The 41,732-nt window shown below is 67.3% G+C and carries 41 protein-coding genes (1 of these 41 only partly in view); 24 read left to right on the forward strand and 17 right to left on the reverse strand.

The features are described from left to right. Positions 1-196: the end of a host attachment family protein gene (locus HSX43_RS10085; protein WP_179379990.1), read on the forward strand. The gene continues 263 nt to the left of window position 1, outside the view; the window shows 196 of its 459 coding nt (coding positions 264-459); its start codon lies off the left edge, out of view; it ends in the stop codon at positions 194-196. Here the strand turns inward: HSX43_RS10085 and HSX43_RS10090 are convergent, their stop codons facing one another. Beyond that, positions 197-733 (reverse strand): LOG family protein, encoded by a 537-nt coding sequence (locus HSX43_RS10090; protein ID WP_179379991.1) that lies wholly within the window; start codon positions 731-733, stop codon positions 197-199. Positions 734-822: 89 nt separating this feature from the next. On the opposite strand from HSX43_RS10090, the gene HSX43_RS10095 reads away from it, so the two are divergent. Both HSX43_RS10095 and HSX43_RS10100 read left to right on the forward strand, forming a co-directional pair. Continuing rightward, complete coding sequence (locus HSX43_RS10095; RefSeq protein WP_179379992.1) at positions 823-2,136, forward strand: LysM peptidoglycan-binding domain-containing protein; 1,314 nt, start codon at positions 823-825, stop codon at positions 2,134-2,136. Between the two features lie 61 nt (positions 2,137-2,197). Further along, positions 2,198-4,018 (forward strand): ABCB family ABC transporter ATP-binding protein/permease, encoded by a 1,821-nt coding sequence (locus HSX43_RS10100; RefSeq protein ID WP_179379993.1) that lies wholly within the window; start codon positions 2,198-2,200, stop codon positions 4,016-4,018. A gap of 115 nt (positions 4,019-4,133) precedes the next feature. On the opposite strand, the gene HSX43_RS10105 is transcribed toward HSX43_RS10100, so the two are convergent. The 10 genes from HSX43_RS10105 to HSX43_RS10150 all read right to left on the reverse strand — a co-directional run bounded on the left by HSX43_RS10105 (position 4,134) and on the right by HSX43_RS10150 (position 12,393). Next, a complete protein-coding gene (locus HSX43_RS10105; protein ID WP_179379994.1) occupies positions 4,134-4,475 on the reverse strand; it encodes a hypothetical protein in 342 nt (113 codons plus the stop codon). After that, entirely contained in the window at positions 4,472-4,858 is a 387-nt protein-coding gene (locus tag HSX43_RS10110; RefSeq protein ID WP_179379995.1) for a response regulator, read from the reverse strand. The genes HSX43_RS10105 and HSX43_RS10110 overlap by 4 nt, the downstream gene beginning before the upstream one ends. After that, positions 4,855-5,700, reverse strand: a complete 846-nt coding sequence (locus tag HSX43_RS10115) for a CheR family methyltransferase (RefSeq protein ID WP_179379996.1) — start codon at positions 5,698-5,700, stop codon at positions 4,855-4,857. The genes HSX43_RS10110 and HSX43_RS10115 overlap by 4 nt, the downstream gene beginning before the upstream one ends. Next, entirely contained in the window at positions 5,697-6,197 is a 501-nt protein-coding gene (locus HSX43_RS10120; protein WP_235962606.1) for a chemotaxis protein CheW, read from the reverse strand. The genes HSX43_RS10115 and HSX43_RS10120 overlap by 4 nt, the downstream gene beginning before the upstream one ends. Then, positions 6,194-8,296, reverse strand: a complete 2,103-nt coding sequence (locus HSX43_RS10125; RefSeq protein WP_179379997.1) for a chemotaxis protein CheA — start codon at positions 8,294-8,296, stop codon at positions 6,194-6,196. Before HSX43_RS10125 ends, HSX43_RS10120 begins: the two co-directional genes overlap by 4 nt. Further along, positions 8,296-8,667, reverse strand: a complete 372-nt coding sequence (locus tag HSX43_RS10130) for a response regulator (RefSeq protein WP_179379998.1) — start codon at positions 8,665-8,667, stop codon at positions 8,296-8,298. The genes HSX43_RS10125 and HSX43_RS10130 overlap by 1 nt, the downstream gene beginning before the upstream one ends. After that, a complete protein-coding gene (locus HSX43_RS10135) occupies positions 8,664-8,957 on the reverse strand; it encodes an STAS domain-containing protein (RefSeq protein ID WP_179379999.1) in 294 nt (97 codons plus the stop codon). The genes HSX43_RS10130 and HSX43_RS10135 overlap by 4 nt, the downstream gene beginning before the upstream one ends. A 97-nt stretch (positions 8,958-9,054) precedes the next feature. Then, entirely contained in the window at positions 9,055-10,023 is a 969-nt protein-coding gene (locus HSX43_RS10140; RefSeq protein WP_179380000.1) for a glucokinase, read from the reverse strand. Positions 10,024-10,036: 13 nt separating this feature from the next. Further along, positions 10,037-11,356, reverse strand: a complete 1,320-nt coding sequence (locus tag HSX43_RS10145; protein ID WP_179380001.1) for a GH1 family beta-glucosidase — start codon at positions 11,354-11,356, stop codon at positions 10,037-10,039. Next, positions 11,353-12,393 (reverse strand): LacI family DNA-binding transcriptional regulator, encoded by a 1,041-nt coding sequence (locus HSX43_RS10150; protein ID WP_179380002.1) that lies wholly within the window; start codon positions 12,391-12,393, stop codon positions 11,353-11,355. Before HSX43_RS10150 ends, HSX43_RS10145 begins: the two co-directional genes overlap by 4 nt. Before the next feature lie 239 nt (positions 12,394-12,632). On the opposite strand from HSX43_RS10150, the gene HSX43_RS10155 reads away from it, so the two are divergent. From HSX43_RS10155 to HSX43_RS10180, 6 genes are all read left to right on the forward strand, one after another. Further along, entirely contained in the window at positions 12,633-13,982 is a 1,350-nt protein-coding gene (locus tag HSX43_RS10155; protein ID WP_179380003.1) for an ABC transporter substrate-binding protein, read from the forward strand. 67 nt (positions 13,983-14,049) lie between these two features. Next, positions 14,050-15,051, forward strand: coding sequence for a carbohydrate ABC transporter permease (locus HSX43_RS10160; protein ID WP_179380004.1), 1,002 nt, complete (start codon positions 14,050-14,052; stop codon positions 15,049-15,051). Between the two features lie 29 nt (positions 15,052-15,080). Beyond that, positions 15,081-16,217 carry a carbohydrate ABC transporter permease gene (locus tag HSX43_RS10165; protein WP_179380005.1) on the forward strand — a complete coding sequence of 379 codons (1,137 nt, stop codon included), beginning with the start codon at positions 15,081-15,083 and terminating at the stop codon, positions 16,215-16,217. A gap of 8 nt (positions 16,218-16,225) precedes the next feature. Then, positions 16,226-17,878, forward strand: coding sequence for an alpha-glucosidase (locus tag HSX43_RS10170; protein ID WP_179380006.1), 1,653 nt, complete (start codon positions 16,226-16,228; stop codon positions 17,876-17,878). A gap of 21 nt (positions 17,879-17,899) precedes the next feature. Beyond that, complete coding sequence (locus HSX43_RS10175) at positions 17,900-19,018, forward strand: ABC transporter ATP-binding protein (protein ID WP_179380007.1); 1,119 nt, start codon at positions 17,900-17,902, stop codon at positions 19,016-19,018. 68 nt (positions 19,019-19,086) lie between these two features. Continuing rightward, positions 19,087-20,157, forward strand: a complete 1,071-nt coding sequence (locus HSX43_RS10180) for a hypothetical protein (protein ID WP_179380008.1) — start codon at positions 19,087-19,089, stop codon at positions 20,155-20,157. Between the two features lie 31 nt (positions 20,158-20,188). Here HSX43_RS10180 and hpt read toward each other — a convergent pair whose 3' ends face one another. Further along, entirely contained in the window at positions 20,189-20,758 is a 570-nt protein-coding gene (gene hpt, locus HSX43_RS10185; protein ID WP_407929372.1) for a hypoxanthine phosphoribosyltransferase, read from the reverse strand. A 43-nt stretch (positions 20,759-20,801) separates the two neighbouring features. Between hpt and HSX43_RS10190 the strand changes: the two genes are divergently transcribed. Next, entirely contained in the window at positions 20,802-21,242 is a 441-nt protein-coding gene (locus tag HSX43_RS10190; protein WP_179380009.1) for a type II toxin-antitoxin system RatA family toxin, read from the forward strand. Here the strand turns inward: HSX43_RS10190 and HSX43_RS10195 are convergent. Genes HSX43_RS10195 through HSX43_RS10205 form a run of 3 tightly spaced genes read right to left on the reverse strand, consistent with a single transcriptional unit; the run spans position 21,233 to position 23,309 of the window. Continuing rightward, a complete protein-coding gene (locus HSX43_RS10195) occupies positions 21,233-21,700 on the reverse strand; it encodes a CinA family protein (protein ID WP_179380010.1) in 468 nt (155 codons plus the stop codon). The genes HSX43_RS10190 and HSX43_RS10195 overlap by 10 nt on opposite strands. Further along, positions 21,697-22,185, reverse strand: a complete 489-nt coding sequence (locus HSX43_RS10200; RefSeq protein WP_179380011.1) for a phosphatidylglycerophosphatase A family protein — start codon at positions 22,183-22,185, stop codon at positions 21,697-21,699. The genes HSX43_RS10195 and HSX43_RS10200 overlap by 4 nt, the downstream gene beginning before the upstream one ends. Continuing rightward, positions 22,182-23,309, reverse strand: a complete 1,128-nt coding sequence (locus HSX43_RS10205; RefSeq protein ID WP_179380012.1) for a bifunctional 2-C-methyl-D-erythritol 4-phosphate cytidylyltransferase/2-C-methyl-D-erythritol 2,4-cyclodiphosphate synthase — start codon at positions 23,307-23,309, stop codon at positions 22,182-22,184. Before HSX43_RS10205 ends, HSX43_RS10200 begins: the two co-directional genes overlap by 4 nt. Positions 23,310-23,526: 217 nt before the next feature. On the opposite strand from HSX43_RS10205, the gene dusB reads away from it, so the two are divergent. From dusB to ntrX, 5 genes are all read left to right on the forward strand, one after another. After that, positions 23,527-24,504: a tRNA dihydrouridine synthase DusB gene (dusB, locus tag HSX43_RS10210; RefSeq protein WP_407929375.1), complete on the forward strand. Its 978-nt coding sequence runs from the start codon at positions 23,527-23,529 to the stop codon at positions 24,502-24,504. Further along, entirely contained in the window at positions 24,501-25,580 is a 1,080-nt protein-coding gene (locus HSX43_RS10215; RefSeq protein ID WP_179380014.1) for a two-component system sensor histidine kinase NtrB, read from the forward strand. Before dusB ends, HSX43_RS10215 begins: the two co-directional genes overlap by 4 nt. Next, entirely contained in the window at positions 25,581-26,942 is a 1,362-nt protein-coding gene (locus HSX43_RS10220; RefSeq protein ID WP_179380015.1) for a response regulator, read from the forward strand. A 71-nt stretch (positions 26,943-27,013) separates the two neighbouring features. Beyond that, on the forward strand, positions 27,014-29,245 hold the full coding sequence (locus tag HSX43_RS10225) for a sensor histidine kinase NtrY-like (RefSeq protein WP_179380016.1): 2,232 nt from the start codon (positions 27,014-27,016) through the stop codon (positions 29,243-29,245). A 4-nt stretch (positions 29,246-29,249) separates the two neighbouring features. Next, on the forward strand, positions 29,250-30,644 hold the full coding sequence (ntrX, locus tag HSX43_RS10230; protein ID WP_179380017.1) for a nitrogen assimilation response regulator NtrX: 1,395 nt from the start codon (positions 29,250-29,252) through the stop codon (positions 30,642-30,644). Between the two features lies 1 nt (position 30,645). On the opposite strand, the gene HSX43_RS10235 is transcribed toward ntrX, so the two are convergent. Then, on the reverse strand, positions 30,646-31,083 hold the full coding sequence (locus HSX43_RS10235; RefSeq protein ID WP_179380018.1) for a hypothetical protein: 438 nt from the start codon (positions 31,081-31,083) through the stop codon (positions 30,646-30,648). 145 nt (positions 31,084-31,228) lie between these two features. Here HSX43_RS10235 and trkA point away from each other — a divergent pair, with 145 nt between their 5' ends. The 8 genes from trkA (at position 31,229) to tsf (ending at position 39,897) form a co-directional block, all read left to right on the forward strand. Next, positions 31,229-32,611, forward strand: a complete 1,383-nt coding sequence (gene trkA / locus HSX43_RS10240) for a Trk system potassium transporter TrkA (RefSeq protein ID WP_179380019.1) — start codon at positions 31,229-31,231, stop codon at positions 32,609-32,611. After that, positions 32,611-34,131 carry a potassium transporter TrkG gene (locus HSX43_RS10245; protein ID WP_235962607.1) on the forward strand — a complete coding sequence of 507 codons (1,521 nt, stop codon included), beginning with the start codon at positions 32,611-32,613 and terminating at the stop codon, positions 34,129-34,131. The genes trkA and HSX43_RS10245 overlap by 1 nt, the downstream gene beginning before the upstream one ends. A 136-nt stretch (positions 34,132-34,267) precedes the next feature. Then, positions 34,268-34,519 carry an RNA chaperone Hfq gene (gene hfq, locus HSX43_RS10250; protein ID WP_179380020.1) on the forward strand — a complete coding sequence of 84 codons (252 nt, stop codon included), beginning with the start codon at positions 34,268-34,270 and terminating at the stop codon, positions 34,517-34,519. 1 nt (position 34,520) lies between these two features. Next, positions 34,521-35,876, forward strand: coding sequence for a GTPase HflX (gene hflX / locus HSX43_RS10255; RefSeq protein ID WP_179380021.1), 1,356 nt, complete (start codon positions 34,521-34,523; stop codon positions 35,874-35,876). 188 nt (positions 35,877-36,064) lie between these two features. Further along, on the forward strand, positions 36,065-37,204 hold the full coding sequence (locus HSX43_RS10260; RefSeq protein WP_179380022.1) for an MFS transporter: 1,140 nt from the start codon (positions 36,065-36,067) through the stop codon (positions 37,202-37,204). Positions 37,205-37,363: 159 nt separating this feature from the next. Next, positions 37,364-37,921 (forward strand): lipid-binding SYLF domain-containing protein, encoded by a 558-nt coding sequence (locus HSX43_RS10265; RefSeq protein WP_179380023.1) that lies wholly within the window; start codon positions 37,364-37,366, stop codon positions 37,919-37,921. A gap of 220 nt (positions 37,922-38,141) precedes the next feature. After that, entirely contained in the window at positions 38,142-38,942 is an 801-nt protein-coding gene (rpsB, locus tag HSX43_RS10270; protein WP_179380024.1) for a 30S ribosomal protein S2, read from the forward strand. Between the two features lie 79 nt (positions 38,943-39,021). Next, entirely contained in the window at positions 39,022-39,897 is an 876-nt protein-coding gene (tsf, locus tag HSX43_RS10275) for a translation elongation factor Ts (RefSeq protein ID WP_179380025.1), read from the forward strand. A 356-nt stretch (positions 39,898-40,253) separates the two neighbouring features. Here the strand turns inward: tsf and HSX43_RS10280 are convergent, their stop codons facing one another. Further along, positions 40,254-41,021, reverse strand: a complete 768-nt coding sequence (locus HSX43_RS10280; RefSeq protein WP_328795268.1) for a LuxR family transcriptional regulator — start codon at positions 41,019-41,021, stop codon at positions 40,254-40,256. Between the two features lie 188 nt (positions 41,022-41,209). On the opposite strand from HSX43_RS10280, the gene HSX43_RS10285 reads away from it, so the two are divergent. After that, on the forward strand, positions 41,210-41,732 hold a 523-nt coding region (locus HSX43_RS10285; protein WP_179380026.1), incomplete at its 3' end, for an IS30 family transposase.

Here is a 41,732-nt window from a genome sequence, read left to right on the forward strand (position 1 = left end):
CTACAAGATGGCGCACAAGGGCCGGTTCGACAGTCTCGTGCTCGTCGCGTCGCCGCAGGTGCTGGGCGTGTTGCGCGACGAGATGCACAAGGAGGTCGCGGACCGCGTGATCGGCGAGATCCCGAAGACGCTGACCAACCATCCGCTGTCGGAGATCGAAAAGGTGGTGAAGCGCGATCTGGCCGAGGCGGCCTGATCAGTCGAGCAGGGCGAGGGCGGCCTCCGCGTCGGGGGCCGTCTTCACGAAGGACAAGACGGACGCCTCGGCGAAGCCACGATCGACCACATGCCGCAGGAGCGCGTCGAGCGGATCCCAGTAGCCGTCGACGTTGAGAAGCACGATCGGTTTGTCGTGCAGGCCAAGCTGCCGCCAGGTAAGCACCTCGAAGAATTCATCGAGCGTGCCCGCGCCGCCCGGCAGCACGACCACCGCATCCGCGTTCATGAACATGACCTTCTTGCGCTCATGCATCGTCTCGGTGACGACGAAGGCGGTGAGATCGCGTTTGCCCGCCTCGAGCGACATCAGGTGCGTCGGGATCACGCCGAAGGTCTCGCCGCCCGCGACCTGGACGCTGCGGGCGACACGGCCCATGAGGCCGACGTCGCCCGCGCCGTAGACGAGCCGCCAGTCGCGCGCGGCGATCCCGGCCCCGAGCGCTTCGGCCGCGGCGGCGAAGGCCGGCACCGTGCCATCCCGGGCGCCGCAATAGACACAGATGGATTTGGTCATCGCACACACTTTCTTGTGGTTTTGACCCCGGCCTACCCCGTTGCTAGGCTCGCCGAAACCCTTGGGGCGGGTCTGCGAAGGAATTGGACATGACGAACGGGGGCGGCCTGAGCCGGACGATCTATCCGCTGGTGGTCGCGGCGGCCTGCGGTGCGCTGGCGATCTGGCTGCTGAAGCCGGTCCAGCTCGATACGCCCGGCGACGACGTCCCGGAGACGGCTGCTTCGGACGCCGCGACGGAAACGCCGGCTGCGAAGGAGACTGCGGACGAGAGGATCGCTTCGGTCGGCGGCAAGACGGTTGCCCCGACCGCGGACGGAGACGTGACGGCTCCTGCCGATCCGGTTGTTTCCCCAACGACGGACGAACGGGACGAGGCGACGCGCGACGAACCGGAACCCGATCCGGCGCAAACGGCTGAGGAGAGCGCCGTCGACACGGCCGCTCCGTTGCCGAAACTCGACGTGGTCCGGATCGACGCGGGCGGCGCGGCGGTCGTCGCGGGGACGGCGGGGCGCGATGCGGAGGTCGTGCTGCGCATCGACGGGGAGCCGGTCGCCAAGGTGCGCACGGATGCCGCGGGCAATTTCGTGTCGCTCTTCGACGTCGCGGTGGCGGACGCGCCCCGTGTGCTGACCGCCGAGACCGTCGCCGCGGACGGGGCCGTGCGGCGCGGCACCGAGAGCATCCTCGTGGCTCCGCAGACCCTGTCGGGACCGGACGTTGCCACAGCCCCCGACGTCGCGACCGCACCGTCGATGCCGGAGACCGACAATGCGGCTGCCGCGGAGGATGGCGCGCCGCGCGCGGACGAGCCGGAGGTGGCAGAGGCGGTCGTCGAGCCGCCGGTCGACAGAGCGGCGGCGACGGTCGCCGCCCGGATCTTCCGCGCCGGTCCCGATGGCGTACGCGTGGCCGACACCGCGCCCAGTGTCGCCGCCGAGACCCCGCGGCTCGGTATCGCGGCGATCAGCTACGATGCGGCGGGGGACGTGAGCCTGACGGGGACCGCCGCGGCCGACAGCGACGTGCGCATCTACCTCGACGGCGAGCCCGTTCAATTGACCCGGGTCGGGGAGGCGGGCACCTGGTCCTCGCCGCTGCCGAACGTCGACAGCGGGGTCTACACGTTGCGCGTCGACGCGCTGGCCCCCGACGGGAGCGTGACGAGCCGGGTCGAGACGCCGTTCCAGCGCACGGCCCCCGAGATCGCCGCCGCCTCCCGCCGCGATGGCGTCAGCGCGATCACCGTGCAGCCGGGCTTCACGCTTTGGGCCATCTCGGAGGGCTATTTCGGCGACGGCGTGCAATACGTGCAGATCTTCGAGAAGAACCGCGACCAGATCCGTGACCCCGACCTGATCTTCCCCGGACAGGTGTTCGACCTGCCGGGGACGGATTGAGACAGCTTGCATCCGGGGCGGCGTCGCCTAGGGTCGACCCGACCCGAGGATCGTTTCGCCCATGCGCCGCCGCACATTGACCACGACCGAGGCCCCCGCCGGCGCCTGGTCGATCATCCAACGCGTCCTGCCGTACCTCTGGCCGGCGGAGGCCCCGTCGGTGAAGCTGCGCGTCGTTGCGGCGCTGGCGATGCTGGTGCTGGCGAAGGTCGTCGCAGTGACCACGCCCTTCTTCTACAAGGCGGCGGTCGACGCGCTCACGCCCGAGACGATCACGCCGGCCTGGGCACTCGGGCTCGGCGCGGTCGGGCTGACGGTGGTCTATGGCGGCGCGCGCGCGCTCAACACCGGGTTTCAGCAGCTGCGCGACGTGGTCTTCGCGAATGTCGGTCAGCGGGCGTTACGCCAGCTTGCCGCCGAGACTTTCGGGCATATGCACCGCATGTCGATGCGCTACCACATCACGCGCAAGACCGGGGGCCTGTCGCGGATCATCGAGCGGGGGGTCAAGGGCGTCGACTTCCTGCTGCGCTTCCTTCTGTTCTCGATCGGGCCGCTTGTGCTCGAGCTTCTGCTGATCTCGATCATCCTCTTCTTCGTCTTCGACGTGTGGTATCTCGTCGTCGTCCTCGTGACGATCGTGCTTTACGTGACCTTCACATTCCGGGTGACGGAATGGCGGTTGAAGATCCGCAAGATCATGAACGACGAGGACACCGACGCGAACCAGAAGGCGATCGACAGCCTGCTGAACTTCGAGACGGTGAAGTACTTCGGGGCCGAGAAGCGGGAAGCCGCGCGCTACGACGGTGCGATGCGCAACTACGAGGCGGCCGCCGTCAAGACGCTGCAATCACTCGCGTTTCTGAACTTCGGCCAGGCGGTCCTGATTACCGCCGGCCTCGTGATCGTCATGGTGCTCGCCGCGATCGGGGTCGAGCGGGGCGACCTGACGGTGGGCGACTTCGTGATGGTGAACGCCTACATGATCCAGATCACGATGCCGCTCAATTTCCTAGGCACGGTCTACCGGGAGATCCGGCAGGCGTTGATCGACATGGGCGAGATGTTTGGCCTGCTCGAACAGGTGCCCGAGGTGCGCGACCGCGCGGAGGCCGGCACGCTGACGGTCGGCGCGGGTCAAGTCGTCTTTCGTGACGTGCATTTCGGCTACGAGGCGGCGCGGCCGATCCTGAAGGGCATCGACTTCACCATTGAGCCCGGCCAGACGGTGGCCGTCGTCGGGCCGTCGGGGTCGGGAAAGTCGACGCTCGGCCGGCTGCTCTTCCGGTTCTACGACGTCGATGGCGGCGCGATCGAGATCGACGGACAGGACGTGCGGGACGTGACGCAGGAGAGCCTGCACGCAAGGATCGGCGTCGTGCCGCAGGACACGGTGCTCTTCAACGATACGCTCGGCTACAATATCGCCTACGGGCGGCCCGAGGCGACGCCGGCCGAGATCGAGGCGGCTGCGCGGGCCGCGCGGATCGACGGTTTCATCGCGGCGCTTCCCGACGGCTACGACACCGTGGTCGGCGAGCGCGGCCTGAAGCTCTCGGGTGGCGAGAAGCAACGCGTGGGCATCGCGCGCACGCTTCTGAAGAACCCGCCGATCCTCGTGCTCGACGAGGCGACCTCAGCGCTCGACACCGAAACCGAGCGCTCGATCCAGTCCGAGTTGCAGAGCATGGCGCGCGGCCGGTCGGTCATCACCATCGCGCACCGGCTCTCGACGGTCGTGGATGCGGATCTGATCCTCGTGCTCGAGGCGGGGCGGATCACCGAACGGGGCACGCACGAAAGCCTGCTCGCTGCCGAGGGGCGCTATGCGTCCATGTGGGCACGCCAGCGCGCCGAAGCGGAGGAAAACGCGGCCTGACCCCGTCGCGGCATCGGTGTTGCCGCGTCATTTCCGGGCGTGGTCCGGCGATCTGCCGATTCCGAACGCGGTCGGCCGATCCAGTGTCGCTTTCCCGGGTCCAGGGCCGTGCGGTTCAGAGATCGAAGATATCCGGATCCGGCCCGGGCGCATGGCCGGCCTCGCCGCGCAACCGGGCCTGAAACGTGGCCTGTCTGACCCGATTTACGGCCGCTTCGGGCACGTCGGCGAGCGGGCCTCTCTCCTCGACGGCAAGCTGGTCGAAGAGCGCGGCCATGTCGGTCAGCATCTGCTGCACGCCATCGAGCGTCTGGACGTCGCGCAGCAGCGCCGGACCGGGGCCGACGGCCGAGACGAAGGGGCCGAGCGTGTGCTGAAGCCGGTCGAGCCGGCGCGCGGCATCGTGGCACTCGTCGGCCAGACGGCCCGCGAAAGTCGGTTTCGGGGTCTGGCTCACAGGCGGCCGACGACGGATTCGATGCAGGATTGAAGCTGCGGTGGCGTGAAGGGCTTCGTCAGGAAGTTGTTCATTCCGAGGCTGCGGCCCGCGGCGAGCACCTTCTCGTCGCCGCGCCCGCTGACGAGGATGAAGCCGATCTTTGCGGTCGCGGGGTCGGCGCGGAGGTGCTGAAGCAGTTGCAGACCGTTCAACTCGGGCATGTAGAGGTCCGACAGCACGAGGTGCGGCGCGGTCTGCCGGGCCTGGGACATGCCGGTACGACCGTTGTCGGCATAGGCGACGTTTGAAATGCCCAGCGTGTCGAGGGCCTGGAGGAGGATGCCCCGGCTCGTCGACATGTCGTCGACGACAAGGATGCGGAGAACGTCGCGCAGGCTCATGCGGTAGCCTTCGACGGCAGGTCGCGCGCGCCGGTGCGTTGAAAGGCGGTCCGCCCCACGGGTCGCAGATCGCCCGCGCCGTCGCGCAACCGCTCGGAATGCCCGAGCGCGAGCAGGCCGCCGGGCCGCAGCTGCGCGCGCAGGTTGGCATGGACGCGGGTTTGCGCGGGGGGGCTGAAATAGATCGTCACGTTGCGGCAGAAGATGGCATCGAACCCCAGCGTCTCCTCGAGCGGGTGGAGCAGGTTGTGCACCGTGTAGCGGATGCCGGACTGAAGCGATGCGAAGAGCCGTTCGGGGGTGCCGACGGCGGGATCTGCGTCGCCCGGCACCGGGCCCCGCGACAGCGCCGCCATGAGGGCCGCATCGGGGGTGCGGTTTCCTGCGGCCTCGATCACCTCCGCGTCCACGTCCGTCGCGAGGATTTCGCACCGATGCGCCCACATCGGGCCGAGGTGTGTCCGGCAGACGGCCGCGATCGACAGGGGTTCCTCGCCGGTGGAACAGCCGGCCGACCAGACCCTGAAGCGCGGATGCCGGCCGACGGACAGATGGGCGCGCAGGCGGTCGGCGAGCAGATCGAAATGATGCGGCTCCCGGTAGATGCCGGTCACGTTGGTCGTGAGGGCCGAGACGAAGTGACGTCTCTCCGCGCGGCCGGCGGCGTCGTTCGCGTTGAGCAGCCCGAGATAGGCGTCGAAATCCGCAAGTCCGGTCCGGCGCAGGCGGCGCTGCAACCGGGAGGTCACGAAGGTGCGTTTCGCCGGCGGCATGTGCAGCCCGGCCTCCGTCTCGGCCATGGCGGCGAGCGCCGCATACTGATCGGGACGGAGGGCAATCACGCGAGACCGGCTCCGGCAGAACCGGCGACGACCGGCAGGACACGTTCGGTCGAGAGCACCTGGATCATCGTGTCCTCGACGACGAATAGGCGTTCGGCAAGCTGTGTCGCGCCCTCCGCCTCGAGGTTGGGCACCTCCTGCAGCTGCTCGAGCGTCGGATGCACGATGTCGGAGACGGCCTCCACCAGAAGGCCGTGAACGCGGCGATCCTCCTGAATGACAATGATGACGTTGCGCGGATTGTCCTCCGTCCGGGCCTGGCCCAGCCGTTCGGCCAGATCCATGACCGGCAGCACCGAGCCGCGCAGGTTGACCATGCCGCGCATGTAGGGCGGGGCGTGGGGCATGGGGGTCGGCTCGCTCCAGCTGCGGATCTCGCGCACGGACATGATGTCGACAGCGTAGCTCTGACCGCCGCATTGGAAGGTCAGGAGCTCCTGCGTGACGGGGTCGGGTGGCGGAGCGGCTGCATCTGTGTCCATGAGCGGGTCGGTCATACGGCAATGGCCTCCTTCGGCTGCGCCCCCTGGCCGCGGTGCAGCCCGCGCATCGCCGCGATCCCGGACGGATCGACGATGAGCGCGACCTGGCCGTCCCCTAGGATGGTGGCCGCCGATACGCAGGGCACGTGACCGAAGTTGTCTCCGAGGCCCTTGATGACGACCTGGCGCTGCGCTTCGATCGCGTCGACGCACAGAGCGAAGGGGCCGCTGTCGTCGGGTTCCACGAAGAGAAGGGCGGTGTCCTCGTCCTCGGTTCCGTCCGGGGCAACCGTGCCGAACCCCATCGCCTCCGCGAGGTCGAGGAGGGGGACGAAACGTCCCTGCAGAGCCACGACGCGCTTCGCGGCCCCGAGGCGCTCGACCCGCGCGGCGGCGAGCGTCTGGGTCTCGACGATGGCCGAGAGCGGAAGAACCATGCGTTGGCGTCCGCTGCGCACGATCATGCCGTCGAGGATGGCGAGGGTCAGCGGCAAGCTGATCGAGAGGGTGCAGCCGGCACCTTCGACTGAATTGATCGAGATGGTGCCGTTCAGGTCGCGGATGGCGCGCTGGACCACGTCCATACCGACACCGCGCCCCGACAGCGCGGAGACCTCCGCCGAGGTGGAAAACCCGGGCAGGAAGAGGAGCCGGTCGATCTCCACCGGTTCGAGGGACCGATCGGGAGGGACGAGGCCACGTTCGGTCGCGCGTTTCAGGACGCGGGCGCGGTCGATGCCGCGCCCGTCGTCGGAGACTTCGATGACCACGCGATCGGATTGTTGCCGCGCACTGAGCCGGACGATACCGGTCGCGGGCTTGCCCGCGGCGGCGCGCGCGCCCGGCTCTTCGAGGCCGTGGTCGATGGCGTTCCGGATCATATGCGTCAACGGATCGGCGAGGCGTTCGACCACCGTCTTGTCGATCTCCGTGGCCTCGCCGTCGGTGACGAGTCGGACGTCCTTGGCGGTGGCCTGCGCCGCCTCGCGGACGATGCGGGTCATGCGCTGGAAGAGCGATTTCACGGGCTGCGCGCGGATCGACATGACGCTGTCCTGCATGTCGCGGGTCAGTTGCTGCAGCTCTTCGAGGGTGGTGACCGCCTCGGAGTGCTGATCGAGACCGGCACGCGCCATGCCCTGTGCGAGCATCGACTGGCTGATGACGAGTTCGCCGACGAGGTTCACGAGCCGGTCCACCCGGCCGAGGTCGACCCGGATGGTGGCACCGACGGCGGAAACCGGACGACCGGTCTCGGTCGGGACGGATGCCGCGGTGCGCGTGGGTCGGAGCGGCGTCGGAGCCGGCTTGGGGGGCGTCTCCGACGGGGCGGGCGTCAACGCATCGGCGGCCAGGGGACCGCGCGGCGTGATCTGCAACACGCAGAGATCGACGGCGAATTCGAAGATGCTCTCGACCTCGGTCTCCGTCAGATCGGTGGCCGAGGGCGTCAGAAGGATGCGCCAGCGCAGGCGGGCGACGCGCGGATCCATCGCCGTCAGCGTCGGCAAGTCACCGTCGAGGCATTCGACCTCGATCCGCCCCAGCACCTCGAGCGCGCGGAACAGGAAGAGCGGCTCGTTCCCGCTGGCGAGGAGGTCGGGCAGGGGCTCGAAGAGGATCTCCCAGGCCTCGGGCGGGCGTGCGGATTCGGGCTCCGGCACAAGGCCGAGGTCGATCATCACCGGCGCAAATCCCGTCGTCGCCTCCGCGCCGGGCGGATGGCCGTCGGTGCCATCGGCACCTGTGTCGAGGGCGCGCAGCTCGGCGGGGTCGGGGGCGGCGACGTCCGTCCCGGCCTGCGCGGCGGCCACGAGGTCGGCGAGCGCGTCGCTCGCGCGCAGGAAGACGGCGATGACGTCGGGGTCGGGGGCGAGACGGCCGACGCGGAGACCGTCGAGGGCCGTCTCGAACTCGTGGGCATAGGTGACGAGAGCTGCCAGGTCGAAGGCCCCAGCTCCCCCTTTGATCGAGTGGACCGCGCGGAACACGCCGTCGACGGTATCGGGCCCGACCTCACCGGCCTGCAACGCAAGAAGGCCGGCCTCGAGCGTCTCGAGAAGTTCGGCGCATTCCTCGAAGAAGGTGGCCCTGATCGCGTCGAGCGGATCCATCAGCCCAGTCCGGTCACTGTGCGCAGGGCACCAACGAGGCGTGCCGGGTCGAACGGCTTGACGATCCAGCCAGTCGCTCCGGCGGCACGGGCGCGCAGCTTGAGCTCCCGCGCGCTTTCGGTCGTCAGCACGAGGATCGGGATGCCGGCGTAGTCGGCGCGCTCCCGCACCTTGTTGATGAAGCCGAAGCCGTCGAGGCGCGGCATGTTCACATCGGTCAGGATCGCATCGGGCGGGGCGTCGAGCGTGTCGAGGACCTCGAGCCCTTGGATGCCGTCCTCGGCAAGCTGCGTCTCGATACCTTCCCGCTCGAGCGTGAGGCGGACCATGTCCCGGATCGTCCGGCTGTCGTCGATGGCGAGAACCCTCATACCGGTCCTCCGGTCCGCAGCCGGTCGAGCGATACCCCGAGCGTCCCGATCGCGTCGAGGAACCCGGAGGAGGGTGCGGTGATGGCGAGGGCGCGGTCCTGCGCGCCCTGATGGTCGCGGGCGGCCATCAGAATCTGCAGACCCGGCGTCGTGACGTGGACGACCGCGGAGGCATCGAGCGCCAGATCCCCGGCGCGCGCGAGAAGGTCGTCCCGCAGGCGGATGGCCGCCGCCATGTCGAGGCGCTCGGGGAGGACGATGGTCTCGCCTGCCGTGCCGGGGGCCGTCATCGCATGTGCCGACGCATCGTGTCGCCTCTCATCGTTTCGATGGGGCGACGACTACGGACACTTCGCTAAGAAAGGGTTACGACCCGGGGTCTTGCCTTCAGATTTCGCCGGCGCGCGTCACGATCTCCTGGAGATGCGCCGCCCCGCCCGCCAGCGCCGCGAAATCGTCGTTCACGAGCGAGACGGAGAAGTTCGACATGAACCCGGCGAAGCGGCCCTTGTCGCGGAACGCGCCGTCGAAATTCATCACCTCGAGATACGGTCCCATGGCCCGGGCAACGCCGCCGACGAGGTAGATCCCGCCGAGCGGCAGATGGATGAGCGCGAGGTTGCCGGCGACGGTGCCGAGAATCCGGATGAACTGGCGCACCGCGGCTTCGGCGCGGGGGTTGCTGTCGAGCTGGCTCATGATCTCGGCGGCGCGCAGGTCGTCGGGAGTGCCGGCCTCGGTAGCGAGCCAGCGGTAGACGCGTTCGAGGCCGCGGCCCGAGAGCACATCCTCGATCGCGGGGAAGCCATGGGTCGTCGAGACGAAGTTGCAGAGCCTGAGCTCGGCCTCGTTCCGCACGGGCAGGTTGGCGTGACCCGCTTCCGATGCCGGCACAAGGCGGCCATGCGGCGTATCGTGCACCGGAGCCGCGTTGAAGCCGGTGCCGACGCCGATGACGAGCTTGCTCTCCTGCGGCAGAACGGGCCCCTCGATGACGGTTCGGCATTTGTCGGCGGGCACGTGGCCGAGCGCGTGGCCTTGGGCCTGAAGGTCGTTGAGGATGGCGGCGTGGCGCGCGCCGGTGGCCTCGATCAGGCGCGTCGCGTCGATGGACCAGTCGAGGTTGGTGAGCTCCGCACGCCCGTCGGCCACGGGCCCGGCGACGGCGACGCAGGCCCCGAGCGGTTCGGGACAGGCCTGCTCCTCGCGGTAGCGGGCGAGGACGGGGGCGAGGTTGGCATGGTCGCTGTTGGCGTAGCGGCGGATCGTCTCTGGGCGTACGCGGTCTCCCTCGGCGAGGGCGACGCGGGTGTTGGTGCCGCCCACGTCGGCCACGAGAAAGAGCGGATCTGACATGGCGCTCCCCGTATCAATCGGCCAGGGCGCGGGCAAGCGCGTGGTAGCTCGCCTTGGGCGTGCGGGTCTGGGTGGCGAAGTCGACGTGGACGATGCCGAAGCGCTTGCCGTAGCCGAGCGCCCATTCGTAGTTGTCGAGAAGCGACCAGACGGTGTAGCCGCGCAGCGGCAGCCCCTCGGCGGCGATGGCGCGGGCGATGTCGACATGGGCATCGAGGTAGGCGATGCGCGCGTCGTCCGGAACGTCCGCGCGGTCGGGGTTGGCCATGCCGTTCTCGGTGACGTAGAGCGGCAGATCGCCCGAGTAGTCGCGAATGGTTCGCCGCAGGAGCCAGTCGAACCCTTCGGGGCAGATCTCCCAGCCCATGTCGGTCTTGGGCAGGGGGCCGGGCACCATGTCGTGGGCGGGCCAGGGGCCGTCGGTCGCCTTGAGGCGCTGGCAGGTGTAGTAGTTCACACCAAACCAATCAATGGGTTGCGAGATGGTTTTCATGTCGTCTTGCCAGCCTTCGGGCATGTGCGGGGCAAGGCCTTCGAGGATGTCCTCGGGATAAGCCCCCTTGAGGAAAGCCCCCGGGAACCAGCGGTTGTAGATCCCGTCGTAGGTGCGGGCGGCGCGCTCGTCGGCCTCGCCGTCGCCGTGGGGGATCGCATATTCCATGTTGCAGACCGCGCCGAGGTTCTGCGCCGGCGTGCTGCGCAGGGCCTCGATGGCGAGGCCGTGGGCGAGGGCGACGTGGTGCATCGCCTTGCCCGCGGCCCCGAGATCGCTCAGCCCCGGCGCGTGCTGGCCTAGGTAGTGGCTGAGCCAGGCGACGCACCAGGGCTCGTTGATGGGCGCGGTCGACCAGAGCCGGTCGCCGAGGCGGTTACCGATGAGGTGGGCGAACTCGGCGAAGCGCTCCGGGATCTCCCGGATCGTCCAGCCACCCTTGAGCCCGAGCGCGGCGGGCAGCTCCCAGTGATAGAGCGTCGCCATGGGTTTCAGCCCGCGTTCGAGCATTCCGTCGACGAGGCGGTCGTAGAAGTCGAGCCCCTCGGCGTTCACCTTGCGACCATCGGGCATGACCCGCGCCCAGGACGTGGAGAAGCGATAGGCGTCGAAGCCCGCGTCGCGCAGCAGGTCGAGGTCTTCGGGCCAGCGGTGATAGTGGTCGCAGGCGATCTGGCCGTTCTCGCCGTTCACGACCTTGCCGGGGATCGCGGCGAAGCTGTCCCAATGGGTGCGGCCGGCCTGCCCATGGGCGTGGCCCTCGATCTGATAGGCGGAGGTGGCGGCCGCGAAGAGGAAGCCCTCGGGGAAGTCGCTGCGTCGGAAGGAGAGGGTCGTCATCGGGGTCTTTCGCTGTCGGGGGCGGGGCCGGTCGATCCGCCGAGGACGAGGTCGCATTCCCAGACCTCCTGCACGGGATCGGTGACGGCACCGCGGATGAGGTCGAGGAGAAGCTCCGCGCAGCGCCGCCCGGCGGCCCGGACGGAGGAGCGGGTCGCGGTGAAGATCGGAACGTCGCGGCCGTTCAGAAGATAGCTCAGCATGTCGTCGTGGATGACGACCGAGATGTCGCGGCCGAGGGCGAGGCCGCGCTCCTGGATGGCGCGACGCACGCCGATGGCCATGATGTGCGACGAGACGAGGAAGGCGGTCGGCGGCATCTCCGCGTCGAGCATTTCGGCGGCCCCGGCGTGGCCCTGGTGTTCCGTCATCTCGCAGGACGACAGCAGGTCGGGGTCGGGCGTCACGCCGCGGGCGCTGCAGGCCGCGAAGAAGCCCGCGCGGCGGCGGCGTGCGAAATCCATCCCCTCGAGCCCGTTGAGGAAGCCGATACGCCGGTGCCCGAGATCGAGGAGCAGGTCGGTCGCGCGCTGGAAGGCGCGCTGGTTGTCGACGTCGACGAAGCTGTAATCGGTGCGCGCCACCGGGGCGCGGCCGTGGACGACGAAGGGCAGGCCGGTGGTCTGCAGGAGCGCGATGCGCGGATCGTCGTCGCGGGGGCCGTGCACGATGAGACCGTCGACGCTGCCCGCGTCGGCCATCTGGCGATAGGCGCGCTCCTCGTCGCCGTCCGGGACGACCGACAGCAGCATGTCGTAGCCGGCCGCGGCATAGACCTCGCCCGCGCCGGCGATGAAATCGGCGAAGATCGGGTTCACCATCTCGTGGTTGAGGGCCGTGGGAATCACGTGGCCGATCGCCATGGCGCGCCCCGTGGCGAGCGACGCGGCGCGGCGGTTCGGGCGATAGCCGTGCTCGGCGGCGGCCTGCATCACCCGCCGGCGCGTCTCCTCCTTGACCTCGGGATAGCCGCCGAGCGCACGGCTGACCGTCGTGGGCGACAGGCCCAGCAGTTCCGAGAATTGCTTGAGGTTCACGCGAATGCCGTTTTCAAACCGATTTAAATTATGGGTGGCACATTCGTGCGAGGGCGTCAATCGCCGGACCGCGCCGAGATTCCCGGCACGGCGCGATTGACCCCACGGTCAATGATGTTCCTGCAGGGTTCCCGTTGACACTGTCGTGAAACTGTCTGAGGTTGCGTCTTGTCAAAGCGGTTTAAAAACATTGCCGCAATGCAGCAACAGACGCGGAGACTGCTCCGCTGGGAGGATACATGAAGAACCTGTTGACCGGCACCGCGCTGGCCGTCCTGGGTGCGGGCATCGCGCAGGCCGACGGACATCTGACGTTCACACCGGGCGAAGGTGATTTCAACTGGGACAGCCTGACGGCCTTCGGGGAGGCGCACGACCTGTCGGGCCAGACCATCACCATGTTCGGTCCCTGGCGCGGGGACGACCAGGCGCTCGTCGAGAGCGTGCTGGCCTATTTCGAGGATGCGACCGGCGCGAACGTCGAATACTCGTCGTCGGAAAACTACGAGCAGCAGATCGTCATCGACGCCGAAGCCGGCAGCCCGCCCGACATTGCGGTTCTCCCGCAGCCGGGCCTCATCGGGAACCTGGCGAGCCGCGGCTTCATCCAGCCGCTGGGCGAGGAGACGCAGGCCTGGCTGCAGGAAAACTACGCCGCCGGCGACAGCTGGGTCAGCCTCGGCACCTACGCGGGCGAGGACGGGGAGGAGCGGCTCTATGCGTTCCCCTACAAGATCGACGTGAAATCGCTCGTCTGGTACGTGCCGGAGAACTTCGAGGACGCGGGCTACGAGGTGCCCGAGACCATGGAGGACCTGAAGGCGCTGACCGAGCAGATCGCGGCCGACGGGGAGACGCCCTGGTGCATCGGCCTCGGCTCCGGCGGCGCGACCGGCTGGCCCGCGACCGACTGGGTCGAGGACATGATGCTGCGCACGCAGCCGCCGGAGACCTACGACGCCTGGGTGTCGAACGAGATCCCCTTCGACGATCCGGCCGTGATCGGCGCGATCGAGGAGTTCGGCTACTTCGCGCGCAACGACGACTTCGTCGCCGGCGGGGCCGGGGCCGTGGCCTCGACCGACTTCCGCGACAGCCCCAAGGGCCTCTTCGCGTCGCCGCCGCAGTGCTACATGCACCACCAGGCGAGCTTCATCCCGACCTTCTTCCCCGAAGGCACGGAGCTTGGGCTCGACGCCGACTTCTTCTACATGCCGGCCTATGCCGAGAAGGATCTCGGCAGCCCGGTGCTGGGCGCGGGCACGCTCGCGTTCAAGATGACTGAGAACGCTGCAGCCGATGTCTTCATGGAGTTCCTGAAGACGCCCATCGCGCATGAGCTCTGGATGGCGCAGTCGGGCTTCCTGACGCCGCACACGGGCGTCAACACCGAGACCTACGCCAACAACACGCTCAAGAAGCAGGGCGAGATCCTGCTCGACGCGACGACCTTCCGCTTCGACGCATCCGACCTGATGCCGGGCGCGGTGGGCGCGGGGAGCTTCTGGACGGGTATGGTCGACTACGCCGGCGGCAAGTCCGCCGAGGAGGTCGCCGCCGAGATCCAGCAGAGCTGGCCGGCCGAGTAGGCCACGCGAAAGGGGCCGCCCCGCACGGGCGGCCCCACGACAGCGGAGATGACCCGGAGGTGGGGCGATGAACCCGGCGGTACTCGGACTGATAACGATCATCCTCGGGGTCGGCGGTTGCGTCGGCTACTTTTGGGCGTCGAACTTCGTGCTCGACCGCTTCCTCTTTCCGGCAAGCGGCCCGAATGCCGGGCGCAACATCAACCGCGCCAATGCGATCCGGCCCTGGCTCTTCCTGGCCCCGGCGCTCCTCGCGCTCGGCCTCTACCTCGCCTACCCGGTCGTCGCGACCTTCTGGCTCTCGCTGCATGACCGCGCGGCGGGCGGCAACGTCTTCGTCGGGCTCGACAATTATTCGCAGATGCTGGGTGAGGCGAAGTTCCGCGAGGCGATCTTCAACAACATGATGTGGCTCATCGTGGTGCCCGCCGCCTCGACGGCCTTCGGCCTCCTCGCCGCGCAGCTGACCGACCGGATCGGCTGGGGCAGCCTCGCGAAGTCGCTCATCTTCATGCCGATGGCGATTTCCTTCGTCGGAGCCTCTGTCATCTGGAAGCTGATCTACGACGCGCGCCCCGAGGGCACCGACCAGATCGGCGTGCTGAACGCGGTGGTGACGTTCTTCGGGGGCGAGCCGCAGCAATGGCTGACGATCCAGCCTTGGAACAACCTGATGCTGATGATCGTGCTGATCTGGATCCAGACCGGCTTCGCCATGGTCATCCTCGGCGCCGCGCTGCGCGGCATCCCGGAGGAGACGGTGGAAGCTGCGATCCTCGACGGGGCGAGCCCCTGGCAGATCTTCTTCAAGATCAAGGTGCCGCAGATCATGCCGACCATCGTCGTGGTCTGGACGACGATCACCCTCGTCGTGCTCAAGGTCTTCGACATCGTGCTCGCCATGACCAACGGCCAGTGGGAGACGCAGGTTCTGGCCAACTACATGTACGACAAGCTCTTCCGGTCGTTCGACTGGGGCGTCGGCTCGGCGGCGGCGATGATCATCATGCTGCTCGTCAGCCCGATCCTCGTGTGGAACGTCTACAACGCCCGCAAGGAGATGCGCTGACATGGCCCTCGACCGCACGGGAGAAAGACATGGATAACATCGCCGGCACCAAGTCGTCGCTGACCTGGGCAGTCCACATCTCGGTCGTCATCCTCGTGGCGCTCTGGCTCTTTCCGACCGTCGGGCTCTTCGTGTCGTCCTTCCGCACGGGCGACCAGATCGCGAGCTCCGGCTGGTGGAAGGCGCTCTCGACGCAGGAGGCGCAGATGTCGCCCATCCGCGTCGCGGGCGAGGAGGCCCCGGGCGCGGACGGCTTCTTGATCGAGGGCACGCTCGTGCAGGGCGACACGACCGTCAGCGCCTGGGGCACCTCGTCGCGCGAGCCGGAGGCTTATGCGCCCGGCGAGACGGCGGACCTGCGCGACGGGCAGACGCTGACGGTCGAGGCGGATTCGACCTACGTGCTGACCTCGCCCGAGACGACGGAGGGCACGCGGTTGCCGCGCGTCTTCCTCACCGCGTCGAGCCCGCCCGAGTTCACGCTCGGCAACTACGAGGAGGTGCTGACCTCCGGCACCGCGGGGGCGGGGATCCTGCAGTCCTTCATCAACACGCTCACCGTCAGCATCCCGGCGACGATCATCCCGATCCTCGTGGCGGCCTTCGCGGCCTATGCGCTGGCCTGGATGGAGTTTCCGGGCCGCGCGCTCCTGATCGCGGCGATCGTGGGCCTTCTGGTCGTGCCGTTGCAGCTGGCGCTCATCCCGCTTCTGCAGTTCCACAACGCGATCGGGATCGGGAAGGGATACCTCGGCGTCTGGATGGCGCATACCGGCTTCGGCCTGCCGCTCGCGATCTATCTCTTGCGCAATTACATGGTCGGGCTGCCACGCGACATCATCGAGAATGCCAAGGTCGACGGGGCCAGCGATTTCCAGATCTTCGTCAAGATCATCCTGCCGCTGTCCTTCCCGGCGCTCGCGAGCTTCGCGATCTTCCAGTTCCTCTGGACGTGGAACGACCTCCTCGTCGCGCTCGTCTTCCTCGGTGCGGACGACGAGTCGCTCGTGCTGACGGGGCGGCTCGTGAATCTCCTCGGCTCGCGCGGCGGCGAATGGGAGATCCTGGCGACCTCGGCCTTCATTTCGATCGCGGTGCCCCTGGTGGTGTTCTTCGCGATGCAACGTTATCTGGTGCGCGGCCTCCTGGCCGGTTCCGTCAAGTAGGATTTTCGATGACCGCCACTGCGACCAACGCGGCCCCTGCCGCCGTTCCCGCGCCCGACCTCGACTGGTGGCGCGGGGGTGCGATCTATCAGATCTATCCGCGCTCCTTCCAGGACAGCACGGGCGACGGCATCGGCGATCTTGCCGGCATCGCCGAGCGCCTGCCGCATGTCGCCTCGCTCGGCGTCGACGCGATCTGGATCAGCCCGTTCTTCACCTCGCCGATGAAGGATTTCGGATACGACGTGAGCGATTATCGCGGCGTCGATCCGATGTTCGGCACGCTGGCCGACTTCGAGCGTCTGATCGAGGTGGCGCACGGGCTCGGGCTCCGGGTGATGATCGACCTCGTGCTGTCGCACTCCTCGATCGAGCACCCCTGGTTCACGGAGAGCCGGTCGAGCCGGACGAACCCCAAGGCCGACTGGTACGTCTGGGCCGATCCGAAGCCCGACGGCACACCGCCCAACAACTGGCTGTCGATCTTCGGCGGGCCGGCTTGGCATTGGGACGGCAAGCGGCACCAGTACTATCTGCACAACTTCCTCGAGTCGCAGCCCGACCTGAACCTGCACACGCCCGAGGTGCAGGAGGAGCTGCTCGACATCACGCGGTTCTGGCTCGAGAAGGGGGTCGACGGCTTCCGCCTCGACACGATCAACTTCTACTTCGCGGACAAGCACCTGCGCGACAATCCGGCGCTGCCGCCCGAGCGGCGGAACGCGAACATCGCGCCGAGCGTCAATCCGTACAATCATCAGGAGCACATCTACTCCAAGAACCAGCCCGAGAACCTGGCCTTCCTGAAACGATTCCGCGCGCTCCTCGACGAATACCCCGGCGCGGCCGCCGTGGGCGAGGTCGGCGACGCGCAGCTCGGGATGGAACTCCTCGGCCAGTACACGCGGGCGGGGCAGGGGGTGCAGATGTGCTATGCCTTCGACTTCCTCGCGCCAGAGCGCCTGACGGCGGCACGGATCGTCGACGTCTTCCACCACCTCGAACATGCGGCCCCCGACGGCTGGGCCTGCTGGGCGTTCTCGAACCACGACGTCACCCGGCACGTCACCCGCTGGGGCCTCACGCCCGAGGGCGTGCGGATGTATGCGGCGCTCATCTGCGCGCTGCGCGGCTCGGTCTGCTTCTATCAGGGCGAGGAGCTCGGCCTGACCGAGGCCGACGTCGCCTTCGAGGATCTGCAGGATCCCTATGGCATCGAGTTCTGGCCCGAGTACAAGGGCCGTGACGGCTGCCGTACCCCGATGGTCTGGGAGCCGTCGAACGACACCGGCGGCTTCAGCAGGGCGAAACCCTGGCTGCCGGTCGCACCCGAGCATCTGTCGCAGTCGGTCGCCGCGCAGGAGGGGCGGGAGGACGCGCTTCTGCACCATTACCGCCGCGTGATCGCGATGCGCAGCGCCCATCCGGTCCTGCGCAAGGGGGATCAGGCGGAGCTTACGGCCACGGGCGAGGTGCTGAGCTTTCTGCGCACGGACGGGACGGAGCGCATCTTCTGTGCGTTCAACATGGGCGAGACGGCGGCGGAGGTCGCCCTGCCGCTGGGGGCGTGGCACCCGATCGAGGGGATCGGCGGCACCGAACCCGCGGACGAGACATTGCGGCTCGATGCCTGGGGCTATGCGCTCCTGCGCGCGGGTTGAGGCGAGAGAAGGGAGGACGACATGGCGAACGTCAAGCTGACGGATGTGTCCAAGATCTACGGCGGCCAGGTCGAGGTTCTGAAGGACATCGACCTCGACATCGAGACCGGCGAACTCGTGGTCTTCGTCGGGCCCTCGGGTTGCGGCAAGTCAACGCTTCTGCGGATGATCGCGGGGCTGGAGAAGATCTCGGGCGGCACGCTCGAGATCGACGGGCAGGTCGTGAACGACATCCCGCCGAGCCAGCGCGGCATCGCCATGGTCTTCCAGTCCTACGCGCTTTACCCGCATATGACCGTGCGCGAGAACATGGCCTTCGCGCTCAACATCGCGAAGATGCCGAAGGCGGAGATCGACGCGGCCGTCGATGCCGCCGCCGCCAAGCTGCAACTGACCGAATACCTCGACCGGCTGCCCAAGGCGCTCTCGGGCGGACAACGGCAGCGGGTCGCGATCGGCCGGGCGGTGGTGCGCTCGCCCAAGGTCTACCTCTTCGACGAGCCGCTCTCGAACCTCGACGCGGCGCTGCGCGTGGCCACGCGGATCGAGATCGCGCAATTGAAGGAGCAGATGCCCGACTCGACCATGATCTACGTCACCCACGACCAGGTGGAGGCGATGACCCTGGCGAGCCGGATCGTCGTGCTCGACGCGCTCAAGGACAACGGACACAAGTATTCCATCGCCCAGGTCGGCAGCCCGCTGGAGCTCTACGAGACGCCCAACTCCGAGTTCGTGGCGAAATTCATCGGCTCGCCCTCCATGAACCTGCTCGCCGGAGAGATCGTGGGCACCGGCGAGACGACGACGCTCAAGCTCAAGGAGGGGGGCGGAACCATCACCTCCGCCGTGCCCTCCACCCCAGAGGACATGGGAGCCGAGGTCAACGTCGGAATCCGGCCCGAGGACGCGCAGGAGACGACGGGCGACGACTATGCCTACGAGGGCACGGTGGAGGTGCGCGAGAGTCTGGGCGAGGTGACGCTGATCTACTTCGAGCGGTCCGCACCCGAGCATGATCCGGTCATCGCCAAGCTGCCGGGCATCCACACCGGCCTGCGCGGAAAGACGATGCGCCTGACCGCGAAGCCGGAAAAAGTGCATGTCTTCCGAAACGGAGTGTCTCTGCTTTATCGCTGAGGTGCCCGATTTTGGCCGCAGTCGGGGCGCAGGATAGGAGCCTGTCCGTTCCTGTCCCGGAGGCCCCGATGGCTGTCCTGCGTTTTGTTTATGCCCTCTACCTGCGCCTTACCGGTCTCGGCCTGTTGCTGGCCGCAGGGGGGTATTTTGCGATCATGCGCATGGCCGCGGAGACCGCCGCGCCGGTCGAACCGCTGCCGCTCTGGGTTCCGGGTGCGCTCGGGGCGCTTGGGCTTCTGCTGCTGGTGCCGTGGTGGCTGCCCGGGGGCATGCGCCGACCGGCGCGGGGCCGCGACCTGATCTGGCTTGCGCCGCACATGGCGATCGCCGCGCTCTACCCGAAGCTCGAGGGCCCGCTCTACGCCGGGCTCGGCCGGATGGCGCAGGTGCCGCCGGAGGTCGCCGCCCAGCTAAGACCCGTCGATCCGATCTGGTGGCTGCTGCCGCCGGCGGCGCTCATGGTCCTGCTGGTCCTGCCGGGGATGCGTCGGGCCGGCTCCGATACCTCCCGCCCCGACCCGGACGACCCGGCCAAAGCCATTCCGGTCGAGGAGGCGAAGCCCGTTCCCCTCCCGACCGAGAAGAAGCTGCCCGCGCTCGGGGCGGCGATGAAACTCTACATCGCGGCCGACTGGCTTATGCTGCGCCTCATGGGCCTCGGCCTCATGGCGACCGCCTACATGATGTGGACGATGATCGAGGGCGGCCGTGTCGCGCGCGCCGAGGCGCTCGCCTACGGGAAGGAGCCGATGACGGCGGTCTACGTCTACGTGGTCGTTGGCGCCATCCTTGCGCTACCGTTCCTGCTGCCGCGGCGCATCGCGCGGCCGCATAACGTGATCTACGGCCTGCTGAAAGCCGTGCTGCTCGTCGGTGCAGCCTTTGTCCTGATCGCGCCGCTCAACATCGCGATCGTCACCTTCACGCCAGACATCTACCACGCGACCCTCGAGGAAACCGTGCCCCGTCTCTTCAAGGCGATCTGCGGCGTGGCGGTGACCTCGGCGCTCCTGATCTCCTTCTTCCGGCAACTGGGTGGCTTGCCTGCGGTGGATTACAAGGGCGACCCGAAGGTGCAGATGTCGTCGAGCCAGCTTCACGACCTGCGCAAGGCGCGGATGCCGGGCACTGGGGCCTGACGCGCACGCCCTTGCGGGTCTCGTCATGGTCCTAGGTGTCCCCCTCCAGCCGCACGCTGCCGATGTAAGGCAGGTTCCGGTTTCGCTGCGCGTAGTCGATGCCGTAGCCGACGACGAAGGCATCGGGGATCTCGAAGCCCGTCCACGTCGCACGAACCTCGACCTCGCGCCGCGTCGGCTTGTCGAGCAGCGCGATCGTCTCGAGCCGTGCAGGCGCGCGCGAGCGCAGAAGGCCGGTGACGTGGTGGAGCGTGTGGCCCGTGTCGACGATATCCTCGACCACCAGCACGTCGCGCCCCGCGATCTCGCCCCGCAGGTCCTTCAGGATGCGCACCTCGCGGCTCGATTCCATCGCGTTGCCGTAGGACGACGCCTCCAGGAAATCGACTTCCACCGGCAGGTCGAGTTCCCGCACGAGATCGGCGATGAAGACGAAGGAGCCACGCAGGAGCCCGACGACGACCAGCTTGTCGGTATCGGCGAACCGGCTCTCGATGTCGCGGGCGAGCGCCTCGATCCGCGCGGCGATGGCCTTCGCGCTTATCATCTGTTCGATCACATAGCTGCCGGTCATGTTGCCCCCTTCGGACCTATCGGCCATGAGAGGCGTTAACACGCCGGATACACAGATCGCCAGAGGCCCGATGCCCCGCCACTCCGAGACCCGAGAGCTGCCGTATACGCCGGCGCAGATGTACGACCTCGTGGCCGATGTCGCGCGCTACCCCGAGTTCCTGCCTTGGACCGCCGCCGCGCGCATCCGCTCGCGCGAGGGCGAGAACCCGGAGGTGATGCTCGCGGACCTCATCATCAGCTTCAAGGTCTTCCGCGAGAGCTTCGGCTCAAAGGTCATGCTCTGGCCCGACGAGAACCGGATCGAGACGGAGTATCTCGACGGGCCGTTCCGGCATCTGAAGTCCGAGTGGCGGTTCGAGGAGACGGCGGCGGGATGTCGCGTGCAGTTCTGGATCGACTACGAATTCCGCAACCCGCTCATCGGCCGGGTCGTCGGCACGGTCTTCGACCAGGCGATGCAGCGGGTCGTCGCTGCCTTCGAGACACGGGCGCGCAAGCTCTACGGCTGAGCTGCGCGCAGCAGGAGAGCGATGGCGTGGTCCCGCGCGGCCCGCCGGACGCGGGCGCGCCCGAGCGCGCCGAAATCGATGGTCTCCGTCCTGACGCCCGACTTGTTCGCAACTCCAAAACAGACGCGCCCCTCGGGCTTCCGCTCCGAGCCGCCCGGACCGGCGACGCCGGTGATCGAGACGGCGAGGTCCGCGCTCGACCGGTCACGCGCGCCCCGCACCATCTCGGCCGCCACCTCCTCTGAGACGGCACCGTGCGCGACGAGCGTCATCTGCGAGACGCCCAGCTGCTGCCGCTTGGCGGCGTTCGAATAGGTCACCGCGCCCCAAAGGAAGACCGCGGAGGAGCCCGCGCGATCGGTCAGCGCGGCGGCGACCATACCTCCGGTGCAGCTCTCGGCGGTCGCGAGGGTGAGCCCCCGTGTCGCGCAGGCCTCGAGGAGGGCCGCGACGCTCACAGCAGGAGCCCGTGCGCGAGGGCGGCGAGCGCAGCGACGCCGAGCGCCGCGAAGAGCCCCGCGACCGCGTCGTCCAGCATCACGCCGAGCGCATCGTGGCGGCGGTCCATCCAGCCGACCGGGCCGGGCTTCCAGATGTCGAAGAGGCGGAAGAGGAGGAAGGCGGCCACCCAGCCGGGCCAGAGCGCGGTGACGGGAACCCCTGCGCGTGCGGCACCCCAGGCGATGGGCAGGAGCGCGATCCACTGGCCCAGCACCTCGTCGATGACGATCTCGCCCGGGTCGTGGTCGTCCGTGCCGGCCGTCGCCTGCATGGTCGCCCACCAGCCGAGCGGCAGGAGCGCGAGCGCGAGGATCGTGAAGAGCAGCGGCCCGCCCTGCATCGCAAGCCAGCCGAGGGGCAGGGCGGCGAGCGAGCCCCAGGTGCCCGGGGCCGGGCGCAGGCAGCCGACGTAGCCGACGGTGGCTATGGCGCGCGCGATCATGTCCGCACCAACGCGACGGTCGCCATGCAGGCGATGCCCTCGCCGCGCCCGGCGAAGCCGAGCCGCTCGGTCGTCGTCGCCTTGACCGAGACGCGGCCGATGTCGAGGTCCATGATCCCGGCGACGCGATTGCGCATCGCTTCGGCATGGGGCCCGATCTTGGGCGCTTCGCAAATGAGCGTCGCGTCGACGTTGCCGATGGCATAGCCCCGCGTGCGGGCCAGGTCTGCGGCATGGGCCAGGAAGACGGCGCTGTCGGTGCCTTTCCATTGCGGGTCGCTCGGCGGGAAATGTCGGCCGATGTCGCCCTCGGCCAGCGCGCCGTAGATGGCATCAGTGATCGTGTGCAGCCCGACGTCGGCATCCGAATGCCCCTGCAACCCGCGCCCGTGCGGCACGCGGACGCCACAGAGAATGACGTGATCGCCCGGCCCGAAGCGATGCACGTCGAAGCCGTTGCCAAGGCGAATGTCCATGGGCCGTGCCTCCAGGATGCGGGCGGCGCGGGCGAAATCGTCCGGGCCGGTGATCTTGATGTTGTCCTCGTGGCCCGGGACGATCGCGACGTCCAGCCCCGCGGCCAGGGCAACTTCGACATCGTCGGCTGCCTGCCCGTCGCTCGCGTCATGGGCGGCGCGCAGCGCGTCGGTGCGGAAGCCCTGGGGTGTCTGTGCGCGCCAGAGACCATCGCGCGCCTGAAGCCCGGTCACTCGGGTTCCGCCGCGCCACAGCGCGTCCGTCACGGGCAGTGCCGGCGCTGCTCCCTCGGCGGTGTCGAGGGCTTCGGCGACCGCCGCGATCACTTCGCCCGGCACGCAGGGGCGCGCGGCATCGTGGATGAGGACACGGGCCGTGCGCACCGCGTCGAGCCCCGCACGCACGGAGGCGGCGCGCGTCGCGCCTCCGTCGACGAGACGCACGCCGGGCAGGGCCGCGGCGGCCATAGCGCGGTCGTCGGGGTGCACCACGACGACGACCTCCGCTACCCGGCCGTCAAAGGCCGCGACCGACCGCGCAAGAACGCTTTGCCCGGCGAGATCGCGAAATTGCTTCGGCGTCCCGCCGCCCGCGCGCAGGCCCCGGCCGGCGGCGACGATGAGCGCTGTAATCTCGGTTGCGGACATGAACTTCCCCCTCGCGCCCGCTCTATCGGCTTCGCGGGGGCGCGGGCAAGTGGTGGTGCTTCGACGGGCATTGCCCTATCAATCTGCGCAATAATTATGCAAACGATGAAAAACAACGCGCAGTCGGCGCTGCTGCCTGCCGTTCCCGCAAAAGCCCTCCTAGTTAGCAATGACACGCACAGAGTTTCAGCACGTGCCCGGAAAACACGCACCCCAGATCGACACCCGCCTCGGCGCGCTCGGATTGAGTACCCCCGTCGCACTTGCCCCCATGGCGGGCATCACGGACCTGCCGACGCGTGCGTTGGTGCAGGGGTTCGGCGTGGGTCTCGTCGTCTCCGAGATGGTGGCGAGCCGGGAGATGGTGGAGGCCAAGCCCTCCGTTCGGGATCGCGCGGAACTCGGAGCGCGAGTCGAGGGCACATCGGTACAGATCGCCGGACGCGACGGCTACTGGATGGGCGAGGCCGCGCGCGTACTGACCGATCAGGGCGCGCGGATGATCGACATCAACATGGGCTGCCCGGCCAAGAAGGTGACCGGCGGCTATTCCGGCTCGGCCCTTCTGCGCGACCACGACCGCGCGCTGCGCCTGATCGAGGCCGTGGTGGCGGCGACGGACCTTCCCGTAACGCTCAAGACGCGGCTCGGGTGGGACGACGACAGCCGGGACACCGCCGCGCTCGCCCGGCGGGCCGAAGACGCCGGCGTGCGGATGCTGACGATCCACGGTCGCACCCGCTGCCAGTTCTACAAGGGGGCGGCCGACTGGGCCGCGATCCGCCCGATCGTCGAGGCGGTGGGCATCCCGGTGCTGGCGAACGGCGACATCGTCGATACCGTGACCGCGCGCGCGGCCCTCGCGGCCTCGGGCGCGGCGGGCGTGATGGTGGGGCGCGGATTTCAGGGGCGGCCCTGGGTTCCGGCGGAGATCGCGCATGGGCTGGGATACGGACCGGCGGTCGAGGTGCCGACGGCCGAGGGGCTGGTGGAGCTGGCCCTGCGCCACCATGCGGCGATCGTCGACTTCTACGGCCCCGCGCTCGGCGGGCGGGTCGCGCGCAAGCACCTCGGTTGGTACATGGACGACCTCGGCGTCGCACCCGGTCTGCGGCGGGCGGTGCTGACGGCTGATGTCGCGGATGTGCCGCGTCTTCTGCGCGCCACGCAGGATGCGCGTGCGGAGGTCGCATGACGGAGCCGGGCCTCTGGCAAAGCCTGCCGCTGCCGGCGCTGGCACTCGACATCGGCGACCGGATCGAGATGCTGAACGGCCCGGCCGAGGGCTTCCTCAACCGGTCCGTCAAGACACTGACCGGTAAGGAGGCGACGGCGCTCCTGTCGATCGACGGCGACCTGGCGGCGGCCCTGGCCCGGGTCCGGCGCACGCTCGCTCCGCTCACGCTGCACGACGCGGCCTTAAGGGTCGGCCCGGGGCCGGCGGTGCGCTGTGATGTTCACCTGTCGCCGATGGGGGAGGGCACGCTCGTCCTGATCTCGCCGCAGGACATCGCCGGACGCCTCGACCGCGCCCGCAGCTCTCGCACGGCCGCGCGCTCGGCGATCGGCATGGCCGAGATGCTGGCCCATGAAATCAAGAACCCCCTCGCCGGGATCACCGGCGCCGCGCAGCTTCTGAGCATGAACCTCTCGGGCGAGGACGTGGAGCTGACCGACCTCATCGTCGCCGAGAGCCGGCGGATCGTGAAGCTCCTCGAACAGGTCGAGCAGTTCGGCAACCTGCGCCCGCCCGAGCGGCGGCCCGTCAACCTGCACGATGTGCTCGACCGCGCGCGCAAGTCGGCGCTCGTGGGCTTCGCGTCGCATGTGTCGATCGACGAACTCTACGATCCCTCGTTGCCGCCGACCTGGGGGGACCCGGACCAATTGCTTCAGGTCTTCCTGAATCTTCTGAAGAACGCCGCGCAAGTCGCTCGAACGGAAGGAAAGATCACCATCCGTACCTTCTACGAGCTCTCTCTCCGCGTGCGTCACCGGGATGGCTCCGGCGGGGCCGTGCCGTTACAGGTGGAGGTGATCGACGACGGGCCGGGCATCCCGCCGGAGATGATGAGCAACCTCTTCGAGCCCTTCGTCTCGGGCCGCGAGAACGGCACCGGCCTGGGCCTCGCCCTCGTCTCGAAGATCGTGAGCGAGCACGACGGCTGGATCGCCGTGGACAGCGCGCCCGGCCGCACCGTCTTCCGCATCTCCCTGCCGATGGTGCCGAAGGCGGCCAAGACAGACCCCAAAACGACCGAGGACCGATAGATGGATGGGACAATTCTCGTCGCGGACGACGATCGCACGATCCGCACAGTCCTGACCCAGGCGCTGACCCGGGCGGGCTGCAAGGTGCATGCGACCTCTTCGCTCACCACGCTCCTGCGGTGGGTCGAGGAGGGGAAGGGCGATCTCGTGATCTCCGACGTCGTCATGCCCGACGGCAACGGACTGGAGATGTTGCCCAAGATCTCCGCCGAGCGCCCCGGCCTTCCGGTGATCGTCATCTCGGCGCAGAACACGATCATGACGGCGATCCAGGCGGCCGAGGCCGACGCCTACGACTACCTGCCGAAGCCTTTTGATCTGCCGGATCTGATGAAGCGGGCGGCGCGGGCGCTCGAACAGAAGCGCACGAACGTCGCGCCCGAGGCCGATGGGGCGGCGGAGGAGCCGAACGACGATCTGCCGCTTGTGGGCCGGACACCGCAGATGCAGGCGCTCTACCGGCTCGTGGCGCGGGTGATGAACACCGACCTGCCGGTGATGATCACGGGCGAATCCGGGACGGGCAAATCCCTGATCGCGCGGGCGATCCACGATTTCAGCGACCGGCGCACGTTGCCATTCGTGACCGCCACGGCGACCGACCTCAGCGGCTTCGACGGCCCGGGCGACCTGATCGCCGCGGCCAAGGGCGGCACGATCCTCTTCGACGAGATCGGCGACCTCGACCCCGAGATCCAGACGCGGGTGGTGCGGATGCTCGACAGCCTCGAAGGGACAGGGCCGCGGGTACTGGCGACGGCGCAGCGTGATCTCGCCCCCGATCTCGACAACGGATTCCGCAGCGATCTCTACTACCGGCTCGCGGGGGCGCAGCTGGAGGTGCCGTCGCTGCGGGAGCGGGTCGACGACATCCCCCTGTTGGCCGGCCACTTTCTGGCGCGGGCCGAGCGGGACGGGGCCCCGGTGCGCCGCTTCGCTCCGGACGCCATGACGGCGATCCGGGCGCATCCCTGGCCCGGCAACGTGCGCCAGCTCGAAAACATCGTGCGCCGCCTCGTCCTGACGTCGCCCGCCGACGAAATCTCGAAATCCGAGGTCGATGGCGTGCTCGGCACGATCGCCGCCTGGCCAAAGTCCGCGGCCGCGTCGGAGAAGCTGAGCGAAGCCGTGGAGAAGCACCTGCGGCGCTATTTCGACCTGCAGGGCGGGCAGCTGCCGGCCCCGGGTCTCTATCAGCGCGTACTGCGCGAGGTGGAGGCTCCGCTGATCGAGATCGCGCTCGACGCGACCGGCGGCAATCAAGCGAAATGTGCCGATCTGCTCGGCATCAACCGCAATACTCTGCGCAAGAAGATCACCGATCTCGATATCCTCGTGACACGGCGCCGAAAGTTGATGTAAACGGGTCACACGCGTTGCAGATCGGGAACAACCCGGCAAGTTGGCGTGCGGTAAGACATTGATAAGAGGCGATGTTGCGGGCGGCAGCCGGACAGCGGGAGATTGTGTCACGGTCGTTCCAGTGGAACGGGCGACGGCAGATCCAGGCGATCCTGGCCCTGATCCTCGTGATCCTGGGGCCGGTTCTCGTCGTGCTCACCTTCCTGTCGCTCGGAGTGCGCGGCCCCGAGGGAGATCTGACCTGGCTGCGCGTCGTCCTGCTGGCCGATTTCGTCTATGTCCTCGTGATCGCGGCGCTCATCGTCCGACAGCTCACCCGCATGATCGCCGCCCGCCGACAACGCTCCGCCGGCTCCCAGCTGCATCTGCGTCTTACGGGCGTCTTCACCGGGATCGCACTTATCCCGACCGTGCTTACGGCCGTCTTCGCCATGGTGACGATCAATATCGGCCTCGAGGGCTGGTTCTCGGAGCGCGTGCGCAACGCGCTCGGCAATTCGGTCGAAGCCGCACAGGCCTACACGCAGGAACATCGCGACGGTCTGACGGAAGACGCGCGCGCGCTCGCCGGCTATCTCGACGTCGCGCGCCGGTCGCTCTTCCTGATGTCGGACGGAGACCTTCGGCAGCTGCTGGCCCAGGGACAGGAGCTCGTGCAGCGCGGCCTCGAGGAGGCGTTCGTGATCGACAGCACCGGAGAGATCCGGGCGCGGGGCGACCGCTCCTATCTCTTCGATTTCGTGCCGTTGACCGAAGCGCAGCTTCAAGCGGCCGAGGCCGGCGAAGTCATTCTGATAGAGGATCGCGAAATCAATGAATTTCGCGTCGTTCTCAAACTGTCGGCCTTCAACGACCGCTACCTCTATGTGACCCGCGCGGTCGACGGCGAGATCCTGGAGCTTCTGGATCAGACGCGCGCCACCGCACAGCTTTATCAGCAGCTTGAGCAGGATCGCGGGCGGATGCTTTTCGATTTCGGGCTCGTCTATCTCGGTTTCGGCCTCATCCTCATCCTCGCGGCGACCTGGGCCGGCCTTTGGTTCGCAGAGCGGCTCTCGCGCCCGGTCGGACGGCTCGCCGGCGCAGCGCAGCGCGTGGGGCAGGGGGATCTGAACGTCCGGGTCCGCGAGGAAGCCGGCGACGACGAGATCGCCATGCTGGGCCGCATCTTCAACCAGATGACGCGGCAACTGAAGGGTCAGCGCGACGCGCTGGTCGAGACGAACATGCAGACCGAGCGGCGGCGCCGGCTGTTCGACAGCGTTCTGGGCTCGGTGACGGCCGGGGTCATCGGGCTCGATCCGCGAGGTCAGATCGACTTCCTCAACCGGTCCGCAGAACGCATCCTCGGGATCGCGGGCGAACACTACGGCGAAGCGCTTTCGCGCGTCGTACCGGAGTTCTCGGACCTTTTCGACAAGCTGAAGGCCGCTTCGAGCGAGACCGTGCAGGAAGAAATCCGCATTGCTCGGGGCGGGCGGCTCGAGAACCTTCTCGTCCGGATCGCGACACGGCCGGGCAACGACGGTGCCCCCGAAGGCTACGTCGTCGCCTTCGACGACGTGACCGAACTCGTCTCCGCGCAGCGCATGGCGGCCTGGGGCGACGTCGCCCGGCGGATCGCGCATGAGATCAAGAATCCGCTGACCCCGATCCAGCTCTCGGCTGAGCGGGTGAAACGCCGCTTCTCACGAGAACTGGACGAGGAGAACGCCGCGAAACTGGCCGAGCTGACGGATGTGATCGTCAGGCAAACCAACGACTTGCGACGCATCGTTGACGAGTTCAGTAAATTTGCCCGGATGCCGGAGCCCGAGAGGCGTCGCGGCGATCTGGCCGAGCTCCTGCGCGAGACGGTGACCTTGCAGCGCGCCGCGCTGGAGCCGGTGAAGATCGACGCGACGATCCCGCAGGAGAAACTGGTGGCGGAGTTCGATCCGACGATGATGGGCCAGGCCTTCACCAATCTCATCAAGAACGCCGGGGAAGCCATTGAAACGAGAGAGGAAAAACTCGGAGGCACCTTCGATAGGGAGGTGCGTGTCCTGCTCTCGGACGACGAGCCGACTCACGTCGAGATCCGTATCGCGGACACCGGGATCGGTCTGCCGCAGGACCGTGCGCGCCTGTTCGAACCCTATGTGACCACGCGCGACAAGGGGACGGGTCTCGGTCTGCCGATCGTCAAGAAGATCATCGAGGAACACGGGGGCACGCTGGAGCTGGTCGATGCTGCGGCCGATGCCACCGGACACAGGGGGGCGGAGGCGATCATTCGGCTCCCCCGGATTGAGGAGGTTTGAGTTTATGGGCGACATTCTGATTACGGACGACGAGGACGACATTCGCAGCCTCATCGCGGATATCCTTGAAGACGAAGGATATTCCTGTCGCAAGGCCGGCACGGCCGAGGCCTGCATGACCGCCATCGAGGAGGAGGCCCCGAGCCTGATGATCCTCGATATCTGGCTCAAGGACAGCGACATGGACGGGATCGATATCCTGAAGTCGGTCCGGCGCAGCCATCCGGACATCCCGATCATCATCATTTCGGGGCACGGCAACATCGAGATCGCGGTCGCGGCGATCAAGCAGGGGGCCTACGATTACATCGAGAAGCCGTTCAACATCGACCAGCTGATGGTCGTCGTCAGCCGCGCGATGGAGACGTCGCGGCTGCGCAGCGAGAATTCCGAGCTGCGCCGGAAGGATGCATCATCGGCCGAAATGATCGGCCAATCCGTGGCTTACAAGTCGCTCCTGTCGAGCCTGAAGAAGGTGATGAACTCCAATGGCCGCGTCATGCTGACCGGGCCGGCCGGCTCCGGCAAGGAAGTCGCGGCACGCTACATCCACGCGAAGTCGAACCGGGCGTCGGCACCCTTCGTGACCGTCTCGTCGGCCTCGATCGAGCCCGATCGCATGGAAACGGTACTCTTCGGGCGCGAAAGTCCCGAGAAGGGTGTCGAGCCGGGGCTCCTGGAGCAGGCCCACGAGGGGGTCATCTACTTCGACGAGATCGCGGACATGCCGCTCGGCACGCAGTCGAAGATCCTGCGCGTCCTGGTGGAGCAGGCCTTCACCCGGGTCGGCGGCTCCGAGAAGGTGCGTGTCGACCTGCGCGTCATTTCCTCGACGAACCGCGACCTGCAGCAGGAGATCCGGGCCGGGCGGTTCCGGGAAGAGCTGTTCCATCGCCTGAACGTCGTTCCGATCCCCGTGCCGAGCCTCGAGGAGCGGCGGGACGATATTCCCGTGCTGGCCGACTATTTCATCTCGGCGCTCAACAAGGCGCAGGGGCTGCCACTCAGAGAGCTGTCGGACGAGACCAAGGCGCTCCTGCAGACGATGCGGTGGCCGGGAAATGTCAGACAATTGCGCAACGTGATCGAACGCGTGCTGATCCTCGGCGACGGGACCGGGCCGATCGAGCCGTCCGAACTGCCCAGCCCGACCGACGGCGGTGGCGATTCAGGCGAGATGACGCTGTCTGGCAGCCTCGCGAGCCTCCCTCTGCGCGAGGCACGGGAGCTGTTCGAACGTCAATATCTGATGACCCAGATCAACCGGTTCGGCGGCAACATCAGCCGCACGGCGAGTTTCGTCGGCATGGAGCGCAGCGCGCTGCACCGCAAGCTGAAGTCGCTGGGCGTGGTGACCGCGGCCCGCGGCGGGGCGCGGGTCGCCCGGGTCGACGATTAGGTCAGCCGGGACCGGCCGCGGCGATCCGTCCGTTCGAGACACAAAGTCCGCGGGTGTCGTAGGGCTGGCTTTGCAGCACGCGCGCCGCGCCGCCGGGGCAGGGGGGCAGGCTGGCCTTTTGGTATCCCTTGGCCGTCATGCAGGCATCGACGGCCCGATCGCGCAGCGGCTCGTTGCGATCGGTGTCGAACACGTCGGGCGTGTTGTGGGCTCCGACGCAGACCCCGCTGCGACATAGGCCGCCCCCGAGCGTGATGCGGGGGGCCGTTGCGATGCGGGAGCGCTCGGGAAAGTCACGCCGGGCCTCTGCAGCGCAGGCCAGAAAGTCCTGCTCGGCGCGCAGGCTGGGCGTGCCGGGCTTCAGCCAGACGGGTTCGGGCCCGCCGGCACAGGCGGCAAGCAGCAGGAGGGGCAGCGCGGTGCGAAGGAATGCGATCATGGGCAACAGCCTAGCACCTTCGCGCCGTCGGGCAATCGCCCCGACACGGCCGCCAAATGTCTGACATTTCTCCGATGCGGCCCCGTTGACCCCTCCCCCGGGGGCGGCGTATCCAGCATGTCTGCAAGGCCATGAAGGGCAGTCCATGAAGATCATCATCTGCGGGGCGGGCCAGGTCGGTTGGCAGATCGCCCGTCATCTGGCTGGCGAGCGCAACGACGTGACCGTCGTCGACAACAACCCCGATCTCGTCCACCGCGCGACCGATACTCTCGACGTCCAGGGCATCACTGGGTTCGCGAGCTATCCGGACGTGTTGGAGCGGGCCGGCGCGCAGGACGCCGACATGCTCATCGCGGCGACCCATTCGGACGAGGTGAACATGGTGACCTGCCAGGTCGCCCATTCGATCTTTACGGTGCCCCGCAAGATCGCCCGGCTGCGCGCGCAGTCGTACCTCGCCGCCGTCCGCTCCGACCTCTACCGCCGCGACCACCTGCCGATCGACGTCGTCATCAGCCCCGAGCGCGAGGTCGCGGAGGCCGCCTTGCGCCGCCTGCGGGCCCCGGAAGCCTTCGACGTCGAGGAGTTCATCGACGGGATGGCCCAGTTCATCGGCCTGCACCTCGACGAGGATTGCCCGGTGCTCGACACGCCGCTCCGGCAGCTCTCGGAGCTCTTCAGCACCCTGCGCGCAGTCGTCGTCGGCGTGCGGCGCACGAGCGGCCGGCTCTTCGCGCCCGATCCGGGCGATCAGCTGAAGGCGGGGGACCAGATCTACGTGCTGGCGCATTCCGACGATCTGGCGCGGACACAGGAGATCTTCGGAAAGAAGGCCAAGAAGCAGGACCGCGTCATCATCATCGGCGGCGGCAATGTCGGTCTCGCCGTCGCGCAGGAGCTGGAGGCCGCGCCCGAGCGCATCCGCGCGAAGATGATCGAACGCAGCCAGCGCTGTGCCGAACGGGCCGCCGAGGCGCTGGAGCGGACGATCGTGCTCTCGGGCGACGGGCTCGACATCGAGCTTCTGCGCGAGGCCAACATCGACCGCGCGGATGCCGTGCTGACGGTGACGGACGACGACAAGACGAACATGCTCGCCGCCGTGCGCGCCAAGGCGACGGGCTGCAACAAGACCATCGCGCTCATCAACGACCCGACGCTCGTGCCACTCCTCGGGCCGCTCGGGATCGACGCCTATGTCAACCCGCGGCAGACGACCGTGTCGTCGATCCTGCGGCACGTCCGGCACGGGCGGGTGCGCAACGTGTATTCCGTGGGCGACGCCGAGGCCGAGGTGATCGAGGCGCAGGTCATGTCGACCTCGCCGCTGACGGGCAATACGATCCGCGATCTCGATTTCCCCGAAGGGGCGCTCGTCGGGGCGATCCGCAAGCCCGACGGTCGTTATGTACGGCCAGAGGGAACCACGCGGATCGAGGAAGGCGACGTCGTCGCCATCTTCGCACTCTCGGCGGATGTGCCCGAGGTCGAGCGGCTCCTGCAGGTGCAGGTGGACTTCTTCTGATGGGCACCTGGCTGCGCCGCGTTCCGCTTCTCGTCATGATGGCGATGCTCTTCGCGGCCAGCATGTACCTGCCCGCCCTTCATGCGCTCGCGCGGGATGCCCACCGCGAGGCGCAGGCGTTCTTCTACGCCGGGACGATGCTCCTCGCGCTCCTGGGCGGGATCGCCATCGCCACCGCGCGCGAGCAATCCCGCAACATCACCCGCAGCCATCTCATCGCGATGTTCGGGGCCTTCACCGTACTGCCCGTCATGGCGGTCGTGCCGCTGCGGGAGGTGGTGCCCGACACGCGCGCGATCAGCCTCTACACCGAGATGGTCGCCGCGATCACCACGACCGGCGGCAGCCTCTTCGCGCCCGAGCGCCTGTCGGAGACGGTGCATCTCTGGCGCGCGCTCGTGGCCTGGCAGGGCGGCTTCGTCATCTGGGTGGCGGCCATCGCGATCCTCGCGCCACTGAACCTCGGCGGCTTCGAGGTGACCGAGGCCAATCCGGGCCGGACCGGGCCCGTGCGCGGCGCGCTCGGAGATGTGCAGACCGTCCGGCCCGAGGCGCGGGTGCGGCGTGCGGCGGGGCTTCTCGCGCCCGTCTACATCGGCTTGACGGTCGTGCTCTGGGGCGCGCTCGTGATCGCGGGCGAGACGGGCACGACCGCGCTCATCCACGCGATGTCGACGCTCTCCACCTCCGGGATCAGCGACGGCACGCGCATCGCCGGGAGCGCGGCGGGCCTCGCGGGCGAGGTGCTCGTAGCGGCCTTCCTCGTCTTCGCCCTGACGCGGCAGTCCTTTTCGACCGATATGAACCGCGACCGCATCCGCCATCTGGCCGACGACCGGGAACTGCGGATCGCCGGTGTCGTGATCGGGGGCGTGACGGTCGTGCTGTTCCTGCGCCACTGGATCGGGGCATTCGAGGTCGACGGGCTCGACGACACGGCCGCGGCAGCCGGCGCGCTCTGGGGGGCGGCCTTCACCGCGCTGTCCTTCCTGACGACCACGGGGTTCGAATCCGCGCATTGGGACGAGGCGCAGGCCTGGTCGGGTCTCGGCGCGCCCGCCGTTCTGCTGCTCGGGCTCGCGATCTTCGGGGGCGGGGTGGCGACGACGGCCGGCGGGGTGAAGCTTCTTCGGATCTATACGCTCTACGCCCATGGCCGGCGGGAGATGAACCTGCTCGTCCATCCGTCGATGGTGGCCAGCGCCTCCGGGGCGGTGCGGCGGATCCCGAAAGGCGGGATCGAGGCGGCGTGGATCTTCTTCATGCTCTTCGCGACCTCGATCGCGGCGGTCACGCTGGCGTTCACGCTGACGGGGCTCGGCTTCGAAGCGGGGCTGACGCTTGCGATCGCCTGTCTGACGACGACGGGTCCGCTCGTGGAGGTGACCTTCGGCAACGCGGGCGGGCTCAACACGCTGCCCAATCCGGCCAAGGTGATCGCCGCCCTGACGATGGTGCTCGGCCGCCTCGAGGCGCTTGCGATCATCGCGCTTCTGAACCCGGATTTCTGGCGCGATTGACGGTCTCTGCCGCACCTGCAACGTCCCGCGCGCAATCTGCGGGCAGGGGGTGGAAACTTGCAAAAGTTGCCCGCATAAGATCAATCGTGATGAACAGACACCCACTGGAAGGGTGCGCGAAACAGGGACCAGCGACATGGCCGACAAGCAAAACCTTCAGGACGCCTTCCTCAACCACGTCCGTAAGACGAAGGTGCCGGTGACGATCTTCCTGATCAACGGGGTGAAGCTGCAGGGCGTCATCACCTGGTTCGACAATTTCTGCGTGCTTCTGCGCCGCGACGGGCAATCGCAGCTCGTCTACAAGCACGCGATCTCCACGGTGATGCCGGCGCAGCCGATCAGCCTCTACAACGGCGAGGACGAGGCCGCTGGCTCAGACTCGTGACGTGACCCATTCGACCGAGGCGCGGCCGACCCGCGCCCTGGTCCTGCATCCGGACACGCGCGCCGGCGACCGCACGGGGCGCGACCCGAAACACGCGCTCGAGGAATGCGTGTCGCTCGCCCATGCGCTCCCCGGCCTGGAGGTGGCGGGCGGGACCGTCGTGCGCCTGCCGAAGCCACATCCGGGAATGCTCTTCGGATCGGGCAAGATCGACGAACTCGGCGCGCGGATCGCGGCGGAGGAGATCGAACTCATCCTCATCGACGGGGCCGTCACGCCGGTTCAGCAGCGAAATCTCGAGAAGGCCTGGAAGGTCAAATTGCTCGATCGGACGGGCCTCATCCTCGAAATCTTCGCCGACCGTGCCGCGACCCGCGAGGGCGTCCTGCAGGTCGAGCTTGCCGCGCTCAGCTATCAGCGCACGCGCCTCGTACGTGCCTGGACGCACCTCGAGCGGCAGCGCGGCGGTCTCGGCTTCGTCGGCGGCCCCGGCGAAACCCAGATCGAGGCGGACCGGCGGGCCATCGACGAACAGATGACGAAGCTGCGCCGCCAGCTCGACAAGGTGGTGAAGACGCGGGAGCTGCACCGCGCGGCGCGGGCCAAGGTGCCGTATCCGGTGGTCGCGCTCGTGGGCTACACGAACGCGGGCAAGTCCACGCTCTTCAACCGCCTGACCGGCGCGGACGTGATGGCGAAGGACATGCTCTTCGCCACGCTCGACCCGACGATGCGGGCGGTGGAACTGCCGCATGACACGAAGGTCATCCTTTCGGACACGGTGGGCTTCATCTCCGATTTGCCGACACAGCTCGTCGCCGCCTTCCGCGCCACGCTCGAGGAGGTGCTCGACGCCGATCTCATCGTCCACGTCCGCGACATCAGCCACCCGGACACCGAATTGCAGGCGCGCGACGTCGAGGCGATCCTGGAGGCGCTCGGCACCTCCGAGGCGATCCCGCGGCTGGAGATGTGGAACAAGTCCGATGCCCTCTCGCACGAGGATGCTGAAGCGGCCGCGAACCTCGCCGCCCGGCGCGACGACGTCTATCTCGGGTCTGCGCTCACGGGGCAGGGGCTTCCGGCGCTGCTCGACCGCGTGGCGGACGAACTGACCGAGACGCTGTCGGACGACGTGCTCGTGCTGCCCTTTTCGGAGGGCAAGGCGCGTGCCTGGCTCCACGACGAAGGGGCCGTGCAGGGCGAGACGGCGACGGAGGACGGCACCAGCCTCGACCTGCGCTGGACCCGCCGGCAAGCCGCCCGCTTCGCCGCTGCGTTTCCGGCGCTCGCGCCCGAGGGGGCGGTGCCGGACATGACGGAAGAGGATGCGCCGCCGGAGCCTTGGTCTCCCTGAGAAGGGGTGGCTCGGCCGTGCGGATGGGGTGAGCCGAGACTTCCACTTTTCTGTAGCGCAGTGAATGTCGTCTTTCGGCATTTGGCAAAAGATGTATCCTGACATCATCCCTCCAAGACAATTAGGACCGCAACTCTGTGCAAACACAGACAATCAGCAATCGCGTGCCTTGGATCCTTGCTTTAGGAATGTTCGTTATTGGCACGACGTCGCTCAGCATATTGGGCGTCGGACCGGCACTTACGCGTGATCTGGCCGTGGACCCAGCAGATGCGGGGTGGCTCGTCACAGCATTCGCCGCGACCTTTGCCTTGGCCGCACCCCTCGCGCAATTCACCCTAGCGCGATGTCTCGCGCCCCGAACGCTTATCCTTGCGGGTGCGAGTATTCTCGCAGCTTCTCTAATCTGGTCAGCGCTGGCAGCGTCATTTCAAGCGCTTCTCGTTGCACGCATCGCGTCTGCTTTGGGTGGCGCGCTCATAGCACCCACCAGCGCAGCACTTGCCATCTCATTGGTTCCGGTGGATCGGCGTGGTGCAGTCTTGGCTACAGTCTTTGCCGGGTTTACCCTTGCAACCGTTGGTGGCGTGCCGATTGCGACGTGGCTGACGTTGTTGCTTGGATGGCGTGGGGCCATTGCGGCCATAGGACTGGCCGCGCTCTTCTTTGTTGCCTTGGCGGCGTTCTTTATTCCGCGCGATGCAGATACAGCAAATGCGCCGAGAAAACGGCCTTCAGAAAAACTGCACCTCCTCGCGCCGGCGATCCTGCTTACGGGGACGGTCGGCATGCTATCGACGCAGTTTGTCATCTATGCACTGATGGGGGAATTGCTGAGACAGCAGTTCGGAGTCAGCGCAGGCGGTCTTCCAATCGCAATCCTCTTGTTCGGTATTCTGGGTGTCGCGGGGAATGCCGCCGCAGGCGCACTTTCGGATCGCATTGGGCCTGCACCTTTGGTTTGGGCAAGTTTCGGTGGTCTCGCTGCGTTTTTGTCTCTGATGTTTCTCGATCTGGGGCCATACTTGGGTGCGGTGGTTCTTGCCGGATGTGCTTTCATGGGTACCCTGTTCGCGACGCCTCAACAAAGCCGTCTTGTGGGATTGGTGGCTCAGGAGCACCACGGCTTTGTTCTCGCACTCAACTCATCCGCAAGTTACCTCGGTATTGCGGTGGGCTCAGCATTGGCCAGTGCGCTTGCTAACAATATCGGGCTTTGGGCGTTGCCCGTTGGTGCGTTGGGTCTATTGGCTCTGACAGCTGTGGTGACGGTTGCATTCGGTTCTATCAGGCCTGGAAAGCACGTCAGAATCGAACGCAAGAGCTGACCTTGGCGCAGCCGCGGCGAAGTGGTGCTCCGTCCGCGCAGCCCACAAACCATAGCCAACCTATAAAGCGTGACAGCCCCGTCCCCATCTGCTAACCTCTCGCCATGAGCGGAGCACAAGACCCCGCCGGACAGAGCAGACATTGAACAGGACAGACCCATGACCGCATTCTCGCGTCGTCGCTTCCTTGCGGCGGCTTCCGCTCCGTTGGCGCTTGCCGCCTGCGGCAACGGCGTCGGTGGCAATGGCGGGGCCCGGATCGACGGCCGCGTCGACGCCGCCATGAACTTCATGCACAACACCATGCCCGACACGCGTATCCTTTCCGAAAAGGCCGCGGGCGTGCTGATGATGCCGGTGGTGACCGAGGCCGGGCTCGGCGTCGGCGGGGCCTACGGGCGCGGTGCGCTGCGCGTGAACGGGGCGACGGTCGACTATTATTCGACGACCTCGGCCTCCGTCGGCTTCCAGATCGGCGGGCAGCAGTACAGCCACGCGCTCTTCTTCATGACGGAGCCGGCGCTCGGCAATTTCCGCACCTCGCCCGGTTGGACCGCCGGCGGCGATCTCGAATACGTCGTGCAGGCGAACGCCCGGACGCTGACCACGGACACGACCTCTCTGCTGACGCCGGTCGTGGCGGTCGTCTTCGGGCAGGCGGGCCTTCTGGCCGGGGCCTCGCTCGAAGGCCAGAAGTACAACCGTATCATTCCCTGACCCGGGCCGGCGCGCGCCGTCGACGCGCCCGGACGTCATCTTGCGTGGGGGCGATCGCGGGAAAGCGGATCGCCCCTTGCACCCCTTCGCGTCCTGGCCTAAGGGACGCGCACTTCACAGGCGGGGGCGGGCCCTCGGGGGATACATCCCCGTTGCGTCCACCGGTTGGCCATTTGGTCGAAACCCCTGCCGAGGCATGAAACCGGAAAGGATACGAGACATGGCTCTGCCTGATTTCTCCCTGCGTCAGCTGCTCGAGGCCGGCGTTCACTTTGGCCACCAGACGCAGCGCTGGAACCCGCGCATGGCACCGTACATCTACGGTGCCAAGAACGGCATCCACATCATGGACCTGACGCAGACCGTTCCGATGCTGGACCAGGCGCTGCAGGTCGTGCGCGACACCGTCGCCAAGGGCGGCCGCATTCTCTTCGTCGGCACCAAGCGCCAGGCGCAGAAGCCGATCGCCGAGGCCGCGGAGCGTTGCGCGCAGTACTACATGAACCACCGCTGGCTGGGCGGCACGCTCACCAACTGGAAGACGGTGTCGAACTCGATCAACCGCCTGAAGTCGATCGACGAGGCGATGGAGCAGGGCTTCGCCGGCCTGACGAAGAAAGAGCGCCTCGGCATGGAGCGCGACCAGCAGAAGCTGCAGGCGTCGCTCGGCGGCATCCGCGAGATGGGCGGCCTGCCGGACCTGCTCTTCGTGATCGACGTCAACAAGGAAGACCTCGCGATCGCCGAAGCCAAGAAGCTCGGCATCCCTGTCGTGGCCGTCGTCGACACCAACTGCTCGCCCGAGGGCGTGGACTACATCATCCCGGGCAACGATGACGCGGCACGCGCGATCGCGCTCTATGCCGATCTGGTCTCGCGCGCGGCGCTCGACGGCATGTCGGCCCAGCTCGGTGCCGCGGGCGTCGACATCGGCGAGATGGAAGACGCGGGCGAAGCCGTGGATCCGGGCGAGGCCGTCGAGCCCGCCGCCGAGACCGAAGAGGCCCCGGCCGAGGCCTGAGCCTCCGTCACGGAACGGTTACGGGGCGCGGTCATTTGGATCGCGCCCGAACCCCATTCGATTTGAAGGAGATGTAATCATGGCGATTACCGCGAGCATGGTTAAGGAACTGCGCGACAGCACCGGCGCAGGCATGATGGACGCCAAGAAGGCGCTGACTGAAAATGACGGCGACATGGACGCGGCCGTCGACTGGCTGCGCACCAAGGGCCTCGCCAAGGCCGCCAAGAAATCCGGCCGCACCGCCGCCGAGGGCCTCGTGGCCGTCGCCGTGGACGGGGGCACCGCCGTCGCCGTCGAGGTCAACTCCGAGACCGACTTCGTCGCCAAGAACGCCGAATTCCAGGCCATGGTGTCGAGCTTCGCCGAAGCCGCCCTCAAGGTCGACGACGTCGAGGCGCTCAAGGCCGCCGATGTGAACGGCAAGTCCGTCGCCGACACGATCACCGACAAGATCGCCACCATCGGCGAGAACATGTCGGTCCGTCGCATGGCGAAGGTGACCGGGGCCTCCGTCGTCTCCTACGTCCACAACGCCGCGGCACCCGGCATGGGCAAGATCGGCGTCCTCGTCGCGCTTTCGGGCGACAATGCCGACTTCGGAAAGCAGGTCGCGATGCACGTCGCCGCCACGAACCCCGCCGCGCTGAACGAGGCCGAACTCGACCAGGCCGTCGTCGACAAGGAGCGCCAGGTCCAGATCGACATCGCCCGCGAGAGCGGCAAGCCCGAGCAGGTCATCGAGAAGATGATCGAGGGCCGCATGAAGAAGTACATGGCCGAGGTCACGCTGGTGAACCAGCAGTTCGTCGTGAACCCCGACCTTACAGTGGCCCAGGCCGCCGCCGAGGCCGGCGTCGAGGTGACGGGCTACGTGCGCCTGGAAGTGGGCGAGGGGATCGAAGTGGTGAAGGAAGATTTCGCCGCGGAAGTCGCCGCCGTCGGCAAGGGCTGATCCACGTCGCGGTCCGCCTTTGGCGGAGCGCGTCGAACGACATCGTCGACTCGAAAAAGACGGCACCGTGGGGAAACCACGGTGCCGCTTTTTCTGCGGGGGCCAGACTGGGGAAGACACCGCCCCCGAAGGGCTCGGGCACCAGGAAGAAATTTCCCAGTGCCGTCGCATATCCGAACTTCATCGGCCGAACTCCGGACAGCGGCTTGAAAAGGATCGCCGCATCGTCTTTCGCTCATTAGTCCTTGGCGCAATCGCCATCACTCACAAGACACGGACAAGGTCGCATTTGACCCTGCGTCAGGGAAGTAAGGGTTTCCTTACCTTTTGGTCAAAATCGGCCGAGGGCCGACAATTTATGCCCTGTATCGGAAAAATTGGTTCTGATTGCCTATCTTCAGAATGGCCTGCGCGGTGGTCTCGACATCGAGCGCCTCCCGCGCGAGGCGCAGATGCTTCTCGACCGTGGCGGGGTTGCGCTCCATCAGGAGCGCGACATCCTGGATCGTCTTGCCGTCGGCCACCAGCTCCAGCACCTCTCGCTGACGGTTGGTGAGGTTCCGGCCGTGGAGGCCGTGGGGCAGGGACATCAGCGTCAGGTGGGCAACGTGGTTGATGAGCTCGATCTGCGGGCCGTGCTCCGCCCAGACGGCATCGACCTCGTCCTGGCTCCGATCGAGCGCGCCGAGCCCGACGCCGTGACCCGTGCGCGAGGAAACACGCGGGAAGCTGATGCCATAGCCCGCGACGATACCGTGCTCGAGGTTGAACTGAACGACGCGCATCACCTCGGGCGGCAGCTCACCGTTGCGCGCCTGATCCGCGAAGGTCGCCCAGGAAAGCGTGCCGACGTTCTCCATCGCCCAACGCACCATCGGGGCGTCCCGGAAGAGGCCGCCGTCGAGATAGGGCGTCGTGAACTCCTTGGGATAGTTCGTCAGGATGAACGCATCCCGGATGTCGCCGGCACTGTGGTCCGTGCGAAAGCGCGTTGCGGCGTAGAGAACCCGCTCGAAGCCGTATTCGGCCATCTTGTCCTGCAGCATCCGCCACACGACGGTCAGGTCGGTTTCCTGCACCATGCCGAGCAGAAAGGTTTGAATGTCACCGTTAGACTGTGTCACGTTACAATATATCCCCAGTATGCCGGAGCATAGGCCGGGGACATGCGGATTGTCACGATCCTATACCGATCTGCACCAACTGCTGCATTACATAATCTAGATTATTAGTATTGCGGATGCTATCGTGGCACATTCTAAACTGGGTTGCGACAAATCCCCTATCTTGCTGAAAAGCAAGGAGAACGGACATGGCCCACACAGAGCTGGATTTGCGTGAGAGACGCGCAATCGAAGACATGCTGAATGCAAAAGTGCCGGTAAGCAAGATCGCAGCTGAAATCGGCAGGCATCGCTCTTCGATCTATCGCGAGATCAAACGCAATGGTTTTGAAGATGAAGAGTTGCCGGAACTGAGCGGCTACTACGGGATCGTCGCGCAGCGTGAAGCCTCCAAACGCCGCGTTCGAAGACGCAAACTGGTCCGCCTTGAAGACTTGCGCGCGCATGTTGTCACTCAATTGAAGATCGGCTGGACGCCCGAACAGATTGCGGGGCGTCTTGGATATGATGACCAACCGGTGCGCGTTAGCCACGAGACAATCTACGCCTTTGTCTACAGCGCTGAAGGACAGTCCGAACAACTGGCGCGCCACCTGCCAAGCCGACGCAAGAAACGGCAACCGCGCTATGCCAGACGCCCCCGAGGCCAGGCATTTCCGCCGGATCGGTCCATCCATCAACGCCCGGAGCATGTGAAGTCCCGCGAGACCT

Origin of the sequence: Jannaschia marina, from assembly GCF_013404595.1 — a bacterium.
Lineage (GTDB): Bacteria > Pseudomonadota > Alphaproteobacteria > Rhodobacterales > Rhodobacteraceae > Jannaschia > Jannaschia marina.

Coding starts and splice junctions, on each gene's coding strand:
- HSX43_RS10090 (WP_179379991.1), bottom strand. CDS start 733: ATGACCAAATCCATCTGTGTCTATTGCGGCGCCCGGGATGGCACGGTG.
- HSX43_RS10140 (WP_179380000.1), bottom strand. CDS start 10,023: ATGTCAGATCCGCTCTTTCTCGTGGCCGACGTGGGCGGCACCAACACC.
- HSX43_RS10135 (WP_179379999.1), bottom strand. CDS start 8,957: ATGACGGCCCCCGGCACGGCAGGCGAGACCATCGTCCTCCCCGAGCGC.
- HSX43_RS10215 (WP_179380014.1), top strand. CDS start 24,501: ATGACGGAGCCGGGCCTCTGGCAAAGCCTGCCGCTGCCGGCGCTGGCA.
- HSX43_RS10110 (WP_179379995.1), bottom strand. CDS start 4,858: ATGAGCCTGCGCGACGTTCTCCGCATCCTTGTCGTCGACGACATGTCG.
- HSX43_RS10180 (WP_179380008.1), top strand. CDS start 19,087: ATGGCTGTCCTGCGTTTTGTTTATGCCCTCTACCTGCGCCTTACCGGT.
- HSX43_RS10200 (WP_179380011.1), bottom strand. CDS start 22,185: ATGATCGCGCGCGCCATAGCCACCGTCGGCTACGTCGGCTGCCTGCGC.
- HSX43_RS10095 (WP_179379992.1), top strand. CDS start 823: ATGACGAACGGGGGCGGCCTGAGCCGGACGATCTATCCGCTGGTGGTC.
- tsf (WP_179380025.1), top strand. CDS start 39,022: ATGGCGATTACCGCGAGCATGGTTAAGGAACTGCGCGACAGCACCGGC.
- HSX43_RS10245 (WP_235962607.1), top strand. CDS start 32,611: ATGGGCACCTGGCTGCGCCGCGTTCCGCTTCTCGTCATGATGGCGATG.
- trkA (WP_179380019.1), top strand. CDS start 31,229: ATGAAGATCATCATCTGCGGGGCGGGCCAGGTCGGTTGGCAGATCGCC.
- HSX43_RS10260 (WP_179380022.1), top strand. CDS start 36,065: ATGTTCGTTATTGGCACGACGTCGCTCAGCATATTGGGCGTCGGACCG.
- HSX43_RS10225 (WP_179380016.1), top strand. CDS start 27,014: ATGTTGCGGGCGGCAGCCGGACAGCGGGAGATTGTGTCACGGTCGTTC.
- ntrX (WP_179380017.1), top strand. CDS start 29,250: ATGGGCGACATTCTGATTACGGACGACGAGGACGACATTCGCAGCCTC.
- HSX43_RS10175 (WP_179380007.1), top strand. CDS start 17,900: ATGGCGAACGTCAAGCTGACGGATGTGTCCAAGATCTACGGCGGCCAG.
- HSX43_RS10145 (WP_179380001.1), bottom strand. CDS start 11,356: ATGACGACCCTCTCCTTCCGACGCAGCGACTTCCCCGAGGGCTTCCTC.
- rpsB (WP_179380024.1), top strand. CDS start 38,142: ATGGCTCTGCCTGATTTCTCCCTGCGTCAGCTGCTCGAGGCCGGCGTT.
- HSX43_RS10165 (WP_179380005.1), top strand. CDS start 15,081: ATGGATAACATCGCCGGCACCAAGTCGTCGCTGACCTGGGCAGTCCAC.
- HSX43_RS10170 (WP_179380006.1), top strand. CDS start 16,226: ATGACCGCCACTGCGACCAACGCGGCCCCTGCCGCCGTTCCCGCGCCC.
- hpt (WP_407929372.1), bottom strand. CDS start 20,758: ATGGCCGATAGGTCCGAAGGGGGCAACATGACCGGCAGCTATGTGATC.
- hfq (WP_179380020.1), top strand. CDS start 34,268: ATGGCCGACAAGCAAAACCTTCAGGACGCCTTCCTCAACCACGTCCGT.
- HSX43_RS10130 (WP_179379998.1), bottom strand. CDS start 8,667: ATGAGGGTTCTCGCCATCGACGACAGCCGGACGATCCGGGACATGGTC.
- HSX43_RS10265 (WP_179380023.1), top strand. CDS start 37,364: ATGACCGCATTCTCGCGTCGTCGCTTCCTTGCGGCGGCTTCCGCTCCG.
- HSX43_RS10205 (WP_179380012.1), bottom strand. CDS start 23,309: ATGTCCGCAACCGAGATTACAGCGCTCATCGTCGCCGCCGGCCGGGGC.
- HSX43_RS10160 (WP_179380004.1), top strand. CDS start 14,050: ATGAACCCGGCGGTACTCGGACTGATAACGATCATCCTCGGGGTCGGC.
- HSX43_RS10190 (WP_179380009.1), top strand. CDS start 20,802: ATGCCCCGCCACTCCGAGACCCGAGAGCTGCCGTATACGCCGGCGCAG.
- HSX43_RS10125 (WP_179379997.1), bottom strand. CDS start 8,296: ATGGATCCGCTCGACGCGATCAGGGCCACCTTCTTCGAGGAATGCGCC.
- HSX43_RS10235 (WP_179380018.1), bottom strand. CDS start 31,083: ATGATCGCATTCCTTCGCACCGCGCTGCCCCTCCTGCTGCTTGCCGCC.
- HSX43_RS10220 (WP_179380015.1), top strand. CDS start 25,581: ATGGATGGGACAATTCTCGTCGCGGACGACGATCGCACGATCCGCACA.
- HSX43_RS10100 (WP_179379993.1), top strand. CDS start 2,198: ATGCGCCGCCGCACATTGACCACGACCGAGGCCCCCGCCGGCGCCTGG.
- HSX43_RS10155 (WP_179380003.1), top strand. CDS start 12,633: ATGAAGAACCTGTTGACCGGCACCGCGCTGGCCGTCCTGGGTGCGGGC.
- HSX43_RS10120 (WP_235962606.1), bottom strand. CDS start 6,197: ATGACCGACCCGCTCATGGACACAGATGCAGCCGCTCCGCCACCCGAC.